Below are 57,269 nucleotides of genomic sequence, written 5' to 3'. Positions count from 1 at the left end.
ACATGCCGACGCTGCGCCACAGGAACGACCGGCGCACCTTGCCCTTGCGGAACGCCACCTGCTGCTTGCGCAGCACGAAGCAGGCGAACAGGCCCGGGTTGGAGATCCCGCGGGCGAAGAACTTCAGCCAGCCCTTCTCGCCCGGGCGGTAGCGGTCCAGGTCGGAGAACGCGAGCTGCTTGAAGCTCAGACCCTCCGAGGAGGTCACAGTGGCCATGCGGAGAACCTACCGGGGTTCAGAGCTGCTCGACGACGAAGTCGATGCAGGCCGTCAGCGCCTGGATGTCGGCCGGGTCGACCGCCGGGTACATCGCGATCCGCAGCTGGTTGCGCCCCAGCTTGCGGTACGGCTCGGTGTCCACGATCCCGTTCGCGCGCAGCGTCTTGGCGACGTCGTCGGCACTGATCGACTCGTCGAAGTCGATGGTGCCGATCACCAGCGAACGGTTCGCCGGGTCGGTGACGTACGGGGTCGTGTACGCGGTCTTCTCGGCCCAGCCGTAGAGCGCGTCCGAGCTCGCGGTGGTGCGCTCGACCATGCCCTTGAGCCCGCCTTGGCTGTTCATCCAGTCGAGCTGCTCGGCCATCAGGAACAGCGTCGCGACCGACGGGGTGTTGTAGGTCTGGTTGAGCCGGCTGTTGTCGATCGCGGTCTTCAGGTCGAAGAACGGCGGGATGTACCGATCGCTCGCCGCCAGCCGCTCGGCGCGCTCGATCGCGGCCGGCGAGAAGACGCCGAACCAGATGCCGCCGTCCGAGGCGAAGCACTTCTGCGGCGCGAAGTAGTAGACGTCGGTCTCGGTCAGGTCCACCGGCAGGCCGCCCGCGCCCGAGGTCGCGTCGATCAGCACCAGCGAGCCGGCGTCGGCACCGGCCGGCCTGACCACTGGGGCCATCACGGCGGTCGAGGTCTCGTTGTGGGCCCAGCCGTACACGTCGACGCCGGCCTCGGCGACCGCGTCGGGCCGCGAGCCAGGGTCCGAGGCGATGACCGAGGGGGCGTCGAGCCACGGCGCCGCCTTCACCGAGCTGGCGAACTTGCTCGTGAACTCGCCGAACGTCAGGTGCTGCGACTTCTTCTCGATGAGGCCGAACGTGGCGATGTCCCAGAACGCGGTCGCGCCGCCGTTGCCGAGCACCACCTCGTAGCCCTCGGGAAGGTTGAACAGCGCGCCGAGGCCGTCGAGAACGCGGCCGACGGTGTTCTTCACCGGCGCCTGGCGGTGCGAGGTACCCATCAGGGACGTGCCGGTGGCCGCGAGCGAGTCCAGGTGCGAGGTCTGGATCTTCGACGGGCCCGCACCGAAGCGGCCGTCGGCGGGCTTGAGGGTGTCCGGGATCTTGATCGCGTCGTTCACGTCGGTCCTTGAGGTAGAAGGTGAGGCCTGACGACGCTGTCAGGGTCCCTATTGTGTCAGCACACCCCAACGGAGTTAGGGGAAGGGACGAGAAGTTGGACAGCTGGCGGATCGAGCTGCTGCCGATCACCCACCCCGACGCGGCCGCGCTGGTCGAGCAGGTCCAGCTCGAGTACGTCGCCCGCTACGGCAGCCGTGACGAGACCCCGCTCCAGCCCGGCTACTTCGAGCTCCCGGGCGGTTCCTTCTTCGTCGGCTACCTCGACGAGGTGCCGGTCGCGACCGGTGCCTGGCGCCGGCGTACCGACGTGGAGGCGCTGGGTTACGCGGCCTCGGCCGAGATCAAGCGGATGTACGTCGCCCCGGCGGGCCGGCGACGCGGCCTGGCTCGCGCGATGCTCGCCCACCTCGAGCTGACCGCCGCAGCCGCGGGGGCCGAGGTGATGATCCTGGAGACGGGGGCGGCACAACCCGAGGCGCTCGAGCTCTACGCCTCCGCCGGCTACCAGCCGATCCCGGGCTTCGGCTACTACCGGGACTCGCCGCTGAACCGGTGCCTGGCCCGGGTGCTCTAGCCGAACCGCCGCTGGAACTCGCCGTAGGCGATCGCGCCGACCGCGAAGTCGAAGGTGCCGTGGTCGAGCATCTCGCGCGCGAAGGCGTCGACCTGGGTCAGCGCGGCGCGGGTGATGGTGCCGCCGAGGCTGATCCGCGCCACCCCGGCCGCCCGCAGCGTCGCGGCGTCGATCACCGGGTCGGTGAGGCCGGCAACCACGTTGACCGGGGCGCCGATCTCGGCGACGAGGCGGCCGATCTCCGCAGCGTCGCTGATCCCGGGCACGAAGATGCAGTCGGCGCCGGCCTCCAGGAAGCGGTGCGCGCGCTGCACGCTCTCGGCGAACGCGTCGGGGTGCTTGACCATGTACGGGTCGGTGCGGGCGTTCAGCACGAAGGTCCCCGCGGGTGCTGCGGCCCGCGCCGCCTGGACGCGCTCGACCGACTCCTCGACGCTGAACAGCCCGTCCGGTCCGGCGTCCTCGAGGTTGGCGCCGAGCACGCCGATCTCGACCGCCGCCGCGAAGGTGCCGGCCACGTCGCCGTAGCCAGACTCGAGGTCGGCACTCACCGGGCAGTCGACGACCGCGACGATCCGGGCGATCTCCTCGAGCATCTCGTCGCGCGGCATCGAGGCGTCCGGACGGCCGCGGCTGAACGCGATCCCGGCGCTGGTCGTGGCGATGGCGGCGAAGCCGGCCTGCTCGAGGATCCGGGCCGAGCCGCCGTCCCAGGCGTTCGGGAGGATGAAGCCGGCCCCCGGACGGTGCATCTCCAAGAATTCAGCAGCGCGCATGCGTGGCAATGTAGCCCTCGCTGTCAGACTTGGCGCGTGCCCGGTTTCCCCGACCTGACCGCTCTCGAGCCCGGTGTCCTGCTGGCCGCCGCGGCCGGGCTGGTGTTCCTCCAGGCGGCGCTGGTGATCGGCATCTTCATCCCCGGTGGCAAGGCCGCGTTCCTGACCGGGCTGACCGCGAGCCTCGGGCACCTGCCGCTGTGGCTCTCCTACTCCTCGATCGCGGCCGCGATCGTGACCGGCTCCGCGGTCGGTTACCTGATCGGCCGGGCCCAGGGTCCGCGGCTCCTCGGCCACAAGGCGCTGGTCAAGCGCCGGGCGAAGGTCGAGTCGGCCCAGGCGCTGCTGCACCGCCGGGTGCTCGTAGCCATGATCGGCGGCCGCTACGTGGCCGCGCTGCGGGCGATCCTGCCCTCCCTGGCGGGCGCCTCAGGCATCGACCAGCGGCGCTTCCTGGTCGGCAACCTCGTCGGCGGACTCGCCTGGGCGGCCGTCTCGGTCGGGTCCGGGTTCGTGGGTGGCACCTCGCTGCTCGAGCTCTCGAAGAGCAGTCCGGTGACCTGGGGCGCGGTGGGCCTGATCGCGGTCGCGGTGCTCGGTGTCGTCCTGGTGCTGCGGCGTCGTTCAGCGGACGTGCCGGAGCCTCGGGCAGACTAGGCACGTGCTGAGCGGGATCCTCGACAACATCCTCAACCTGGACCCGTTCTGGCTGCTCCTGGTCGCCGGCCTGCTGGTCTTCGCCGAGGACGCCGTGTTCGTCGGCTTCGTGGTCCCGGGCGAGACCGCCGCGGTGCTGGCCGGCGTGGCCGCCGGCGTCGACCACGTCCCGCTCGCGGCGGCGATCATCGTCATCGTGGCGGCCGCGATCATCGGCGACTCGGTCGGCTACGAGGTGGGCAAGGTCTGGCTCGGCCCTGCGCTGGACCGGATGCGCTTCCTCGACAAGCACCGACCCCGGATCGACCAGGCCCAGGACTTCCTGCGGCGGCGCGGGGGAGGGGCGGTGTTCCTCGGCCGGTTCACCGCGTTCTTCCGCGCGATGATGCCCGCGCTGGCCGGAGCCTCCGAGATGCACTACCGGAAGTTCCTGCTCTGGAACGCGCTCGGTGGGATCGTCTGGGGCTCGGTGTTCGTGACCCTCGGCTACCTGGCCGGCAACTCCTACCACCACGTCGAGAAGCTGGTCGGGCGCGGCTTCGCGGGCGGTCTCGCGGTGATCGTGGTGGTCGCCCTGGTGGTGTGGCGGGTGCGTTCGGAGAAGCGGATCGACGACCTCGAGGACGAGGTCGACGAAGCCCTCGGTGACGGGCCGGACTGAGCTGACCCGGCAGAAACTCACCTGGACGAGCAACGACCCGGCAGAAGCTCACGTCAGCGAAGCGTGAGTTTCTGCCGGGTCGGCGTCTGTCAGGAGAGCGCCCACTCCTCGTGGTAGCCCGGGACCTCAGAGGCCTTGCGGCTGGCCGGACCGGTGTAGATCGCCGAGGGGCGGATCAGCCGGCCGGTGCGCTTCTGCTCCAGGATGTGCGCCGACCAGCCCGCCGTACGGGCGCAGGTGAACATCGAGGTGAACATGTGCGGCGGGACCTGCGCGAAGTCCAGGACGATGGCCGCCCAGAACTCGACGTTGGTCTCCAGCACGCGGTCCGGACGGCGCTCGCGGAGCTCGGCCAGCGCGGCCTTCTCCAGCGCCTCGGCGACCTCGTAGCGGGGCGCGTTCAGCTCGCGCGCCGTGCGCCGCAGCACCCGGGCGCGCGGGTCCTCGGCGCGGTAGACGCGGTGGCCGAAGCCCATCAGGCGCTCGCCGTCGTCGAGCAGCTTCTTCACGTACGCCGTGGCGTCGCCGGCCTGCTCGACGTCCTCGATCATGCTCAGCACCCGGGCCGGGGCGCCGCCGTGCAGCGGGCCGGACATCGCGCCGACCGCGCCCGAGAGCGCCGCGCAGGCGTCCGCGCCGGTCGAGGTGATCACCCGGGCGGTGAAGGTGGACGCGTTCATGCCGTGCTCGGCAGCCGAGGACCAGTAGGCGTCGATCGCCTTCACGTGCTGCGGGTCGGGCTCGCCCTGCCAGCGGATCATGAACCGCTCGGCGATCGTGGAAGCCTTGTCGACCTCGCGCTGGGGCACCATCGGCTGGCCGACGCCGCGCGCCGCCTGGCCGACGAAGGACAGCACCATCACCGCGGCGCGGCCGAGGTCCTCGCGGACCTGGACGTCGTCGATGTCGTAGGTCTGCTGGATGCCCCAGGCGGGCGCGAGCATCGCGATCGCGCTCTGCACGTCGACGCGGATGTCACCGGAGTGCACCGGCAGCGGGTACGGCTCGGCCGGCGGCAGGCCGGGGTCGTAGGCGCCGTCGACCAACAGGCCCCAGACCTTCTCGAACGGGATCCGGCCGACGATCTCCTCGATGTCGACGCCGCGGTAGCGGAGGGCGGAGCCTTCCTTGTCCGGCTCGGCGATCTCCGACTCGAAGGCGACGACGCCCTCGAGTCCGTGGTGTACCTCGGTCATCGTGTGAACTCCTTCGTCCTGTCCTGGGTCGTCGCACCGGGTCGCGGCGTCGACGACGTCGTTCGCATTCTGCCGTATCCGCAGAACACGTTCTAACCTCGCTCCATGGAACTGGATCCGGACGCCCTCGCGGCCCTGCGCGCGGAGTACGAGCTCGGTGGTCTGGACGAGGCCGACCTGGCCCCCGACCCGCTCGCCCAGTTCTCCCTCTGGTTCGACCAGGCCCGGGGCGGTGGGCTGGTCGAGGCCAACGCGATGGTCCTCGGCACGGTCGCCGCGGACGGGACTCCCGCCAGCCGCACGGTGCTGCTCAAGGGCGTCGACGACGGATTCGTCTTCTTCACCAACTACACCTCCCGGAAGGGTTCCGAGCTCGCTGCCGACCCGCGCTGCACCCTGCTGTTCGGGTGGTACCCGCTCCAGCGGCAGGTGCGCGTCGAGGGCACCGCGACGCAGGTGACCCGCGAGGAGACCGAGTCGTACTTCGCCACCCGGCCGCGCGACTCCCAGCTCGGCGCCTGGGCCTCGCCGCAGTCCGAGGAGGTCGGTTCACGCGAGGAGCTGGACGCCGGGTACGCCGCCGTGGTCGAGCGGTTCGGGGACGGACCCGTGTTCGCGCCGCCGCACTGGGGCGGCTACCGGGTGGTGCCGAGCAGCGTCGAGTTCTGGCAGGGACGCCGCGGCCGGATGCACGACCGCCTCGTCTACCGCCGTACGCCGCAGGGGTGGACCATCCACCGTCTCGCGCCCTAGGTTGCTGAGCAGACCGGTCGCCATCGGGGTCGACCGGAAGCAACGGAGGGAACATCTCCCATGCACAGATCTCGGATCATCGCGGTCGCATCATCGATCGCCTGTCTGATCGCCGCTGCGTTCGTCAGCGGCACCTTCGCCCCGTCGGCCGACGCGAGCTCCGCACCCACGAGGTACGTGGTTCTCGCCCAGGACGCGGGCTCGGCCCACGCGCTCGCCACGAGGCTCAAGGCCCTCGGCGCCAGCGTGAAGCGGGTCAACACCGACATCGGGCTGGTCACCGTGACCAGCAAGGACGCGAACTTCCGCAGCAGGGCCGGCCGGCTGTCCGGCGTCTACGGCGTGGCGCGCGACCAGTCGATCGGGCACGCCCCGAAGGCCAAGCCGATCGCCGTCCCGCGCGGTGCTGCTGCCACCCTGGCCAAGCAGGCCGCGAAGAAGAAGCCGCCGACTCCCGGCACCGGGCCGAGCGACCCGCTCGACACCCAGCTGTGGGGCATGTCGATGATCAACGCCGGCAAGGCGCACGCGATCACGCTGGGCTCCAAGAAGGTCCGCGTGGGCATCATGGACACCGGCGTCGACGCCTCGCACCCGGACCTGCACGCCAACTTCGACTACGGCCTGTCGCGCAACTTCGTGACCGACATGGCGGACATCGACGGCGCCACGTGCGAGCACCCGGAGCTGGGTTGCAAGGACCCGGTCGGCGAGGACGACGACGGTCACGGCACGCACGTGGCCGGCACCATCGCGGCCGCGATGAACGGCTTCGGTGTCAGCGGCGTCGCCCCGAACGTCGACATCGTCGAGGTGCGGGCCGGTCAGGACAGCGGCTACTTCTTCCTGCAGCCGACCGTGGACGCGCTGACCTACTCGGCGGACGCGGGCATCGACGTGGTGAACATGAGCTTCTACGTCGACCCGTGGCTCTACAACTGCCTCGGCGGAGCGCCGGAGGACACCCCGGAGCAGGCGGCCGAGCAGAACGTCATCATCACCGCGATGAACCGGGCCCTGAAGTACGCCCACGACCGCAAGGTGACCCTGGTGGCGGCCTCGGGCAACGAGAACAGCGACCTGGCGAACCCGCCCGACGACTTCTCCAGCCCGGACTACGGCACCGACCCGCACCAGCGGACCATCGACAACGCGACCTGCGTCAACCTGCCGACCGAGAACCCGTACGTGATCGGCGTCGACGCGCTCGGCCCGTCCGGCAAGAAGTCGGACTTCTCCAACTACACGACGGAGCCGGGTTCGGGTGAGGTCGACCTCTCCGCACCGGGCGGCTGGTTCCGCGACGGCTTCGGTACGCCGAGCTTCCGGACCAACGGCAACCTGATCCTCTCGACGTACCCGCACAACGTGGGCCTGGCCGAGGGGACCATCGACGCGGACGGCAACGTCACGCCGGCCGGTGCCGCGCTCGGGGTGCAGAAGGTGTGCCCGGCCACGCCGGACCCGGGTGCGGACGCCTGTGGGTACTACCAGTTCCTGCAGGGCACCTCGATGGCCAGCCCGCACGCCGCGGGCGTGGCCGCGCTCGCGGTCTCGAGGCACGGCCACACCATGGGCAAGTTCGGGTTCGCGATGGCTCCGGACGCGGTGCTGGCTCTGATGCAGAAGACGGCGACCGACCACGCCTGCCCGCCCGGAGGCGTGCAGAGCTACACCCAGGAGGGCCGCGACGACAGCTACACCGCGACCTGCGTGGGCACCACCGCGTTCAACGGCTTCTACGGGGCCGGGATCGTGAACGCGTACGGGGTGGTGAAGTAGCGCCGCGGAAAACCATTTGTGAGTGAGTGCTCACTCACTTAAGGTAGGGCGGGTGACACCACGTGCACCCGCCCTGCCTGCGTCCGAGCGCAGGCTGGCCCTGATCGAGGCGACGCTGCCCCTGCTGCACCAGCACGGGCGCAACGTCACCACGCGCCAGATCGCGGACGCCGCGGGTGTCGCCGAGGGCACGATCTTCCGCGTCTTCAACAGCAAGGACGAGCTCGTCGACGAGGCGGTGATCCACGCGTTCCGGTCCGGGACGTTCGTCGACCAGCTCGCCGGCGTCGACACGACGCTGCCGCTGCGGGACCGGCTGGTCGAGATCGCCGCCCTGATGCAGGAGCGCTTCATCTCCTCGTTCGGGCTGATCCGGGCGCTCGGGATGATGGGCCCGCCGGACATCGTCAAGGCCGACGCCGACCGGCGCCGGGACTGGCGCCGTCACGTCGCGCACGCCATCACCGCGCTGATCGAACCGGACGCCGACCTGTTGCGCGTCCCCCCGGACGAGGTGACGCGGGCCCTGCGCCTGCTGGTCTTCGCCGGCAGCCACGCCGAGATCACCGACGGCGAGCTGATGACCCCTGAAGAGATCGTGGACACCGTGCTGCTCGGTCTGATGACCGAGCGAGGGAGAGAGTACTGATGCTGATCCGGATCATCCGTGAGCACCTGCGGCCCTACAAGCAGCAGCTCGCGATCGTCGTCGGGCTGCAGTTCGTCGGCACGATGGTGATGCTCTACCTGCCGGTGCTCAACGCCGACATCATCGACAAGGGCATCGTCCTCGGCGACACCGGCTACATCATCCGTCGCGGCGGCCTGATGCTCGCGGTCTCGCTGCTGCAGGTGCTGTGCTCGGTGACCGCGGTCTGGTTCTCGGCCCGCACGGCGATGGCCTTCGGGCGCGACCTGCGCGCGGGCATCTTCCACCGCGTCGGCGGCTTCTCGGCCCGCGAGGTCCAGCACTTCGGGGCACCGTCGCTGATCACCCGCGAGACCAACGACGTCCAGCAGGTCCAGATGCTGGTGCTGATGGGCGGCACCCTGATGGTCTCCGCGCCGATCATGATGATCGGCGGCGTGGTGATGGCCGTGCACGTGAACGCCGGGTTGTCCTGGTTGGTGGTCGCGGTGGTGCCGGTGCTGGCGACCTCGATCGGCTTCATCGTCACCCGGATGGTGCCGAGCTTCGCCCGGATGCAGGAGCGCATCGACGAGGTCAACCGCCTGCTGCGCGAGCAGATCACCGGCGTCCGGGTGGTGCGCGCCTTCGTCCGCGAGCAGCACGAGACGAAGCGCTTCGCCGAGGCCAACGAGGACCTGACCGGGGTCTCGATCCGGGCCGGGCGCTGGCTGGCCGGGATGTTCCCGACGGTGATGCTGGTGGCGAACGTCGCCTCGGTCGGCGTGCTCTGGTTCGGCGGTCACCGGGTCGAGTCCGGCAACATGAACGTCGGCGACCTGACCGCCTACCTGTCCTACCTGATGCAGATCGTCATGTCGGTGATGATGGCGACCTTCATGATGATGATGATCCCGCGCTCGACGGTCTGCGCGGATCGCATCGCGGAGGTCCTCGACACCGAGAGCTCGGTCGCGCCTCCGAGGAACGGCGTCACCGAGGTCAGCGAGCGCGGCACCCTGCGCTTCGCCGACGTCGAGTTCTGCTACCCGGGAGCGACCGTGCCGGTGGTGCGCGGCGTCTCGTTCGAGGCAGCCCCGGGCAGCACCGTCGCGATCATCGGGTCCACCGGCGCCGGCAAGTCGACGATGGTGAACCTGGTGCCGCGGCTCTTCGACGCCACCGGCGGCCAGGTCCTCGTCGACGGGGTCGACGTACGGGACCTGGAGCCGGAGGTCCTCTGGTCCAAGCTCGGCCTGGTCCCGCAGCGCGGGTTCCTGTTCTCCGGCACGGTCGCCTCCAACCTCCGCTACGGCAAGCCGGACGCGACCGAGGAGGAGATGTGGGCGGCGCTGGAGATCGCCCAGGCGAAGGACTTCGTCACGGCGATGCCGGAGGGTCTCGAGGCACCGATCACCCAGGGCGGCACCAACGTCAGCGGTGGCCAGCGGCAACGACTGGCGATCGCCCGCGCGGTGATCCGCAAGCCCGAGATCTACCTGTTCGACGACGCGTTCTCGGCGCTCGACCTCGCCACCGACGCCCGCCTGAGAGCGGCGCTGAAACCGGTGACGTCCGATGCCACGGTGGTGATCGTGGCCCAACGGGTGTCCACGATCCGCGACGCGGACCTGATCCTCGTCGTCGAGGACGGCGAGGTCGTCGGCCGCGGCACCCACCACGAGCTGCTGGAGTCGAACCAGACCTACCAGGAGATCGTCGCGTCCCAGCTGAGCGCGGAGGAGGCGGCATGAGCGAGGTTTCGACAGGCTCGACCAGCAACGGCTCGGGCGCAACCAGCGAGGGCTCGGGCGCAACCAGCGAGGGTGGTCAGCTCAAGGAGACCGAGCGGGTCGTCGCCGGCCCCGGTCCCGGCCGCAGCCCCTTCGGCGGCGGGATCGTCGGCCAGAAGGCCTCGAACTTCAAGCCGTCCGCGAAGCGCCTGCTCGCCCGGATGCGGCCGCAGCGGATCAAGCTCGGCGCGGTCATGGTGCTGACGGTGTGCAGCGTGACCCTGACGGCGATCGGCCCGCGGATCCTCGGCCGGGCCACCGACCTGATCTTCGCCGGCCTCATCGGCGGGAAGCTGCCGGCCGACGTCACCAAGGCCGAGGCGGTCCAGCACCTGCGCGACCAGGGCAACGACAAGGTCGCCAGCCTGGTCTCCTCGCTCGACCTGGTGCCGGGCCAGAGCGTCGACTTCGACGCGGTCGGCCACGTGCTGATGATCGTGCTCGGCATCTACCTCGGGGCGGCGTTCCTGGCCTGGCTGGCCGGTTACCTGCTCAACGACGTGGTGCAGTCGACGATCCTGCGGATGCGCGCCGACGTCGAGGACAAGGTGAATCGCTTGCCGCTGTCGTACTTCGACAAGCAGCCGCGCGGTGAGCTGCTCTCGCGGGTCACCAACGACATCGACAACCTCTCCCAGTCGCTGCAGCAGACGCTGAGCCAGCTGCTGACCTCGGTGCTCACCGTGCTCGCGGTGCTCACCATGATGATCTGGATCTCGCCGCTGCTGGCGCTGATCGCCGTCATCTCGGTGCCGATCTCGATGGTGATCACCGGCCGGGTGATGAAGCGGTCCCAGGGGATGTTCATCCAGCAGTGGCGACGTACCGGTCGCCTGAACGCGCACATCGAGGAGAACTTCTCCGGGCACGCCCTGGTCAAGGTCTTCGGTCGGCAGGCAGAGTCCGAGCGGATCTTCGCCGAGGAGAACGAGGAGCTCTACAAGGCCTCGTTCTCGGCGCAGTTCGTCAGCGGCCTGATCATGCCGATCATGATGTTCGTCGGGAACCTCAACTACGTGCTGGTCGCGGTGCTCGGAGCGCTGCGGGTCTCCAGCGGCGCCCTGACGCTGGGGGAGGTGCAGGCCTTCATCCAGTACACCCGCCAGTTCACCCAGCCGCTGTCGCAGGTCGCCTCGATGGCGAACCTGATGCAGTCCGGCGTCGCCTCGGCCGAGCGGGTCTTCGAGCTGCTCGACGCCCCGGAGGAGCCGGCCGACGGCACCGCGTCGCCGGTGGCTCCCGACCTGCGCCGCGGTGAGGTCCGCTTCGAGAACGTGTCCTTCAGCTACGACCCCGAGCGGCCGCTGATCGGCGACCTCTCCCTGGTCGCCAACCCGGGCCACACGGTCGCGATCGTCGGCCCGACCGGTGCCGGCAAGACCACGCTGGTGAACCTGGTGATGCGTTTCTACGACGTGCAGGCCGGCCGGATCACCTTGGACGGCGTGGACATCGCCGCGATGCCGCGCTCGGTGCTGCGCTCGCAGACCGGCATGGTGCTGCAGGACACCTGGCTCTTCGAGGGGACCATCCGCGACAACATCGCCTACGGCAGTCCGGGGGCGACCGAGGAGCAGATCCTCGAGGCCGCGCGGGCGACCTTCGTGGACCGCTTCGTGCACTCGCTGCCCGACGGTTACGACACGGTGATCGACGAGGAAGGTTCGAACCTCTCCGCCGGTGAGCGCCAGCTGGTGACCATCGCGCGCGCGTTCCTGTCCGACCCGGCACTGCTGATCCTCGACGAGGCGACCAGCTCGGTCGACACCCGCACCGAGCTGCTCCTCCAGCAGGCGATGGCGGCTCTGCGCAGCGACCGCACCTCGTTCGTCATCGCGCACCGGCTCTCCACGATCCGCGACGCCGACCTCATCCTGGTGATGGAGGACGGCGCGATCGTCGAGCAGGGCACCCACGAGGAGCTGCTCGCTGCTGAGGGCGCCTACGCCCGCCTCTACAACGCGCAGTTCGCGGCCGCTGTCGGGGAGGCTGTTTAACCCGTTGTCCGGTACGCCGGGGCGACGTAGCCTCGGCGTACACGGGAAAGGAGGTGGTCCAAGAAATGATTTCTACTAGGACGCGTGAGGTGGCTGCTCGTTAGCAGCACCCGGCCTCTTCCGTAGGGGCGACGCCGGCCGGCTGCCGGCGAATCCAACAGCAGCCACCCGACCCGCAGGCGAACCGGTAGTCCACCGGGGTGAGTCACCCGACTCACGCCTGCGGGTCGCTGCGTCTCCGGTGACCCCGGTCACAAAAGGTTGCACAACGCAACTAAATAGTTGCAGAATACAACCATGACTTCTGAAACAACCCGTCCGATGAGCCACCGGGAGATCCTCGAGGCGCTCAGCGGACTGCTGCTCGCCATGTTCGTCGCGATGCTCTCCAGCACCGTCGTCTCCAACGCACTGCCGCGGATCGTCACCGACCTGCACGGCAGCCAGTCCGGGTACACCTGGGTGGTCGTCGCGACGCTGCTGACGATGACCGCCTCGACCCCGATCTGGGGCAAGCTCGCCGACCAGTTCAACAAGAAGGTGCTGGTCCAGAGCGCGCTCGTCATCTACGTCATCGGCTCCCTGATCGCCGCCACCGCTCCGTCGATGGGCGTGCTGATCGGTGCCCGTGCCTTCCAGGGCCTCGGCGTCGGCGGCCTGACCGCGCTGGTCCAGGTCGTCATCGCCTCGATGGTCCCGCCTCGCGAGCGCGGCCGGTACTCCGGCTACATCGGCGCGGTCTTCGCCGTCGCGACCGTCAGCGGTCCGCTCATCGGCGGTGTCCTGGTCGACGTCCCCGGCCTGGGCTGGCGCTCCTGCTTCTACGTCGGCATCCCGATCGCCGCACTCGCCTTCGTGGTGCTCCAGAAGAAGCTGCACCTGCCCGTGGTCAAGCGCGAGGTCAACATCGACTACCTCGGCGCGGGCCTGATCGTCGGCGGCGTCTCCACCCTGCTGATCTGGGTCTCCCTGGCGGGCAACGACTTCGGCTGGGGCTCGGCCACCAGCTACGGCCTGGTCGCCCTCGGCCTGGTCCTCCTGGTCGCAGCCGTCTACGTCGAGCTCAAGGTCGCCGTCGAGCCGGTGATCCCGGTGCAGATGTTCCGCGACCGCACCACGGCCCTGGCCACGGTGGCCAGCGTGCTCGTCGGTGTCGCGATGTTCGGTGCCACCGTCTACCTCTCGCAGTACTTCCAGATCGCCCGCGGCATGACCCCGACGCACGCCGGCCTGATGTCGATCGCGATGGTCGGCGGGCTGCTCGTCTCCAGCATCGTCAGCGGCCGGGTGATCACCCGGACCGGTCTCTGGAAGCGGTTCCTGGTCGGCGGCATGGCCCTGGTCGTGGTCGGCCTGTTCCTGCTCAGCACGATCGACGAGAAGACCTCGCTGGTCGTCGTCGGCGCCTTCATGGCGATCCTCGGCGTCGGCCTCGGCTCCACGATGCAGAACCTCGTGCTGGCCGTGCAGAACAACGCGGCCCAGTCCGAGATGGGCACCGCCAGTGCAGTGGTCACGTTCTTCCGCTCGATGGGCGGCTCGATCGGGGTCTCCGCCCTGGGCGCCCTGCTGAGCGCGCAGGTCTCCGACAAGGTCACGGCCGGCCTGACGGCGATCGGCGTCCCGACCTCCGGTGCGCAGAGCCACGAGATCCCGGACCTCTCCGCCCTGCCGGCGCCCGTGCGCGCGGTCTTCGAGCACGCCTTCGGTACGGCGACCGGCGAGCTGTTCCTGGTCGCCGCGCCGTTCGCGCTGGCAGCCCTGGTGGCCGTCCTCTTCATCCGCGAGGTGCCGCTGCGCACGACGCTCGAGGTCGAGGCCGAAGCACGCGAGCCGGAGGTCGTCGCGGCATGATGATCACCATGGAGGCAGAGCGCGACGAGGCCATTCGCGACCTCGAGCACGAGATCGGCAAGCTGCTGCGGCGGGTGCGTCGCGGGCTGACCGATCGGGCGGCCCTGGTCGACCCGTCGCTGAACGCGACCGCCTACCCGCTGCTGATCACGCTGAACGAGTTCGGGCCGCACCGGGCCGCGGACCTGGCTGACCTGTTCGCCCTCGACAAGGGCGCGGTCAGCCGGGTCGTGCACCAGCTCCTCGAGCTCGACCTGATCGAGCGGACGCCCGACCCCAACGACGGGCGCGCCTCGATCCTCCAGATGAGCGCGAAGGGACGCCAGCGTCTCGCGGAGCTGGCCGACCAGCGCCGCGAGGAGTTCGGCGCCAAGCTGGCCGGCTGGGACGCTGACAACATCCACGAGCTCGCCCGAGGTCTAGCCAGGTTCAACCTCGCTATTTCCGACTAAACGGGCATTTGGGTCTAGTATGTCCGGGTGGTTGAGGGAGCACACGGGGGCATCGGCGCAGGCGCGAGCAGGCTGCTCGACGCCGTCCAGCTGATCAGTGCCGGTCTCGACCTCCGCGGTTCGCTGCACCGGCTCGTCGAAGCCTCGTGCGCGCTGACCGACGCCAGGTACGGCGTGATCGGTCTCCTGGACGCCGACGGTGTGGTCAACGACTTCGTCATCCACGGGGTCGACGCCGAGACCGCCGGCCGGATCGCGTCGCTGCCGACCTGCGAGGGCGTGCTCGGTGTCCTGGTCGAGGACCCGAAGCCGCTGCGCCTCGTCGACGTCGGTGACCATGCGCGGTCGATGGGCTTCCCGCCGAACCACCCACCGATGTCCTCGTTCCTCGGCGTCCCGGTGCTGGTCGACGACAAGGTCTACGGGAACCTCTACCTGACCGAGAAGGCCGGCGGCGCCCAGTTCACCGCCGAGGACGAGTCGCTCCTCCAGGTGCTGGCCGAGATCGCCGGGTCGGTGATCGCCAACGCGCGGACCCACCAGGCCAGTGAGCGGCGGCAGCGCTGGCTCGAGGCCGGGGTCGCGATGTCCGAGGAGCTGCAGAACACCGCCGAGCTTCCCGATGCGCTGCAGGCAGTGGCCCGGCACCTGCGCCAGGTCTCCGGATCCGCGACCGTCGCCGTCGTCGCGGACCTCGAGGGCACCCACGGCGTGGTCGCCCTCGACGACGGTTCGGTGCACCCGCTGCTCGCCGACCTGGACAAGGTGCTCGAGGTCGCGACCCCGGTGCTGATCGAGGCGGAGGCCAACGGCCGCACCTTGGCGCTGCCGCGGATCGAGAACACCGACGGGTTCGTGGTGCCGCTGAACTCCAAGCTCGTGCCCGGGCACGTGCTCCTCGTGCTCACCGACGGCGTCGACCCGGTCGCCGGCGAGCTCGCCCCGGTCCTGCTGACCGCGTTCGCCGACCAGGCGGCGCTGGCCCTGGACCGCACCGCGGCGCTGGCCGAGCGGCAGGAGCTGCTGCTGATCGCCGACCGCGACCGGATCGCGCGCGACCTGCACGACTCGGTGATCCAGCGGCTGTTCGCCACCGCCCTCCAGCTCCAAGGCCTGCGCCGGATCGTGGTCCTCGACGAGGTCCGTTCCCGGCTCGACGATGCCGTGGCCGAGCTCAACACCACCATCCGCGACATCCGCTCCACGATCTTCGAGCTGCGCCACGACGACGGCAGCTCGCTCAAGTCCGACGTACGGGCCCTGGCCAAGGAGTACGTGCCGGTCCTCGGCTTCACGCCGTTCGTCCGGATCCGCGGACCGCTCGACTCCGGCGTCAGCTCCGAGGTCGCCGACCACCTGATGGCCACCCTGCGCGAGGCCCTGTCCAACGTGGCGCGGCACGCCGAGGCCGACGCGTGCATCGTCGAGGTCGAGGTCGGGCAGGAGCGCCTGCTGCTGCGGATCTCCGACAACGGCCGTGGCATCGACGGACAGATCTCCGAGAGCGGCCTACGCAACGTGCGCCGACGTGCCGTCGAGCACGGCGGCACCTTCCGGATCGGCTCGGAGGAGCCGCACGGAACGCTGCTGGAGTGGCAGATCCCCGTGCGCTAGGGCGGTCAGCCCTCGGGCAGCCAGACCTTCTTCGCGGCGAGCAGTCCGTCGCCGACCGGCAGCAGCACCGGCACCAGCGACTCGTGCTCCCCGACGACGCGGCACAGCTCGCGGATCGCGATGGTGTCCGGATCGCGCTGGGCCGGGTCGGCGACCCGGTCGTGCCACAGGGCGTTGTCGAAGACCACCACGCCACCGGGACGCAGCAGCCGCAGCGCCTCGGCCAGGTACTCCGGGTACTCCTGCTTGTCGCCGTCGCAGAAGACGATGTCGTAGTGCCCGTCGGTGAGGCGGGGCAGCACCTCGAGCGCCGCGCCGGGGATCAGCCGGGAGCGCTGGGCGGGGATGCCGCCCTCGGTGAAGGTCTCCCGCGCCAGGCGCTGGTGCTCCGCCTCGGTGTCCACCGAGGTCAGCACGCCGTCGGGACGCATGCCGCGCAGCAGCCACAGGCCCGAGACGCCGGTGCCGGTGCCGATCTCGACGACCGCGCGGGCGTCCAGCACGGAGGCCAGGAAACGGAGGGCGGCGCCGCCACCGGAGCCGATCGGGGCGACCCCGACCTCCTCGGCGCGGGCCCGGGCGTTCGCCAGCACGGTGTCCTCGGCGACGTACGCCTCGGAGTAGGTCCAGCTCGCAGGCTTCGGTGCGGTGACGATGACGCCCTCCTCATGAACGGTTGAGGGGACTTTACCGCCGTGACACGCTTGCGAACGGGAACACTTCGGGCACCTCGCCCGTTGTTCTCGACAGGTACCCCTTAGTGGGGTCTCAGCAGACTCTCAACAACTCTTCCTAGCGTGGAGGTCCCAGCAGTCGATGGTCCGTCGTCACAGTGCGAACCAGAACAGCAAGGAGCCTTCCATGAGCGCGCCCGTGCAGAGCAACGAGCCCGTTGAGAACGGCGTGCCCACCTGGGACCAGATCGTCGAGCTCCACTCCGCCCGGGTCTACCGGCTCGCCTATCGGCTGACCGGCAACGCCTACGACGCCGAGGACCTCACCCAGGAGGTCTTCGTCCGGGTCTTCCGGTCGCTGCACACCTACACCCCGGGCACCTTCGAGGGCTGGTTGCACCGGATCACCACGAACCTGTTCCTGGACCAGGCCCGCCGCAAGAGCCGGATCCGCTTCGACGCGCTGCCCGAGGACGCCGACAACCGGCTGCCCAGCCCGATCGCGACCCCGGACGCCGCCTACCTGAACCAGATGTTCGACGCCGACGTCGAGGCCGCCCTGGCCGCGCTGCCGCCGGACTTCCGTGCCGCGGTCGTGCTCTGCGACGTCGAGGGACTCTCCTACGAGGAGATCGCCGACGTCCTCGGCGTGAAGATGGGCACCGTCCGGTCGCGCATCCACCGCGGCCGTTCCATGCTCCGCAAGGCCCTGGCCCACCGGGCCCCGACGGCCGGGCGCGTCCGCGTCGCCGGTCCGCAGCTGGCCGGCCGGGTCGGATGACAGGGACGGGGAGTAGCTCACGGTGATGCTCTGGTTCTCCGGCCACATCGGCTCGAACGCCTCGGCGCTCGTCGACGGCCAGCTCTCACCCTCCGACGAGGAGCGCGCCTGGCAGCACGTGCTGGGCTGCGCCGGTTGTCGTCGGCTGGTGGAGCGCGAGGGCTGGATCAAGCAGCGCCTGGCCGGTCTCGCCGGTCCGAGCGTGCTGGCCGCACCGCCGGCGCTGCTCGGCTCCCTGTACGACGTGGACGCCTGGGCGACCGTCGACGAGATCGAGCGTCGCTCCAAGCGTCGCCGGGCCGCCGTCGCGCTGGTCGGTGCCAGCTCGGTCGGGGTCGCCGTGCTCGCGGTGATGTCGGTGACCACGCCGCCGGTGGGTCGCGGTGAGGTGCCGGGTTCTCCGGGGCCCGCGATGATCGGTGGCACCACGCGCAACGACCCGGGCACCGGGTTGACTGCGGACATCGAGAACGCCGCATTCGGCGGTAGGTCAAGATAGTCGCGTGAGCGACACCGATTTCCCGGGATCCAGCGCAGACCAGAGCGGCAACGGCGACGAGCCGACGACGCCGATCGAGACGGGTCCGGCCGAGACCCCGGCCGCACTCCCGAACGAGCCTGCGCCGACCGAGCCGACCACGCCGCTCCCGGGTTTCGCCCCGCCGACGCCGCCCCCGGCCGCTCCGTCGTACCCGCCGCCGGCCTACCAGCCCCCGGCGTACGAGCCGCCGGCTCCGGCCTACCAGCCGCCCGCCGCTCCGGCCTACCAGCCGCCCGCGTACCAGGAGCCCGCGTACGCCCCGCCGCCGACGCAGCCCCCTGCCTACCCGGCCCAGTACGGCGTCGCGCAGCCGACCGAGCCGTCGGCCTACCCCCTGCCCCCGACCACGACCGAGACCAGCACCCCGGAGAAGTCGCGGTTGCCGGGGTGGACCTGGCCGCTCATCGCGGTCCTCTCGCTGCTCCTCGGCATCGGCGGTGGCGCGATCGGCGCCTCGCTGGTCAACGACGACAACGCCAGCTCCGGCGGCGACACCGTCGTGAACATCCCGGTGCGCAAGGCTCCGCTGAAGGCCGGCAACCAGAGCGTTGCCGCGGTCGCGGCCAAGCTGCTGCCGAGCACGGTCCAGATCGTGGCCGAGTACAAGGGTCGCGCCCAGGGTGCGACCGGGTCCGGGTTCGTCTTCGACGACAAGGGCCACATCATCACGAACAACCACGTGGTCGCCGACGCGGCTGCCGACAAGGGCCCGATCGACGTGATCGACCAGTCCGGTACCCACCACAAGGCGACCGTGGTCGGCCGCAGCCCGGTCTACGACCTGGCCGTGCTCAAGGTCGAGGGGGCCGAGAAGCTCCAGCCGGTCGCCTTCGGCTCCGCCGCGCAGATGCAGGTCGGCGAGACCGTGGTCGCCGTCGGCTCGCCGCTGGCGCTGTCGGCCACCGTCACCAGCGGCATCGTCAGCGCCAAGAACCGCCCGGTGACCACCGGTGACGGCAACGACGCCTCGTTCATCAACGCCGTGCAGACCGATGCCGCGATCAACCCGGGCAACTCCGGCGGCCCGCTGGCCAACCTGCAGGGCCAGGTCATCGGCGTGAACTCCGCGATCGCCTCGATCGGGTCCTCGGACTCCAGCGGCGAGTCCGCCAACATCGGCGTCGGCTTCGCGATCCCGATCGAGCAGGTGCTCGTCACCGCCGGTCAGATCCTGCGCACCGGCCACGCGGAGTACCCGGTCATCGGCGTCTCGGTGCGGGGCACCGAGAACAACGAGGGTGCCGAGGTCAAGGAGATCAACGCCGGTACGCCGGCCGCGAAGTCCGACCTCAAGGTCGGCGACATCATCACCGCGGTCGACGACCACCCGGTCACCGGCCAGACCGACGTCGTGGTGGCGATCCGCTCGCACCAGGCGGGCGACACCGTGACGCTGACGGTGAAGCGCGGCAGCAAGACCCTGAAGATCAAGGTCGGCCTGCTCGCCAAGACGGGCTGACCCGATTCTGATCGATCTGGCTCGCTGAGAGCTCAATTCGCAGCCAGATCGGTCAGAAGCAGCTAGCTCAGGTCGCGCAGCAACGCATCCTTGAGCTGGGTCTCCTCCTTCGCCATCCGCTGCGGGAGGCGTCGCCACGCGAAGACGATCAAGAGGGTCAGGGCAGCGGCGATGCTCCAGAAGAACCAATGGCTGAACGCCACCTCGTCCGGCCGTCGCCGGGCACCCCAGAAGCCGCCGTAGATCGCGGCCACGACCATCAGTGGCATCGCGGTGAACGAGATCTGCAGCCGCTGCCACCACAGCTCGCCGACCAGACGGGTGCGGCTGCCGTCGCTCTCGGCGGTCGCGCGCAGACGCGGGCCGCGGTAGCTGTTCTGACCGGCCGGCGACCAGACGTTCGCGGTGAATGCGGACGCTCCCACGACAGCGATGTCGAGCCCGTAGCCCCGGTTGAGAAAGCCCTGCGCGTCGTGCAGCGTGTTCGGGTCCACGGCAGACGCCGCCGCGAGGACCGCGTCCGACGGCGCCGGGATCGTCAGCTCGAACGGGCGTCGCCACAGGGCCACGTCAGGTGGCCTCGGCGTCGAACGGCGGGCTCTCGCCCGGCTTGAGGTCAGGCCCGCCGGTCCGCGGCGCCATCATCGACTTCTGCGCCTCGGCGAGGTCGTCCTCGTCCATCGCGTCCAGGATGTGCTTCCGGATCGCGACGCGCGGGTCGAGGTCGGTCAGCTTGAGGTCCGCGAACTCAGGACCCAGCTCCTTGCGCAGGTCGTTCTGCGCAGACTGCGCGAACTGCCGCAGCTGCCGCAGCATCCGGCCGGCCTGGCGCGCGTAGTCCGGGAGCTTGTCGGGCCCGAACACGATGATCCCCACCACGAGGATCACTGCCATCTCGGGCAGGCCGACTCCGAACATGGCTGGAGTCTACGTTCGACTCAGAGACGACCGGAGGGAGTCAGCCCGAGCTGCATCCCGGCGAGTCCACGACCACGGCCGGCGAGCTTGGTCGCGATCGCGGTCAGGGCCTTCGCGGCGGACGCGGTCGGGTTGGCCTCGACCACCGGCTTGCCGGCGTCGCCGCCCTCCCGGAGCGAGACGTCGAGCGGTACCTCGCCGAGCACCGGGACGTCGTACCCGAAGCGCGTCGAGAGGGTCTCGGCCACCCGGGCACCGCCGCCGGCTCCGAAGATCTCGAGCTTGTGGTCCTTGCCCTCGGCCTCGCAGTGCGGGCAGGCCAGGTAGCTCATGTTCTCGACGACGCCGATGACCCGCTGGTGCATCATCGAGGCCATCGTGCCGGCGCGCTCGGCCACCTCCGCGGCGGCTTCCTGTGGCGTGGTCACCACGATCACCTCGGCGCTCGGCAGGTGCTGGCCCAGCGAGATCGCGACGTCGCCGGTGCCCGGGGGGAGGTCGAGCAGCAGCGCGTCCAGGTCGCCCCAGTAGACGTCGGCGAGCATCTGCACCAGCGCGCGGTCGAGCATCGGGCCGCGCCAGGCGACGACCTGGTCGCGGCGCGGCTTGAGCATGCCGATCGAGATCACCGAGACGCCGCTGGCGGTCGGCACCGGCATGATCAGGTCCTCGACCTGGGTCGGCCGGGTGTCCGCGATGCCGAACATCGCCGGGATCGAGTGGCCGTAGATGTCGGCGTCGATGACCCCGACCTTGAGGCCCTGGGCGGCCAGGGCCATCGCCAGGTTCACGGTGACCGAGGACTTGCCGACGCCGCCCTTGCCGGAGGCGATCGCGTAGACCTTGGTCAACGAGTCCGGCTTGCCGAAGGGGATCTCCCGCTGGGCCTGGCCGCCGGAGAGCACGTCCTTCAGGCCGGCGCGCTGCTCGGCAGTCATCACGCCGAGCTCTAGCTGGATGCCGGTGACGCCGGGGACGGCCGAGACGGCCGCGGTCACGTCGCGGTTGATGGTGTCCTTGAGCGGGCAGCCGGCGACCGTGAGCAGCACGGTGATGTCGACCTTGCCGGTGTCGTCGACCTCGACGGACTCGACCATGCCGAGCTCGGTGATCGGGCGCTTGATCTCGGGGTCGTTCACGGTCGCCAGGGCAGCACGAACCGGCTCGAGGAGCGGTGAAGTCATGGACTCCAGTCTAGGTGGGCTGCGGACCGCTCTCGTCCGCGGGGACGAGAGGCTCGTCACCCTCGGGCTCCTCGGCGGCGCGCTCCTCCAGGTCCTCGAGCAGGCCGCGCAGCTCCGAGCGCAGGAAGTCGCGGGTCGCGACCTCGCCGAGCGCCATCCGCAGCGAGGCGACCTCGCGAGCCAGGAACTCCATGTCCGCCTGCTGCTGCGAGGCGTTCTTGCGGTCCTGCTCGGTGACGACCCGGTCGCGGACCTCCTGGCGGTTCTGCGCGAGCAGGATCAGGGGCGCGGCGTACGACGCCTGCAGGCTGAGCATCAGGGTCAGGAAGATGAACGGGTAGTCGTCGAAGCGCCAGCTGTCGGGCGCCAGCCAGTTCCAGCCGACCCAGACGGCGACGAAGAACGTCATGTAGATGAGGAAGCGCGCGGTGCCCATGAAGCGCGCGAACTGCTCGGCGAAGCGGCCGAAGCGGTCGGTGTCGCTGCTGCCGCGGAACGGGTTGGTGACCAGGTTGCGGCGCAGCTCGCGCGGCTGGTCGAGCCGGACGCGCGGGCGGTCGTCCTGCTTCGGGGTGGCCTCGACCTTCTTGTCGGGCTTCTTCTCCGGGGTCACCAGGCTCACCCCCTGGCCGTTCCCTGGCCGACCTTGCGGTCGCGCCAGCCCTCGGGCAGCAGGTGGTCGAGCAGGTCGTCGACGGTGACGGTGCCCAGCAGGCGGCCGTCGTCGTCGACCACCGGAGCGGCGACCAGGTTGTACGTCGCCAGGAAGATCGCCACGTCCTCGAGGGTCGCGTCGGCGTGCAGGTAGTCGACACCGGTGTCCAGGACGCCGGCGACCAGCTCGCTCGGGGGCTCGCGCAGCAGGCGCTGGATGTGCGCGATGCCCAGCAGCTTGCCGGTCGGGGTCTCCAGCGGCGCGCGGCAGACGTAGACGAGTGCGGCCAGCGACGGGGTGAGCTCCTCGTTGCGGACCCGGGCGAGCGCCTCGGCGACGGTGGCGTCGGGGGACAGGATCACCGGCTCGGGCGTCATCATGCCGCCCGCGGTCTCCTCGCCGTAGCTCATCAGGCGACGGACGTCCTCGGCCTCCTCGGGCTCCATCAGCTCGAGCAGGTGCCGAGCGGTCTCCGGCGGCAGGTCGTTGATCAGGTCGGCAGCGTCGTCCGGCGACATCTCCTCGAGGACGTCGGCGGCGCGCTCGTGGGAGAGGTGCTCGAGGATCTCGACCTGGTCCTCCTCGGGCAGCTCCTCGAGGACGTCGGCCAGGCGCTCGTCGTCCATCGCCGCGACGACCTCGGTACGCCGCTCGGCCGGGAGCTCGTGGATCACGTTCGCCGCATCGGCGGGCTTCAGCTCGGCCAGCGAGGCGATCAGGTGGGTGGCGCCCTGGTTCGGCTCGCGCTTGTGCAGGCCGTCGACCTCGTCCCACTCGACGACGTGGGTCTGGCCGCGCCGGCGGAAACTCTTGCTCGGCTCCTGCAAGGCGACGCGGGAGAGCACCCAGTCGCGGGTCCGGGTCTGCTCCATCGCCACGTCGAAGACGCTGCCGACGACGCCGCTGCTCTTGATGGTCACCGCGCGGTCGAGCATCTGGCCGATCACCAGCGTCTCGGTGCTGCGCAGCTCGAACCGGCGCATGTTGAGCAGGCCGGTGGTGATCACCTGGCCGACGTCGATGTTGGTGACCCGGGTCATCGGCGCGAAGACCTGGCGCCTGCCGAAGACCTCGATGACGAGGCCGACCACGCGCGGCTGGCCGGATCCGGCGCGGAGCACGACGACGACGTCCCGGACCTTGCCCACCTGGTCGCCCTGGGGGTCGAACACCGGCAGCCCGGCGAGCCGGGCTGCGTAGACGCGGGTCGGTGTCGTGCTCACGAGACACCAGCCTATCGGCGCGGGCGACCCGTTTTGGGACGATGGGACGGTGCTGACCTACGACGTGGTGGATGTTTTCGCGGAGAAGCCGTTCGCGGGCAACCAGCTTGCGGTCGTGCACGGGGCCGCTGGGCTCAGCGACGAACAGCTGCTCACCCTCGCCCGGGAGTTCAACTTCTCCGAGACCACGTTCCCCACGCCGATCGCCGGGGACCGCTACTCGGTGCGGATCTTCACCCCCGGCGGGGAGATCCCGTTCGCCGGCCACCCGACCCTGGGAACCGCCTGGGTGCTGCGCGAGCGGGGTGACCTCGACAGCGCGCAGGTCGTCCAGGAGTGCGCCGCCGGCGAGGTCGGGGTGCGGTTCGTGGAGGACGCGGTCGAGCTGTCCGCCGTCCCGCGTGATCTGGTCGGCCCGCTCGATCACGACGTCGTCGCCGGGGTGCTGCACGCGGTCGGTCTGACGGCCGAGGACCGTGACGGCGACGCCTGGCTGGCCGGCACCGGCCTCACCTTCGCGCACGTCCCGGTCCGCGACGACGCCGTGGCCCGGGCCGGCATCGCGCGCACCCTGCCGCACCTCCCGCCGACCGGGGATCCGATCGGCGGCATCAACCTGTACTCGGTGACCGCAGACCTCGAGGTGCACAGCCGGGTCTTCGTCCCCGACCTCGCAGTCCCCGAGGACCCCGCCACCGGGTCTGCTGCCGCGGGGCTCGGGATGGCGCTGCGGGCGCGTGGACTGGCTGCGGACGGCGACCGCTACCGGATCCGCCAGGGCATCGAGATGGGCCGGCCGTCCCGGCTGCTCGGCACCGTCGGCGAGCGGATCAGCGTTGCCGGGCAGGTGCACCCGATCGCCCGCGGCGAGATCCGGGTGCCGTGAACCGGATCGACCTGCGCACGCTCGCGCTGCTGGCCGTCGGGGTCGGGGCGGTCTCGCTCGCCGCTCCGCTCATCGCCGCCACCGCGGTCCCGGCCCTGGCGATCGCGTTCTGGCGCACGGCGTTCGCCACCGCGGCCATCGCGCCGGTCGCGGCGGTCCGTCAGCGCGGTGAGCTGGCCGGGCTGACGGCGCGCCAGGTGCTCGGCGTCGTGGTCGCCGGCTGCTGCCTGGCGGCCCACTTCGGCTTCTGGATCACCTCGCTCGGCATGACCTCGGTCGCCTCGAGCACGGCGATCGTCTCGCTCCAGGTGATCTGGGTGATCGCCTGGGACCGGTCCCAGGGCACGGTCCTCGGACGTCCGGTGCTGCTCGGGGTGCTCGCCGCGACGACGGGCGCGATCGTGGTCTCGGGGTTCGACCTGAGCATCTCGACGCGCGCTCTGGCGGGCGACGCGCTCGCCCTGGTCGGCAGCGTCGCGGTGGCGGCGTACGCGGTCATCGGCGGCCGGGTCCGGCAGCAGCTGAGCACGACGTCGTACACGCTGATCTGCTACGGAACCTGCGCGGTGGTGCTGCTGGTCGCCGCGGTCGCCCGCGGCCAGGCCCTCGGCGGCTACGACCGGGAGGCGTGGCTCAAGCTGCTGCTGCTCACCGCGACGGCCCAGCTGCTGGGCCACTCGGTCTTCAACTACCTGCTCGGCCGGCTCTCGCCGATGGTCACCTCGATGGCGATCCTGCTGGAGATCCCGGGGGCGTCGCTCATCGCGGCGGCCTGGCTCGGCCAGGTTCCCGAGGCAGGTGCGGTGGCGGGGCTGGTCCTGATCCTCGCGGGTATCGCGATGGTCGTCAGGTCCGCTCCGCCTGCTGAGCCAGCCACTGCTCCCGCGTGATCACGAAGAACTGCGAGGGCGTCGCGTACCACTTGTCGATGGTGCCGCGGTGCTCCATGCCGATCTTGGTGCAGACCTTCATCGAGTTGACGTTGTCCAGGTCGGTCACCGCGAAGATCTCCTCGATGCCGCCGCTGAAGCCTCGCTCCAGGATCGCGGTGGCGGCCTCGGGCGCGTAGCCGTTGCCCCACGCGTCCGGGTGCAGGTGCCAGCCGATCTCGACCTCGCCGTGCTCGTCGTTGGGCAGCGTCAGCAGCAGCACCGTGCCGATCGTCCGGCCGTGCAGCGGACCGCCATCGGTCACCTCCACGGCCCAGTGCCCCAGCGGCGGGTTGTCCCGACCCCGCCAGGTCTCGACCTTCATCCGGGCCTCGTCGAGGTCCTTGGTCAGGACCGGGTCGCCGTCGCCGAGCCACTGGACCACCTCGATCCTGCTGAGCATGGCCAGCGCCGCAGGAGCGTCCTCGAGGGTCCACGGTCGGATCTCCAGGCGTGGGGTGGTCGCGATCAGCACTCGGTCACTGTGCCGGGGCGGGGTGACCTGTGTCATGGTCTTTACGGTCGGCCCCGGTGTGTACTGACGGGTAATATCGACCGACCTGATCGTCACCGGAAGGACTGCATCACCATGCCTCGACTGTGCGAGACCGAAGGTCTCGACGACATCCAGGAAGAGATCCTCAAGGCCGTTCGTGAGTTCACGAACGAGCGGATCATCCCGGTCGCCCAGGAGCTCGAGCACGCCGACGAGTACCCGACCGAGATCGTCGAGGGTCTCAAGGAGCTCGGCGTCTTCGGTCTGATGATCCCCGAGGAGTACGGCGGCCTCGGTCAGTCGCTGCTCACCTACGCGCTCTGCGTCGAGGAGATCGCCCGCGGCTGGATGAGCGTCTCCGGCGTCATCAACACCCACTTCATCGTGGCGTACATGGTGATGCAGCACGGCACCGAGGAGCAGAAGCAGAAGTACCTGCCGCAGATGGCCACCGGCGAGATGCGCGGTGCCTTCTCGATGTCCGAGCCGGGTCTGGGTTCCGACGTGGCTGCGGTGGCGACCAAGGCCGTGAAGCAGGACGACGGCAGCTACAAGATCACCGGCTCGAAGATGTGGCTGACCAACGGCGGCGAGTCGCGCCTGGTCGCGACGCTGTGCAAGACCGACGAGGGCGCCGACTCGGTCTACAAGAACATGACGACCTTCCTGATCGAGAAGGAGGCCGGCTTCGGTGAGACCGCTCCCGGCCTCACCATCCCGGGCAAGATCGACAAGATGGGCTACAAGGGCGTCGAGACCACCGAGATGGTGCTCGACGGCCACCCGGTCCGTGCCGACCAGATCCTCGGTGGCGAGCCGGGCAAGGGCTTCTACCAGATGATGGACGGCGTCGAGGTCGGCCGCGTCAACGTCGCCGCCCGTGCCTGCGGCCTGGCCTGGCGGGGCTTCGAGCTCGGCGTCGAGTACGCCCAGCAGCGCGAGACCTTCGGCAAGCCGATCGCCCAGCACCAGGCGATCCTGTTCCGCATCGCCGAGATGGCCACCAAGGTCGAGGTGGCCCACACCATGATGGTGAAGGCCGCGCGGATGAAGGACACCGGCCAGCGCATGGACGTCGAGGCCGGCATGGCCAAGATGATCGCCTCCGAGTACGCGCACGAGGTCGTCGAGGACTCCTTCCGGATCCACGGCGGCTACGGCTACTCCAAGGAGTACGAGATCGAGCGCCTCTACCGCGAGGTCGCGTTCATGCTGATCGGTGAGGGCACCACCGACATCCAGAAGCAGATCATCGGCAAGGCGATGCTCAAGGACTACAAGACCAAGAGCTAGCAAGAACCGGCGAAGAAGCGGGTCACCTCTTGCGGGTGACCCGCTTCTTGCTCTTCTCCAGCTTCTCCAGCGCGGCGTCGACCCGCGGGTCGTCACGACCGGCAACCGGCACCAGCAGCTCGGTGATCACGTCGAGCACGTCCGCGAGCCGCTCGTTGAGCCGGCGGTTCTCCTCCACCGACTCCATCAGCTCGGCGACCTGCGCCTCCAGCTCGGCGATCCGGGCCGACTTCCGCTTCATGGCTTCTCCCAGGTCAGGACGAGACGGATGATCACGGGGTCCTCCTTGCCGACCGGTGCGAGCCCGCGCCGCACCACCTTGTCGACGACCCGGCCGCCGTACCGCTCGATCTCGGCGTACAGGGTCTCGGGCTCGTTCTCCTTGCGGTACTCCAGGAACGTGCGGCCTCCGCGCCGACCGACGATCGCGCAGAAGCGCCACAGGCCGTCGCGCCCGGACGGCGCCAGTACGTCGATCAGCCGGCGTCCGTAGACGTGGGTGACCTCGTGCGCCGCGGCGGTGCGCGCCGCGATGGTCAGCAGCGAGTGCAGCGACTCCAGGTTCAGGGCCGTGAAGGTGACTGGTACGCCGGCATCGCGGGCCGCCTGGTTGGCCGTCGTACGGGCGGCGCCGCAGAAGTCGGTCCCGGTCGCGACGTGCCCCTGCTCGCTGAGCCAGATCGTGTCGCGGCCGTCGCCGGCGCCGAGCTCGAGGATCCGACTGTGCGGCTCCGTGCGGGCGTCCACCCACTCGGCGAACTCCGAGGGCTCCTGGCGCGCCTGCTGCCGGCGGTGCAGGTCCTGCCAGTACGGAAGCCGGGCCCGGCTGCCGCGGAACCACTGCGCCATCTTGCGCACGTGCCCCGGCGGGTGGTCGAAGCGGAAGGCCGGGTCGGGCACCGACCAGCCCGGCCCGTAGGTGAACTCGAGGACCTTGCGCACGTTCGCCGGGGCCGGGAAGCAGGTGCCCTCGAGCTCGATCTCGCGCAGCGGCAGCAGGTGTCGTCGATCGAGATCACCGCTGAGCGAACCGGCCAGGTGGAAGGTCGTGCCGACGTGGAACGCGGCGAGCACGTCGATCGAGCCGCGCTTGCCGCTCGGCAGGGCGACCCAGACCTTGAAGCTCGCCCCCGACATCCGCACCACCTGCCAGCCGAGCCGGCTCAGCGTCCGCTCGGCATGGCGGGTCTCGCGGATCACGTCGAACGGGTGCCGGAAGGAGGAGTAGAACGCCAGGTCGACGTCGTGGCCGACCAGGTGGCCGTCGCGCGCTGCGCCGAGCAGACCACCGTGGCAGAGGAAGGCGTCCAGATCGCAGTGCTCGCGCAGGTCGTCGACGATCCGCCGCGCTTCCTGGGCCAGCTCGCTGCGCGCCGGCCCGGGCTCGGCTTCGAAGGAGCGCTGCAGCTGCCCGACCTTGTCGATCGAGAGCCGGTTGCCCAGGTCGTCGGTGAGCACGACCGGGTCGTCCGACTCGCCGAAGAGGAAGGCGCCGGAGAAGAACGAGGCACCGCCGTCGTGCCGGACGACGTCGATCTCGGCCCTGCCGTCGAGCACGCCCGTCAGCGCCTCCGGCCACGGCACCAGCAGGCCGCGGCCGACCTTGAAGCCATCGCGGCGCGGTCGGAAGGACCAGACCCGGTGGCCGTCGAGGCGGAGGTCGAGCGGCTCGTCGAGGGCACCCTTGAGCGATCCGGTGATCCGGATCCCGCGCTCGTCGATGCGAACCCCCACAGCGGGTCCCTTCTCGGCAGGTTTGGCCGCGTTTGCCCTTGGCTGCCCAGATTACGCATTCCGGAACTCGCTCGTGGGCGGTTCGGCCCAAACCGGGTCGACGCGCCACCACGCCGGTGGCAAGGTGGTCGCATGACCGACAACCACGCCAACGACGACCTCAAGGCCAAGATGCGTGAGGCCCTCGACCGCAAGAAGTCCAACGACCGCGGGGTGCCGAAGGACGGGCCGTCCAAGGAGAAGGCGCACGGCTCGGAGGTCGTCGGCGGAGCTCCGAAGATGCACCGTCGCAAGGCCGGTGGCGGCGGTTCGTAACGCTGCGTGAGGTATCCCACGCGCTCCGGACTCGCCCGAGCCGCCCTTCTTTCGGCACGATGTGACGGTTACCAGCCAGTAGAGAAGGTGTGAGCATGCAGTTCGGTCGTAGCTACGAGGAGTTCGAGGTCGGTGCGACCTACAAGCACTGGCCCGGCAAGACGGTCACCGAGTACGACGACCACCTGTTCTGCCTGCTGACGATGAACCACCACCCGCTGCACATGGACGTGAACTACGCGGAGAAGACCACCCAGTTCGGCAAGAACGTCGTGGTCGGCAACTACGTCTACTCGATCCTGCTCGGCATGTCGGTCGCCGACATCTCCGGCAAGGCCATCGCCAACCTCGAGGTCGAGTCGCTGCGCCACGTCGCGCCGACCTTCCACGGGGACACCCTGTACGGCGAGACCACCGTGCTCGACAAGTTCGAGTCGAAGTCGAAGGACGACCGTGGCGTCGTCTACGTCGAGACCATCGGTTACAACCAGGACGGCAAGGTCGTCTGCATCTTCCGCCGCAAGGTGATGGTGCCGAAGAACAGCTACCTCGCCGAGCGCGGCGGCGAGCAGCCCGGTCGTCCGACCCCGCAGCCCGACAAGAACTGGCCCGGTACGTCCGAGGCCTGAGGCGGGTCGGATTCCCTAGGCAGGACGTGAATCTTCGCGAACGACCCGATGCTTCGGGTCGGTAGTGCCGGTTTCACGTCTTGCCTAGAGAAACCTCGCCCGGCGCGAACGCCCTTGCCAGCGGCAGGATCCCCAGGATCAGCACCATCGGGACCGCGAAGCCGACCCGCAGGTCGTGCTCGCCGACCGCGCCGGTCAGCACCGAGCCGATCAGCGCGCCGACGTAGTTGAACTGGTTGAAGCGCCCGATCACCGCGTCGACCCGGCGCTGACGGGTCGCCGGGTCCTCCTCCTCGCCGCCGGCGATGCGGGCCGCGGCGGAGAAGCTGAGCGGGGCGATCACGCCGACGCCGCTGCCGAGCACCAGGAAGCCCAGCACGGCGATCGGCCACGCCGGAGCGAACACGACGACGGCCAGCGACGCGGAAGCGACGACCGCGCCGATGCGCAGGATCGGCACCGCGCCGTACCGGGCGACCAGGCCGTCGCCGGCGAACCGCATGGCGCCGCTGGAGAGCAGGTAGGGGAACACCGCCAGCGCGAACAGCCCGGACGGGGTGTCGTCGAAGACGTTCTTGAGGAACAGCGGTCCCCAGGTGAAGGCCGCGGTGTCGACCATGTAGAAGAGCACCATCCCGATGCCGACCAGGATGATCGGGCGCCACGGGATCACCGGAGCCGGAGACTCCTGCGCCGGGTCGCCGATGCCCGCGAGGAACGGCGCGAACTGCACGGCCAGCGGCACGACCGCGACCAGGCCGACCCAGCCCACGTCGAGGTGCGAGGTCGCCAGGGCCAGCGCCGCCCCGATCAGGCCGCCGAAGGTCCAGGCGCTGTGGAAGGACGGCAGGATCGGCCGCCCGTAGCGGTGCTCGAGCGCGACCGCCTGCATGTTGGTGGTGGCGTCGACCATGCCGAGAGAGAGGCCGTACGTCGCCATCGCCGCGATGAAGAACGACAGCGACTGACTGGCCCCGATGAGGGCGGCGCCGACCGTCAGGCCGACCAGTCCGGTGCGGAGCAGCCTGGCTGAGGACAGCGCCTTGGCGCGCGTCTCCGCCAGGACCGAGCCCCCGCCGGCCAGCAGCACCATCATCAGCAGCAGCCCGGAGAGCTCGCCGTTGGACAGGTCGTACTTGTCCTGGAAGTCCGGCAGCCGGGTGGTCAGGCTGATGAAGACCCCGCCCTGGGTGGCGAACGCGGCGGCGACCGCGAGCCGGGTGCGGTGCAGCTCCGGCGGGTCCGAGACCTCTCCACTTGTCACCGGCTCATGATCACAGAAGGCTTGCTCCATGACCGCGCAACCCGACGAGCTCTGGATCGTCCGGCACGGAGAGACCGAGTGGAGCCGCGACGGCCGGCACACCTCGCGGACGGAGGTGTCGCTGACTGCCTCCGGCGAGCAGGCTGCCGCGCGCCTGGCCGACCGGTTGGCCGGCGTCGAGTTCGGGCTGGTGCTGACCTCGCCGCGCCAGCGCGCCCGGCGTACGGCGGAGCTGGCGGGGTTCCCGCACGCCCACGTCGAGGACGACCTGGCCGAGTGGGACTACGGCGACTACGAGGGCATCACCACCGCGCAGATCCGCCAGCGCGTTCCGGCGTGGACCGTCTGGACCGACCCGTGCCCGGGCGGCGAGACCGCCGACCAGGTCGGTGCCCGGCTGGACCGGGTGGTCGCCAAGGCGCGTGCGCACGGCGGTCGGGTGCTGGTCTTCGGGCACGGGCACGCCTCCCGAGCCTTGGCCTGTCGGTGGCTCGGGCTTCCGGTCACCGAGGGCCGGCTGCTGCGCCTGGACACCGCGACGGTCTCGGTCCTCGGCTACGAGCACGAGACCGCGGTCGTGGCGCGCTGGAACGCCTGATGACTACCCTGAGCCAGTGTCACTAGCGGCTTCCTGTCCCCGCTGCACCGCGCCCATCACGGAGGGTGACGGTGCCTGGACGTGCTCGGTGCACGGCAGCATCCACCCGTTGTGGCGGCCGCAGCAGGCGAGCTACGAGTCCTTCGCGGAGCTGGTGAACCGCGCGGCCGACGACCTGCCGACCTACCTGCCGTGGCCGATGAGCCCCGGGTGGTCGATCGCTGACTTCGGGTGCGTCGCCAACACCGAGAAGGCTTTCGCCACGGTGACGACGACCGTCGGCACCAGCGACCTGGACGGCCCGGTCGAGGTCACGGTGATCTCGGAGGACCCCGGCGTCGGGCTCGGCTCGCGCTGCGCGGGCACGGCGTACGACGACCCGGGTGAGCAGATCGGTCTGGGACCGCACGCGATCCACGTCCGTGCGGGCGGTCGCACCGTGCCGATGTGGACCGTCGACCCCTCGATCGAGGACGACCTCTTCGCCAAGTCGGTCTTCGCCGGCGAGGCCGACGGCCGCTGGTTGTGGCTGGTCATCCGGCCGGCCTCGGCGGCCCTGCTGCTGCGCGACGAGTGGCTGCTCGCCGATGTCACCGGCTTCGGTCCCGAAGCCCTCGAGATGCCGTTCGGCGGGGCCCGCCCGACCTGGTGAAACCGCTGGTCAGGCGGCAAATGTCTCGGACCCGAGAGTGTTCGTTCTGACCCCGTTCGGGTTCGTTCCCGCAGGCCGCCGACCTCTACCCTGGTGAGCTATGGATGGGGTCCTCTTCACGAGCGTGTTCGTCACGCTCTTCGTGATCATGGACCCGGTCGGAACGATCCCGATCTTCCTCTCGCTGACCGGTGGCCGGTCGCCGCAGGTGTCGCGCCGGCTGGCCTGGCAGGCCGTGACCGTGTCGTTCGGCGTCATCAGCGCCTTCGCGTTCTTCGGCCAGCAGATCCTGTCCTACCTGCACATCTCGCTGCCCGCGCTCCAGTGCGCCGGCGGCCTGCTGCTCCTGCTCGTCGCCCTCGAGCTGCTGACCGGCAAGGAGTCCGAGCCGACCGCGGCGGCCGAGACCAACGTCGCGCTGGTCCCGCTCGGCACCCCGCTGCTGGCCGGCCCGGGCGCGATCGTCGCGACCATGGTGTTCAGCAAGCAGGTCGACGACTTCAAGCAGTTCGCCGCGGTCGCCCTGGGCGTCATCGCGGTGCACATCTCGATCTGGCTGGCGATGCGGTTCTCGCTGCCGATCCTGCGGGTCATCCGGGAGAGCGGTGTCCTGCTCGTCACCCGGATCGCAGGTCTGCTGCTGTCTGCGATCGCGGTGCAGATGGTGGCGAACGCCGTCCGGGCGTTCATCGCCGGCGAGGGTTAGTCGCGCCCCAGCTTCTGCAGCCGCTGCAGCAGCCCGGTCGGCACGTACTTCGCGCCGGCGACGATCGCCTTGTAGCGCAGGCTCGGCACCGAGATCGCCTTCCCGGCGGCCAGGTCCGCGAGCGCTGCGGTGACCAGGTCGGGCGACTCCAGCCAGAGGTAGGACGGCACGGTGTCCTGCCCGACCTCCATCCGCTCGTGGAACTCGGTGCGGATGAAGCCCGGGCACAGCGCCATCACCTGCACGCCGGCCGGGCCGTACTCGTTGTGGGCCCACTCGCTGAACCGGGTGACGTAGGCCTTGGCTGCCGAGTAGGTGCCGCGCGGCATGAAGTCGGCCACCGAGGAGACGTTCAGGATCGCTCCCGACCCGCGCTCCGACATCGGGCCGAGCGCTGCGTGCGAGAGCCGCATGACTGCGGTGACGAGCACGTCGAGGAGCATCTGCTCCTGCTCGACGCTGTTGACCAGGAACCGCTCCTTGAGCCCGAAGCCGGCGTTGTTGACCAGCAGGTCGATCGGGCCGGCCGGATCAGCCAGGCGGGCCTCGACCTGGGCGAGCTGCTCCCGGTCGGCCAGGTCGGCGACCAGCACCTCGCAGTGGGCGCCGTGGTCCTGGTGCAGCTGGAGGGCGACCTCGTTGAGCCGGGTCTCGTTGCGGGCCACCAGCACGAGGTCGTGACCGGAGGCGGCGAGCTGGCGGGCGAACTCCAGGCCGATGCCCGCGGTGGGGCCGGTGACCAGGGCGACAGGGCGAGGGGCTGAGGTCGGCGACATGCCGCCCAGCATTCACGGACGAGGTCGGCACCGGCAAGGTGGGTGCGGCATGATGGTGGGTGATGTCCTCGACCCGTGTGATTGCCGTCGCCAACCAGAAGGGTGGCGTGGCCAAGACGACCACCGTCGCCTCCCTGGGCTCGGCGCTCGCCGAGCTCGGTCAGCGGGTGCTCCTGGTCGACCTGGACCCCCAGGCGTGCCTGACGTTCAGCCTCGGCATCGACCCCGAGGACCTGGACCTGTCGATCCACCACGTGCTCACCAAGGGCGTTCCCGCCACCGAGGTGATGGCCACCACCGAGGACGGCGTCGACATCCTGCCGGCGACGATCGAGCTGGCCCGTGCCGAGGCCGATCTGCTCACCCGGACCGGCCGCGAGTACGTCATCCGCACGGTCGTCGAGGAGCTCGACGAGTACGACTGGGTGCTGCTGGACTGCCCGCCGTCGCTGGGAGTGCTCACCGTCGCAGCGCTGACCGCGGCCAACGGGGTGCTGATCCCGCTCCAGTGCGAGACGCTCTCGCACCGCGGCGTCGGCCAGCTGCTCGACACGGTGCACGACGTCCGTCGCTTCACCAACCGCGACCTCGAGGTCTGGGGCGTGCTGCCGACCCTGTACGACGGCCGCACGACGCACGCCCGCGCGGTGCTCGAGAACATCTCCGAGACCTACGACCTCGCCGTGATCGAGCCGCCGATCCCGAAGTCGATCCGCTTCGCGGAGGCTCCTGCTGCGGGCCGCTCCATCCTCTCCACGGCGGGAACCAACAAGGGCGCCGAGGCCTACCGCCAGGTCGCCGCGAACCTGCTGGCGCGGGACTGACGATGTCGACGCACCGCAAGCAGTCGCCGCGCCGGGTGCGCCCGCGGTTGCGCCGGATCGCTGCCGCGTCCGTGTCGACGGTGATCACCACCGTTGCTCTGCTGGGAGCCGCCGGGGTGATCCCGCTCGGCGGCGCCGGGAGCGCCGCGACCCGCGACCTGGCCGACACGGTGGTCGGCGTCGGCGCGCCCCAGGACCCGGGCACCAGAAGCAGGGGCACAGACCTGGGCGAGACGAGCACCCCGACCGGGTCGAGCGGCACCGGCACGACGTCGGGCAGGACCACGACGGGCAAGGCTCCGGCGAAGACCACCTCGACGACGTCGACGAAGCTGCCGACCTCGTCGGGGACCGGCAAGCGGGTCGTGTTCTCCAAGAGCGCCCAGCGGGTCTGGTTGGTCAGCTCGCAGGGCACGCCGCTCTCGACGTACCTGGTCTCCGGCAGCGTCACGAACAACCTGGAGCCCGGGAAGTACCACGTGTACTCGCGCTCGCGCTGGGCCGTCGGTGTCGACGACTCCGGCGTGATGCAGTACTTCGTGCGGTTCGCGCACGGACCCCAGGCCGCCATCGGGTTCCACAGCATCCCGACCAAGCTCGGGAAGCCGCTGCAGAAGATCAGTCAGCTGGGCACGCCGCAGTCGCACGGCTGCATCCGGCAGAAGCTCACCGACGCCGAGCGGATGTGGAGCTTCGCGACGACGGGGACCGAGGTCGTCGTCGTCGCCTAGGCCCGGTTACTCCGCGGCAGCAGCCGGGGACTGACCGCCACCGCCGCGGGTGCGACGACGGTTGCGCGAGCGCGGGCGGGCCGGCTTGTCGCCACCCTCGGCACCGGCCGAGGCGGTCTCGCCCTGCTGGCCCCGGTTGCGGGAGCCGCCACGGTTGCCCTCGCCGCGACCGCCCTCACCGCGACCGCCACCCTGGCCACGGCCACCGCCGGAGCGGTTGCCGCCGGAGCGGCCACGGTCGTCCTTGCGCGGCTCGCGCGGGATGACGATCTGACCCTCGGGGATCAGGCGGCCCTTGGTGCCGGGCGCGATCCCCATGTCGTGGAAGAAGTGCTCGGAGCTGGAGTAGGTCTCGGCCGGCTCGTCGAACGGCAGGTCGAGCGCCTTGTTGATCATCTTCCAGCGGTGCAGGTCCGCCCAGTCGACGAAGGTGATCGCGACACCGGTGGCACCGGCGCGCCCGGTGCGACCGATCCGGTGGACGTAGGTCTTCTCGTCCTCGGGGCAGGTGTAGTTGATGACGTGGGTGACGCCGGTGACGTCGATGCCGCGGGCGGCGACGTCGGTGGCGACGAGCACCCGCAGCTTGTTCTCGCGGAACTTGGTCAGCGCCTTCTCCCGGGCTGCCTGAGCCATGTCACCGTGCAGCGGGCTCGCGTCGAAGCCGCGCTCGGTCAGGTCGTCGGCCACGCGCTGCGCCTGGCGCTTGGTGCGGGTGAAGATGATCGTCAACCCGGAGCCCTCGGCCTGCAGGATGCGGCCGATCATCTCCGGCTTGTCCAGGTCGTGCGCCTGGTAGATGAACTGGGCCGTGGCCGGCACGGTCGCGTTCTCGTAGGAGGACTCCGCGCGGATGTTCATCGGGTGCCGCATGTGGGTGCGGGCCAGGGCCACGATCGCGGCCGGCATCGTCGCCGAGAACAGCATCGTCTGGCGGGTCTCCGGCGTCTTGGCCAGCAGCCGCTCGACGTCGGGCAGGAAGCCCAGGTCCAGCATCTCGTCGGCCTCGTCGAGGACCAGGCTCTTCACGTGCGAGATGTCCAGGGCCTTGCGGTTCATCAGGTCGATCAGGCGACCCGGCGTACCCACGACGACCTCGACGCCGGCCTCGAGGGCCTCCAGCTGCGGCTCGTAGGCGACGCCGCCGTACACGGTCAGGACGCGGATGCCGCGGTCGGCGCCGGCGAGCGCCAGGTCGCCGGAGACCTGGAGCGCGAGCTCACGGGTCGGGGCGACGATCAGGGCCTGCGGCTTGCCGGGGGCGACGAGCTCTTCGTAGTCCGGGTCGTGCGGAGCGACCGAGCGCTGCAGCACCGGGATGCCGAAGGCGAGGGTCTTGCCGGTGCCCGTGCGGGCCTGGCCGATCAGGTCGGTCCCCATCAGGGCGACCGAGAGGGTCATCTCCTGGATGGCGAACGGGGTGGTGATGTTGACGCGCTCGAGCGCATCGCAAATCTCGGGGAGTACCCCGAGCTCTCGGAAGGTAGTCAGGATCTTGCCGTTCTGTGTGAAATCGGAAGGCGCGGCCGTGTGCCCCGTTCGCCTGAGCGGTTTCGTCCAGGTTGGATCCCCGGTCGTGTCCGGGCGCTGACGGGGGCCGTCTGCCGGTCTCAGTCTATCGGTACGCTCCCCCTATGACCGAAATCGCCGATTCCGGCTCCGCGGGGGACACCCCGGTCGCCTTCCAGGACCCTGGCTACCGGGCCGCCGTCGTGGACCTGCTGGGCGCCATCGCGTACGGCGAGATCTCGGCGTTCGAGCGCCTCGCCGAGGACGCCAAGCTGGCGCCGACCCTGGCCGACAAGCTGGCCCTGGGGAAGATGGCTGCGGTCCAGTTCAACCACGTCGAGCCGCTGATCGCCCGGATCGCCGAGCTCGGCTCGGAGCCGATGGAGGCGATGGCGCCCTTCGTGAAGGCTTTCGACGCCTTCCACGCCCGGACAGCGCCGAGCAACTGGCTCGAGGGACTGATCAAGGCCTACGTCGGTGACGGTCTCGCCGCCGACTTCTACATCGAGGTCGCCGCGTTCCTCGACGCCGAGACCCGGACCACCGTGGTCACCTCGCTCTCCGACGTCGGCCACTCCGAGTTCGTCGTCGACCGGGTCCGGCAGGCGATCGTCGCCGACCACCGTGTCGCCGGCGCGCTCGCGCTGTGGGGCCGCCGGCTGATGGGGGAGGCGCTCTCCCAGGCCCAGCGGGTCGCGGCCGAGCGGGACTCCCTGGCGGCCCTGCTCGCCGGGGGCGTCGACCGTCCGGGACTGGACCTGGCCGCGCTCGGCCGGATGTTCAGCCGGCTCACCGAGAACCACGCCAATCGGATGGCGGAGCTCGGTCTCGCGTCCTGATCGGGCGTCCGACCGATAGACAGGCTCCCGGTCGTCCAGGACCTGCCTCGTCCGTTCGGTCAGAGTTCTGGGTGCTTTCGCGCCGCATGCCCACTTCGTCGTGATTCGTCTGGCTAGACAACCGGCTCCGGTACCGGCGGGTGCCGATCCGACTCCACGATTCTGGCTCGCGCTGCGGCCGGTCTGGGGCCCGGGACGCAGCACTCGACACCGCTGACAGCGGTGCGCCTGCACGACTGATTTCTGGGGAGTTGTGATGAGTGTTTCTGTGAACCGACACCTGCGCGCCGCTGCGGCGGTGTTCGCCCTGTTCGGCATGCTCCTGCTGTCGACCGGTGTGGCCCTGATCGTGGCCGCACCGGCGAACGCGAGCTCGTCCGACCGCGGCGGCAACTGCGGAGGCGATGACGAGCACCACAAGACCGTTGCCAAGGACCGCGGCGATGACGGCGACTGCGGTGGTGGTTGCTGGGGTGGCGATGACGACCGCAAGTCGGTCGCCAAGCACAAGGGCGACGACGACGGCGACTGTGGCGGCGGATGCTGGAACGACGACGACAAGAACTTCGGCAAGCACAAGAGCGACCGCGGCGACTGCGGCGGTGGCTGCTGGGACGACAAGGGCAAGAGCGTCAGCAAGCACAAGGGCGACTGCGGAGGGTGCGACGAGCAGCCGCCGCTGAAGCAGAGCGTGAGCAGCCACCACAACGGCGACTGCAACCCGTGCCCGCCGATCCTGAGCAAGCACAAGAACGGCGACTGGAACGAGTGCGAGGACCCGTGCAAGGTCATCATCATCGGGAAGAAGAGCACCCAGATCCCGGTCGACGAGTGCATCGCACCGGACCCCGAGGTCACCTTCGTCGACCCGAGCTGCGCCAACGAGAGCACCCCGTCGTACAGCACGAGCGGCGACCACTCCACCTTCGACCTGGCCGACGGTGACACCGTGGCACCAGGCGAGACGGTGACAGTGACGGCGCACACGGTGTTCCCGTACGAGTACTCCGACCACTCGACCTCGATCGGGTTCGAGCACACCTTCGGGCCGGCCGTGACTCCGGAGGACTGCGCCGAGCCGACCCTGGCGGTACCGACCGACCCGTCGTTCACCGACCCGACCTGCACGACCGACGGCTCGGTCTTCGTGCCGAACGACCCGCCGTCCGAGGGCAAGAAGGCGACCGGTCCGGTGATCCTGACCTCGGATGCCGAGGGCGTGCACTACGTGGTCAGCGGCAGCCTCAAGGCCGGTGAGACCGCGTACGTCGACGCCAGCGCGCTGCCCGGGTTCGTGATCGGAGAAGGCGAGCCGACGCACTGGGAGCACACCTTCACGGTTCCGGAGGACTGCCCGGCGGTCTCGCCGCCGGTGGTCGACCCGACCGTGGTGGTCGCGCCGACCGTCGTCCACGCCGGCCTGATCGGAGCGGTTCCCTCGGTGGACCCGCGGACCGAGCAGGGCCGGGTCCTGGTAGCGCTGGGAGTGGCGCTGCTCGTTCTCGCCGGTGGCCTCGGGTTGCGCCCCAGCAGCGTGAACCGCCGGTGACAAAGCAGCGGGGGCGGTACGGCGTTCGCCGTACCGCCCCCGCTTGCTTGTCCGGTTTCGACACGCTCGGTGGCGACTTCGTCCCTCAGTCGCCCTCGCTGCTCAACCACCGACGATCGAGTCCGCTGGCGCGTCCTCGATCAGCTGCGGAAGCCGACCTGTCCGGCCGTGCTGTTCGCGATCTCGACGTACGCCAGCTTCTCCACCGGTACGACGACCCGGCGGCCCTTGGCGTCGGTCAGCGTCAGCAGCCCGCCGCCCGACAGTGCCGCGGCGATCTGCTTCTCGACGGCGTCAGCGTCGAGATCGGTGTCGACGGTGAGCTCGCGGTTGGCGTTCTGGACGCCGATCTTGACCTCCATCCGGAGGACCTCCCTGAAGTGTGGTGCGTGAAATGTGGTCTCGGTGCTGCTGGGGGACAGTGTGCCGGTTCCCCTGAGCCTGTCGAAGGGTCAGACGTTGTCGTCGTTCCGCGGGTATCCCCGGATCCCGCGCCAGGCCAGGCCTGCCACCAGGTTCCCAGCAGCTGCCTGCTCGATGGTGTCACTCCCGCGCAAACGGTCCTGGAGCCAGAACCGGGCGCTGACCTGACCCATTCCCACCAGGCCGACGGCCAGCAGCTGGGAGGCCTCGTCCGGCAGGCCGGTGTCGTCGTGGATGACGTGCGCAATCAGGTCCGCGCAGTCCTTGGTCACCCGGTCGATCCGCTCCCGCACGGCGGGCTCGTTGGTCAGGTCCGACTCGAAGACCAGGCGGAACTCGCCCTGCTCGCTGGCCACGTAGGAGAAGAAGGCGCTCATCGTGGCCGCGACGCGCTGCTTGTTGTCCTCGGTCGACTCCAGTGCCTCGCGGGTCCCGGTGATCACCTTGTCGACGGCCTGGTCGAGCAGCGCGAGGTAGAGGTCGAGCTTGCCGGGGAAGTGCTGGTAGAGCACCGGCTTGGAGACCCCTGCGTTCTCGGCGATGTCGTCCATCGCTGCCGAGTGGTAGCCCTGGGCCACGAAGACCTCGAGGGCCGACTCGAGCAGCTGGGCCCGTCGGGCACGGCGCGGCAGACGGGCTCCGCGGGTGGCCGGCCGGTCGCCGTCGGCCGAGGTCGCCGGGGTGGTCACGCAGGGCCTCCGTGCTGTCGGGGTGTCGAGGTGGCGCGAGCCTACTCCGGAGTCACCGCAGTCCGAGGGAGGTCCCACGGTGCGGGCTGTGGAGAACGCTTGGTCCCGGTATGTCGGGATCGTCCTGTGGATACCACCCAAGAGGGTCATTGCTGGTAGTCAGCGCCACGGATTTCCATGGCAGGAGGCGTCGTTCGGGCGGGGCTCTACCTCCCTCTACTCACTCTCTTCACTCGAACGTCTGGGGGCACCACATGACCACGAGATCACAGCAGCGCTCGCGCCGGCGGATCGCGACCTTCGTCGCGGCGCTCGGCACCCTGGTGATGGGCAGCGGGGTCGTCCTGCTCGCCGCGGCACCGGCGGCCAACGCGGACAAGACGCCCGTGAACATCTGCCACGCGACCAGCTCGGACTCGAACCCGTACACCTTCATCACGGTGGACAACGACTCCGTGAAGCTGCAGGGCCACCTGAAGCACCGCAACGACCCCAACAAGAGGTGGAAGTCGGACGGCACCTTCAACGGCGTCGCGCACACCAAGGGTCAGCCGAAGCCGGACATCATCGGTGACTACACCGACCCCGAGGGCAACCTGGTCGTGCTGGACGGTGTGGTGAACTCCGAGACCTGTGGCAACCAGGACGTCCCGCCGCCGGTCGAGACGACCGCGAGCGCGACGTTCGTGGACCCGAGCTGCGCCAACGACAACAGCCCGTCGTACTCGACCGAGGGCGACCACGTGACCTTCGCGCTCGAAGGCACCGTTGCTCCGGGTGAGTCGGTCACCGTGACCGCGACCGTCGACGACGGCTACACCTTCGCCGACGACGCCCAGGAGCTCCAGTTCGATCACACCTTCAGCGACGCCGCGGACTGCACCGTCACTCCGCCGACCGAGCCGAAGCCGCCGGTGGTCGCGACCCCGACGGTCGTGCACGCCGGTCTGATCGGCACCCCGGTGACGGTCTCGGACCTGCGGACCGAGCAGGGCATGGCGCTGCTGGCCTCGGGCCTGCTGCTGATGGTGGCTGCTGCCGGCCTCGCCCGGCCGCGGGGCGCCCGCCGCTGACCCTTGTCGAGGTGGCGCACGGCAGACGTGCCGTGCGCCACTTCGGCATGCCCGCCTGAGGCCGAGAACTAGTTGATTCCAAACGTATCGAAGCGTTTGGTAGCGGTTTGTCCGGATTTGCGGACTAGACCGCGTGTATCACCCTTTGCCGCAACCACTCGTTGAGGCATTCGATAAGTCACTACGTGCCCTGGGGGGCACTTCCGTACCGCACTACTGATCTGGGGCACACAACATGGGGATTAAGAAGTCCACGCGTCCGCGCATGCGTCGCGTAGCCACCGTTATCGCCGCCTTCGGCGCGCTGACCATGTCCAGCGGCGTCGCGCTGCTGGCCACCGCCACCTCGGCGGACGCGGCAGCGAACAAGGTCGGCATCTGTCACGCGACCAGCTCTGACTCGAACCCGTACGTCTTCATCTCCGTCGACGACGACTCGGTCAAGCTCAAGGGTCACCTCCAGCACCGCGAGGACCCGAACAAGAAGTGGAAGAGCGACGGCACCTTCGAGGGCAAGGCCCACAGCGCCGGTGACCCGAAGCCGGACCTGATCGGCTCCTTCACCGACGACCAGGGCAACTTCCACGAGTACGACGGTGACATCACCGCCGCGAGCTGCGACGGCGACACCCCGCGGGCCAACGCTGACGTCGACGTCACGCAGCCGGACTGCGACAACGACAACACCCCGAGCCTCGACCCGATCGCTCAGAACGCGACCTACGTCGTCAGCGGCAGCTCGGCTCCGGGCGGCCACTGGGTCGTCACCTTCACCGCCGACCAGGGCTTCACCTTCGACGGTGCGGACCAGACCCAGCTCGTCATCCAGGGCGACTTCGACGCGGCCGAGATCTGCGACATCGTGATCCCGCCGACCGAGGTCACCCCGGTCGCCCCGGAGTTCACCGAGCCGACCTGTGACACCGACCCGGCCGTCATCCTGCCGGACCCGGCTCCGGTCACCGAGATCCCCGTCCCGGAGAAGAAGGTTGCCGGCCCGGAGATCGAGACCAAGGACGTCGACGGCGTGCACTACGTCGTCACCGGCGACCTGGTCCCCGGCGGCACCGTGGACGTTGACGCGACTGCGATCGACCCGAACGTCCTCGCCGAGGGTGCTCAGACGCACTGGGAGCACACCTTCGCCGAGGTCGGCGACTGCGATGTGGTCGACGTTCCGACGGCCACCCCGTCGGTTGCCACGCCGACCGTCGTCCACGCCGGTCTGACCGGTACGACCGTCACCAACGACCTGCGCAGCGAGCAGGGCCTGGCCCTCCTCGTCTCCGGCATGATCATGATGGTGGTCGCCGGCGGTCTGGGCCTGCGTCCGGTCCGAGGTGCCTCTCGTAGCTGACTCGAGTAAGGCCGGGAGCGGCGTTCGGAGGGGACTTCGCAACGTCGCTCTCAGCCTTCTCGTGGTCGGTGTCACGGCGCTGATCCCGTGGCGTCGGGAGGAACAGGACCGGAGCCTTCCGGCTCCACCCGAACCGACCGACACCACACCTGAACCACCCTCCGCCCCGGCGGAGTCGCAGAAGCCCAGCGCGTCACCGACCGCTGGGCTTCCGCGCTCGGAGGGTTCGGAGGGGTCCGTCGTGACCCTCGACGGCGCCGCACCCGCCGAGACGGACAACGAGCCGACCGCCGAGGAGCAGCAGCGCCGCACGCGGCACAAGAACATTCACCCGGACGTCACTGCCGTGACTGTTGGTCTCAGCGAGATGATGGGTGGCGAGGCGGAGACGCCGGAGATGGAAAGGGGGGCGGACGACGTGCTCGAGGCACCACGCCGACGCTGGTTGAGCCGCGCGCGAAACGCGGACGCTCCTCCGAGCGAGGAGCCCCTGGAGGGCCAGCCCGACCCGGCTGAGCTCGACGCGACCCTGGCTGCGCTCTTCGGCATGACGTCGGGGCCTACCGTCGTCGAGCAGCGCACTCCGGAGCCCGCGCCTGATGCGCTGGGTGAGCCTGAGCCGGATTCGCTGGTTGAGCTTGTCGAAACCCCGCCGCCCCCGCCGTTCATCCCTCCGCCTCCGCCGATCGTCGAACAGCGGCTCCCGGAGCCCGAGCCCGACTTGCCGGTTGAGCTTGTCGAAACCCCCGAACCGGCCGCGGTGGTTGAGCCCGAGCCCGATGTGCTGGTTGAGCCTGTCGAAACCCCTGAGCCGGCCGCGTTGGTCGAGCCCGAGCCCGACGTGCCGGTTGAGCCTGTCGAAACCCCCGAGCCGGCCGCGGTGGTTGAGCCTCAGTCCGACTTGCTGGTTGAGCCTGTCGAAATCCCTGAAGCGGTCGTCGAGGCAGAAGCAGAGCCGGCACCGCCTCCGGGACCCGAGTCCTTCATCTCGGACCCGACCCTGGCTGCGCTGTTCGGTCCGGCCGCTCACTGGCCCGAGCCGGCCGTGGTCGCCGAGCCCGAGCCGACCGCACTGGTCGAGCCTGTCGAAACCCCCGAGCCGGTCTCAACCCCCGAGCCCGTCTCAACCCCCGAGCCCGTCTGGGAGCCGCCAGCTTTCCTGGCGCCCGCTCCGTCGGAGTCGGAGCCAGAGCCGGAGCCGTACTTCGAGCCCGAGCCCTTCTTCGAGCCCGAGCCCTTCTTCGAGCCGGAGTCGTACGTCGAGCCGGAGCAGCCCGCGTTCGTCGAGCCCGAGCAGCCCGCGTACGCCGGGGCTGACTGGTACGTCGAACCCGAAGAGCTCTCGCCGGTTGAGTTCGTCGAAACCCCCGAGCCGGCCTCGCTGGTTGAGCTCGTCGAACCCCCCGAGCCGACCTCGCTGGTTGAGCCTGTCGAAACCCCCGAGCCGACCTCGCTGGTTGAGCCTGTCGAAACCCCCGCGCCCCCGGCATCCCCGGCAGTGCCCGCGCCGGTGCCGAAGGGTCGCTGGTGGCGCAAGAGCAAGCGGGTCGAGACGCCTCCTGAGGTCGAAGAGGCGCTCTCCCTCGACTCCAACGTCGCGGCGTTCTTTGGTCTGAGCGGGCTCGAGTCCGAGGAGCAGGTCGCCGCTCCGGCGGACGTCGAGGACGCTGCGGTTGTCGAGGAAGCCCCCGCCGAGGAAGCTCGGGTCGAGGAAGCTCCGGTTGCCGAGGACGCCCTCGTCGAGGCCCCTGCGATCGACGAGCCCGTCGCCGAGGCGACCGAGGCGACCGCTGCAGTCGAGACAGATGAGCCCGAGCTCGTAGACGCTCCGCCGGCTGCCGCACTCGACCCGGACGTCGCCGCGTTCTTCGGCCTCGTCGCCCCTCGCGACGACCACCCCGTTGAGGTCGTCGAGGAGCCTGCTCCCCAGGCGATCGAAGACGAGCCCAAGAAGCGCGGTCGGTTCCGGCGCAAGAAGGCTGCGCCCGAGATCGTCGAGGCCGCGGCAACGCCGCCGGTCGAGGCGGAGCCCGAGGCTGAGGTCCAGCTCGAGACCGAGCCGGAGCAACCCTCGCCGGTTGAGCCTGTCGAAACCCCCGAGCCCGTGGCCGTCCTCGCGGACGCCGAGCTCGAGGTCGCCGAGCCCGAGGTCGCCGAGCCCGTCGAGGAGCCCCAGCCGAAGCGCGGGTGGTTCGGTCGCAAGAAGGCCGCGCGTGACGACGAGGACGAGGTCATCGGGCTGCCGCTCGAGGACGGTCCCGCGGCGGAGGCGCCGGTCGAGGAGGCCCCGGTCGAGGACGCCCCGGTGGAGGAAGCGCCGGCTGACCAGTCCCTGGTCGGCAAGGGCCGCGTGCCCGGCCCGGACCCGGACTCCTGGCGGGCAACGCAGCTCGCCGCGCTCTTCGGCGCTACCGAGACCAAGCCCGTCGAGACGCCTGCGGAACCGCAGGAACCCAGCGTCGAAGCAGAAGCTCCTCAGGAAGCCGCCGCCGAGGCCGATGCCCTGCACGTGGTTGTCGTTCCGGACGAGGACTCGGCTGACTTCGCGGCCGGGTTCCTGCGTGACGTCAGCGTGCTGCGGCACGGCAATGCGCCGATCGTCGACGCACCGATCGCGGCTGCTGACGACCCGGTCGAGGTCATCGACCCGAAGGCCGACCCCGAGGACTCGCTGCCCGAGGACTGGGCTCCGGAGCACCCGCCGCGCACCCGCCGCGAGCGCAAGCGCGCTGCGAAGGCGAACGCGATCCCGCTGGTGCGCGCCCCCAAGCGTCCGGCGACCCGCACGCAGAAGGCCGCCAAGGTGATCGCCGTCGTCGGCTTCCTGTGCGTGTGCGCCGCTGTCCCGTTCCTGGTGCCGGCGGTCCCGTCCACGATCTCGAACCTGTTCCCGGACAGCGCCCAGACCCCGCAGGTGATCGACCCGGTCATCGACCCGAACACCGGTGGCTTCAACGGTCCGGTCGGGATCCAGCAGCCCGGTGGCCCGCTGGCCGGCCGCGCCCTGGCCTCGGCCGGTGACCCGCTCGAAGTCCAGGTCCCGCGGCTCAAGGTCGACTCGCAGGTCGTTCCGATCAGCGGTCAGACCGGCGAGCTGCTGCCGCCGGATGACCCGCAGGTCCTGGGCTGGTGGCAGGAGGGTCGCGGCGCCGGCGCCGAGAACGGCTCGGCCGTCGTGACCGGTCACACCGTGCACACCGGTGGTGGCGCGTTCGACCACCTGGGTGAACTCGTCGCCGGCGACACCATCCGGGTGCGGACCGATGCCGGCTGGATCGGCTACGTCGTCCAGCGTTCGCGCGTCTACTCGACCGCGACGCTGGCCCGTGACGCCGCCTCGATCTTCACCCTGCAGGGCCCCGGCCGCCTGGTGCTGATCACCTGCTCGGACTTCAACGGGTCGGTCTACCTGTCGAACTCTGTCGTCTACGCCGTACCGGTGACCGACGAGCCGTTCGTGAACGGGCCCAAGGCGACGCCGACCAAGAAGCCGACGAAGAAGCCGACCGAGCAGCCGCGGATCCCGTTCGCCCCGTCGACGCCGTTCACACCGCAGCCCACGCGGACGCCCGTTCCGAATAACGGACCGTCGGCCAACCCGACCGGGATCGCGGGGAACACTGAACCCAGCGGCGGTGTTACACCGACCGAGAAGCCGTTCTAGCAGCGGCCCCTGATCCACCCGCACCGAGGAGTGTCGTGTCCCTGCCTGCACTGGTTGAGCCCGCTGACGAGCTGACCATCGACGAGGTCCGTCGTTACAGCCGCCACCTGATCATCCCGGACGTCGGCATGATCGGTCAGAAGCGGCTGAAGAACGCCAAGGTGCTGGTCATCGGTGCCGGTGGCCTCGGTAGCCCGGCCCTGCTCTACCTGGCCGCGGCCGGCGTCGGCACCCTCGGTATCGCCGAGTTCGACACCGTCGACGAGTCGAACCTGCAGCGCCAGGTCATCCACGGCGTCAGCGACATCGACAAGCCCAAGGGCCTCTCGGCCCAGGAGTCGATCGCCGAGATCAACCCGTACGTGAACGTCGTCCTGCACAACGAGCGCCTCGACAACGACAACGTGTTCGAGGTCTTCAAGGGCTACGACCTGATCGTCGACGGCACCGACAACTTCGCCACCCGCTACATGGTCAACGACGCGGCGTACTTCCTCGGGATCCCCTACGTGTGGGGCTCGATCTACCGCTTCGACGGCCAGGCCAGCGTGTTCGCGCCGACCCTGGTCGACGACGCCCCGTGCTACCGCTGCCTGTACCCCGAGCCGCCGCCCCCGGGCATGGTCCCCAGCTGCGCCGAGGGCGGCGTGCTCGGGGTGCTGTGCGCGAGCATCGGCTCGATCCAGGTCAACGAGGCCATCAAGCTGCTCACCGGTGTGGGCGACCCGCTGGTCGGCAAGCTGATGATCTACGACGCCCTGGAGATGGAGTACCGCAAGCTGAAGGTCCGCAAGGACCCGAACTGCGCGCTGTGCGGTGAGAACGCCACCGTCACCGAGCTCATCGACTACGACACCTTCTGCGGCGCGATCTCCGACGAGGCCGCGGACGCCGCGGTCGGCTCGACGATCTCGGTGCAGCAGCTCGAGCACATGCTGAAGGAGCGCGAGAACGGCGAGCGCGACTTCGTGCTGGTCGACGTCCGTGAGGCCGTCGAGTACGACATCAACAAGATCCCCGGCTCGGTGCTGATCCCCAAGGGCGACTTCCTCAACGGGACCGCGCTGGAGAAGCTGCCGGCCGACAAGCAGATCGTGATGCACTGCAAGACCGGTGTGCGGTCCGCCGAGACGCTCGCCATCGTGAAGGGTGCCGGCTACTCCGACGCCGTGCACGTGGGCGGTGGCGTGGTGGCCTGGGTCAACCAGATCGACCCCTCGCAGCCGTCGTACTGACGCTTTGAAGTCCGGTTGCTGAGGAGGTTGCGCAGCAACCGTCTCGAAGTACAGCGGCCGTCCTCGTAGCCAAAGGGCGGCCGTTGTCGTTGAACCCGTACTCATCACTGCTGCACGGGGGATACACCGCATGTCTGCTGCACGTCCGCGCCTGATCACCGCCCTGCTCGGCGCTGCCACGCTCGTCGGGGCCGTCCTGGCCGCCGTACCGACCGCCGGCGCCGCCTCGACCTGGGCGTCGGAGTCCAAGGCCACCATCAAGCCGGGAGTGCAGATGGTCACCGCCGGTGCGCAGTGCACCGCTAACTTCGTCTTCAAGGACGCCTCCGGCCGCGTGTACGTCGGGTACGCCGCGCACTGCGCCGGGACCGGCTCCTCGACCGACACCAACGGCTGCAAGACCAAGTCGCTGCCGCTGGGCACCAAGGTCGAGTTCGTGACCGGGGGCAACCTGCTCTCCGGCGGCACGACGCTGGGTACCGGCAGGCTGGCGTACAGCTCGTGGAACACGATGCAGAAGATCGGAGCCAAGGGCATGGCGCTCTGCGCCTACAACGACCTGGCGCTGGTCCGGGTCGACCCCGCCTACGTCGGCAAGGTGAACCCGACCGTCCCGGTCTGGGGTGGTCCGAGCGCGATCAGCACGACGCTGCTCAAGGCCGGCGCGAAGATCTACACCGTGGGCAACTCGGGACTGCGCAGCGGCACCGCGGCCTCCAAGTCCGGCAGCGTGACCGGTGTCGTCGGCGGCGGCCTCGCCTACACCCTGACCACCGGCAACCCGGGCATCCCCGGTGACTCCGGGAGCGGCTTCATGGACGCGGCCGGCCACCCGGTCGGCGTGCTCTCGACGATCTCCGTGGGTCTGTCGGTGACGCCGGTGAGCAACACGATGGGCAACATCGTCAAGGAGCTCGTCTTCGCCCAGCGCCACAGCGGGATCAAGGGCCTGTACCTGGTCAAGGGCACCCGGGCCTTCTCCGCCAAGTAGCCGTCGGCACCGGTGGGTAGCCTCGGCGCATGCCGGGTTCAGCCGACCACGAGGACTACGTCGAGCAGGTGCTGACGATCGTTGACGCCATCCCGCGGGGGAGGGTGACGACGTACGGGCTGATCGCTGAGGCGGTCGGTCGTGGTGGGCCGCGCCAGGTCGGCAACGTGATGGCGCAGTACGGCGGATCGGTGACCTGGTGGCGCGTGGTCCGGGCCGACGGCTCCCTGCCCGACTCGCACGGACCGGAGGCCCGGCAGGCCTATCTCGAGGAGGGCACGCCGTTGCGTCCGTCGGGTTCGGTCGACCTCAGGAACGCGGTCTGGCTGCCCCCGGATATCCACAGCCCGGGCCTCTGATCGGTGGACAACTCGGCTTTCCTGTGGACAGAGAAGGCCGATCTGTGGAGGACACGCCGTGCAGCGAGAATTCCCAAAAATAGTTGGGAAAACTCCTTGCCAAGGGGTCTGCGCGGGACGTAGAAATCTCTCACGCAATCCCTTCGGGGAGAGCGGGATCGGATCGGAAACCTGTTCCACACGGCGGGGCAACTCGTCGCCAGCGCAGTGATGTGCGGTGGGGGACCTGGTGAAAGAGTCGGTCGGTTCGGAGGCATCACCCGAAGGCCAAACGAAGGCCCCGTGCAACTCATACTTGGACGGGGCCTTCACCTTTTCTCGAGCCCGCTCCCTCGTTGGTTGAGCCTGTCGAAACCCCGTGACCGTCGCGCCGATCTGTCGGCAGCGGATGATTGAGTGGACCTCGTGACCGCCCCGACCTACCGCCTCGCGCCGCCTCCGCCGGCAGCCGCGGTCCCGGTCCTCGACGAGTGGCAGCAGGCGGTCGTCGACCACGCCGGCGGTCCGCTGCTGGTGCTCGCCGGCCCGGGCACCGGCAAGACCACGACGCTGGTCGAGGCGATCGTCGACAGGGTCGAGGTGCGCGGTGCCGATCCGTCCTCGGTGCTCGCCCTGACCTTCAGCCGCAAGGCGGCGGACCAGCTCCGCGACCGGGTCAGTGGTCGGCTGGCGCGCACGACCGCGTCCACGATGAGCTCCACGTTCCACTCGTTCGCCTACGGGATCGTGCGCGAGCTCCGGGCCGACCTGTACGACGGGCCGCTGCGGCTGCTGTCGGCGCCCGAGGCCGACGTGATGATCGCGGAGCTGCTGGAGGACTCACCTGAGTCGGTCACCTGGCCCGAGGGTCTCCGGGTGGCTGCACGCACCCGCGGTTTCGCCCGCGAGATCGGCGCCGTGCTTGCCCGTGCCCGGGAGAAGGGGCTCGATGAAGAGGCGCTCGTCGCCCTGGGCCGCGACCACGGCATCGAGGAGTTCGTCGCGGCCGGCTGGTTCCTGGACCAGTACCTGGCCAACCTCGACCAGCAGTCGGCCACCGACTACGCCGACCTGATCCGGCGGGCGGTGATCCTCGCGGAGTCGCACCGCGATGTGCTCCGGGCGCGCTACCAGCACGTGTTCGTCGACGAGTACCAGGACACCGACCCCGGTCAGGTCGCGCTGCTCCAGGCGATCGCCGGCGACGGTGCGAACCTGACCGTGGTCGGTGATCCGTACCAGTCGATATACGGGTTCCGGGGCGCCGACGTCCGCGGCATCCTCGAGTTCCCCGATCGGTTCCGCGCACGAGACGGCTCCCATGCCCCGATCGCCGTACTCGGCACAACCCGTCGGTTCGGCGCCCGGGTCCTCACCGCGGCCCAGCGGGTGGCGGCCCGGATCCCGCTCACGGGAGCGATCGGCGCCGACGTGGCCGCGCAGTTCCTCGCACCTCAGGTGGAGCCCGGAAAGCCGGAGGGGCGGGTCCAGGTCTTCACCTGCGACACCGAACGTGCCGAGGTCGAGCAGATCGCCGACCTTCTGCGCCGGGCGCACCTCGAGGACGGCGTCGACTGGTCCGAGATGGCGGTCCTGGTCCGCTCCGGGCGGGCGACCATCCCCGGGCTGCGTCGTGCGTTGACCACGGCTGGGGTTCCGGTCGAGGTCGCGTCCGACGAGACCCCTCTGTCCCGGGAACCGGCGGTGCAGCCGCTGCTGGAGGCACTCCGGGCGGCCACCGCGCTCGACCTTGAGGACGTCTCCGACCCGCACTACCTGGATCCGGCCCGGGCCGAGGGTTTGCTGACCTCACCGTTGGCCGGGTTGGACGCAACTGATGTCCGGACCCTGGCCCGGGCACTGCGCGCGACCGAGAAGGTCGCCGCGGTCGCGGAGAACCGCAGCCTGCGCTCCTCCCCGGACCTGATCCGCGCGGCGCTGGTCGAGCCCTCGGTGCTCGACGGAGCCGAGGGCTCGGCCGTGACCCGAGCGCGCCGCCTCGCCGACCTGCTGCACCGGGCGCGGGCGCTGATCGACGGCGGTAGCTCTGTCGAGGAGGTGCTCTGGGCGATCTGGGACGGTACCGGTTGGCCCGAGCTGCTCCGGCGGGCGAGTGAGCGGCCGGGGTCGGCCGGTCGGCTCGCGCACCGCGACCTCGACGCGATCTGTGCGCTCTTCGAATCGGCTGCGCGTGCCGAGGAGCAGCTCGGACACGCCAGCGTCCGAGCCTTCCTGCACACCATCGCCGGTCAGGAGATCCCCGCCGACACGCTGGCGGACAAGGGCGTCCGCGGGTCAGCGGTCCGGCTGCTGACCGCCCATCGTTCCAAGGGTCTCGAGTGGCGGCTCGTCGTGGTGGCGCACGTCCAGGAAGGCAGCTGGCCCGACCTGCGTCGTCGATCGACGCTGCTCCGCGCCGGCCGAATCGGCGCGTCGGTGTACGGCCATGCCGAGCTCCAGGACGACGTCACGTCCCGCGAGCTCCTCGCCGAGGAGCGCCGGCTCTTCTACGTGGCGTGCACCCGCGCCCGCGAGCTGCTGGTCGTCACCGGTGTCGACTCCGCGGACGAGGACGGAGAGCAGGCTTCGCGTTTCCTCAAGGAGCTGCTGCCGCTCGAGGAGAAGCCGGAGCACCGCCCCGGTCGGCCGCCGCGACCGCTCTCGCTGGACGGGATCGTGAGCGAGCTGCGTCGCACGGCGGCCGACGAGGCGACTCCGACCGCGTTGCGCGACGCCGCCGTCCGACGCCTGGCCCTGCTCGCCGCTGAGTACGACGGCGCTCGTCCTCTCGTTCCGACGGCGAACCCGGGTGCCTGGTGGGGAACGCGGGGCTGGTCGCACGCGCCGACGCCGGTGCGCGCGGTGGAGACGCCGGTGTCGCTGTCCGCCAGCGCCCTCTCGGGCATTGGGGACTGCCCGGCCAAGTGGTTCCTGGAGCGCGAGGCCGGCGGCTCCAGCAAGTCCAGCCAGTCCCAAGGGTTCGGCAACGTGGTGCACGCGGTCGCCGACCGGATCGCCCGGGGTGACCTGGTCGCCTCGACCGGCACGATCGCCGAGCTGATGGTGCACGTCGACCAGGTCTGGGACCAGCTGCCGTTCCGGACGCCGTGGTCGCGGGAGCGTGAACGCGCCGAGATCGAGCGCGCGCTGACCCGGTTCGTCGCCTACCACTCCCGCCCCGGTGCGCGCACGATCCTGGCAACCGAGCAGCCGGTCACCGCAGAGGTCACGCTTCCGGACGGCCAGAAGGTCGGGCTGCACGGCTTCGCTGATCGGCTCGAGATCGACGCCGACGGCCGGGTGGTGGTCGTCGACCTGAAGACCGGCAAGTACCCGCCGGGCGACAGGGAGCTCGCCGAGAACCCGCAGCTCGGGCTGTACCAGCACGCGGTCGCGCACGGAGCCGTCGACAGGGTGCTGGCCGAGCGCGGGCATCAAGCGCCGGGGGAGGCGGGAGGTGCCGAGCTGTGGCACTTGCGCAAGGACGTGCGCGGGGAGCTCAAGGTGCAGCGTCAGGAGCCGCAGCAGGCCGGTGAGGACGGCGCCCTGCCGATCGAGCGCCAGCTCGCCGAAGCGGTGCGGCTGATCCGTGACGAGGAGTTCCAAGCCCGGCCGGGGTCGGCTTGCCAGCACTGCGCGTTCACGGCGCTGTGTCCCGCCAAGAACGCCGGGACGGTGCTGTCATGACCGCCCGTCAGATCCAGGACGCTGCCGCCCTCCAGCGGCTGATGGGGACCGACTTCGCACTCAGCGACGAGCAGTTCGCGGCGGTGCGTGCGCCGTTGGCGCCGGCCGTGGTGATCGCCGGAGCAGGCTCCGGCAAGACCGAGGTGATGGCGTCCCGGGTCGTCTACCTGGTCGCCACCGGCCAGGTCCGACCCGACCAGGTCCTCGGGCTGACCTTCACCACCAAAGCGACAGCGTCGCTGGCCCGCCGGATCAAGCAGGCGCTCGACCACGCCGGGCTGACCGCGCTCGCCGTCGACGAGGACCTCGAGCAGGACGAGATCCTCGAGCCGACGGTGGCGACCTACAACGCCTACGCCGCACTCCTGCTTGCCGAGCACGGCCTGCGGATCGGTCACGAGCCGGACACCCGGGTGATGGCCGACGCCTCGCGGTACCAGCTCGCGGCCCGCGCGATCGACCAGCACCGCGGCACGGTCGACCGGCTGACCGACAGCCCCTCGCACGCGATCGATGCCCTGCTCGCCCTCGACAGCGCGATGGCCGAGCACCTGGTCACCATCGAGGAGGTCCGACAGTTCCACCGCATCCAGCGGCCGCAGTTCGAGGCTGCTCTCGCGACGGCGCGTGCCAAGGCGCCGATCCAGGTCGTGATCGACAAGATGGACGAGCGCGAGGAGGTGCTGGCGCTGGTTGCGGACTACCGCCGACTCAAGGCGCGCCACGGGTTGATGGACTTCTCAGACCAGATCGCGTTGTCCGCGCAGCTCACCCGCGAGCACCCCGACGTCGGCCGGCTCGAGCGGGAGAAGTATCGCGTCGTGCTGCTCGACGAGTACCAGGACACCTCGGTCGCGCAGGCCCAGCTGCTCGCTGCACTGTTCTCCGGCCCGGATCCGGCCTCGGGCCGAGGGCACCCGGTGACTGCGGTCGGCGACCCGAACCAGGCCATCTACGGCTGGCGCGGCGCCTCGGTCTCCAACATCTTGAACTTCGGCGACTTCTTCCCGGCCGACGGCCCGCCTGCGGTGCACCACCTGACCACGAACCTCCGCTCCGACGAGCGGATCCTCGAGGTCGCCAACGCGCTGGCTGCACCGCTCTACGACAAGTTCGACGTGGTCGAACCGCTGATGGCTCGCCCCGGTGCCGCTCGCGGAGAGGTCCGCACCGATGTGCACAACACGTATGCAGATGAGCTCGCGTGGTTGCCGGCCCAGGTGCGCGCGGCCTGGGACGCCGACCGGGGCTGGAGCGAGATCGGGGTGCTGACGCGTGACAACGAGCACGCTGCCGACGTGTTCGACGCGCTGACCGAGGCTGACATCCCCGTCGAGATCGTCGGCCTCAAGGGCCTGCTCCGGTTGCCGGAGGTGAGCGAGGTGGTCGCGACTCTCGCGGTGCTGACCGACCTGACCGCGAACGCCGACCTGCTCACCCTCCTGTCTGGTCCGCGCTGGGCGATCGGTCCCCGCGACCTGGCCCTGCTCGGTGCTCGTGCCCGTGAACTGGCCGACACCGGCAGCCGTCGCGACGAGAGCCTCACGGTCACCGAGGAGCTGAGCAGGGCGGTCGCGGGGGCCGACCCGACCGAGGTGCTCTCGCTGGCGGATGCCCTCGACGATCCTGGTGAGCGCACCTACTCCTCCGAGGGGCGCGAGCGGTTCGCGCTGCTCTCCGAGGAGCTCAGGATGCTCCGCCGCCACGTCGGGGAACCGTTGCTCGACCTGGTCCGGCGGATCGTCGACACCACCGGGATCGACGTCGAGCTGGCGTCCTCCGTGTCCAAGGCGGCCCGGGCAAGGCGCGACAACCTCGACCTGTTCATCAAGGCGGTCGCCGAGTTCGAGGCAGTCGACGGCCAGGTGACCTTGACGGCCCTGCTCGCCTGGCTGAACGCGGAGGACGAGTTCGGCACCGGCCTCGACGTCGCCACCCCGTCGGAGTCCGACTCGGTCAAGCTCCTCACGGTGCACCGGTCCAAGGGGCTGGAGTGGGACTCGGTGTTCCTCGTCGGCGTCTGCGAAGAGCGGTTCCCGGTGACGCGGGGGCGCAGCCAGTGGACGACCGTCTCGAAGGTGATGCCCACCGCGCTGCGCGGCGATGCCGCCGACCAGCCCCGGCTCGGTGGTTACGAGAAAGCCGACCTGGACGCGATGAAGGCCGAGGCCGCGGACAACGAGGCCGACGAGCAGTTGCGACTGGGGTACGTGGCCTTCACCCGGGCGCGGCATCTGTTGCACGTCTCGTCGTACCTCTGGCGCGACAGCAGGCAGAAGCCGCTCGGCCCCTCGCCGTACCAGCGCACGGTCCTGGAGATGATCCGGTCCTGGGGCGAGGAGCCCGGCTCCTGGGCCGACAAGCCGGCGGACGGCACCCCGAACCCGCTGCACGCCGAGCAGGTCTCGCTGGACTGGCCGGTCGTCGCCCACACCCCGGAAGTGGTGCGCCGGCTCGCCGCCGCCGAGCTGGTCCGGGCTGCGATGGACCGGGGTCCGGTCGAGGACGAAGGGCTCGACATGGTCGAGACGGCCAAGGTCGCGGACTGGGACCAGGAGATAGCCCACCTCCTGGCCGAGGCGCGCGCCGATGCCGCACCCGACGTGCTGGTGCCGCTGCCGACGAGCCTCGCTGCAACGTCGGTCGCCCGGATCGCGGAGGACCCGGACGCGTTCGCCCGGGTGCTGGCCCGTCCGATGCCGCGGCCGCCGTCCAGGGCGGCCCGGTTCGGCACCCGCTTCCACACCTGGGTCGAGCAGCGGTTCGGGCAGCAGCAGGTTCTCGACCCGGACGACCTTCCCGGCCGTGCTGATGTCGGCATCGAGAGCGACGAAGACCTGGCCGCGGCGATCGAGGCGTTCGAGGCCGGCCCGTTCGCGGAGCGAGTCCCGCACGCGACCGAGACGCCGTTCGCTCTGGTCCTTGCCGGGCAGGTGGTTCGAGGTCGGATCGACGCCGTCTTCGCCGAGCCCGACGGTCGTTGGCTGGTGGTCGACTGGAAGACCGGACGCGCCGACTCGGCCGACCCGCTCCAGCTCGCGGTCTACCGGCTGGCGTGGGCCGAGCTCGTCGGCGTACCGGTCGAGAAGGTCAGCGCGGCGTTCCACTATGTGCGCACCGGAGAAACGGTCGAACCGGACGACTTGCTGGATAGGCCCGGTTTGGAAGGACTGCTCCGGTAATCTCCACGACGTGAATCAGCGACGCCAGTCCTCTGCCATCAACCCGATCGTTCTCCTGACGATTGTCGGCCTGGTGCTGGCGGCCGCCGTCTACTGGTTCGTCATCCGCGACGACAGCAAGGACACCAAGGGCAAGGACGGCGCGGTCGCCACGAAGACCTTCACCGCCCCGGGCAACTCCTTCTCGTTCAAGTACCCGGCCGGGTTCGCCGAGAAGACCGACGAGTCGAAGGGCTACGTGTTCATCGGCAGCCTCGGTGCCTACGACCTGCTGAATGTGAAGCGGACGGCCAACAAGCCGACCGGGATCGCCCGGCTGAAGGTGAGCGTCCCGAAGAGCTGGTCGAAGATCGCCGGCACGACGATCCTGTCCCAGGGGACCGACCGCCGCGACGGCATCGACATGGTGACGATCCGGGTCCAGAGCACCCTCAACGGACTGCCATTGACCTCGGACCTGTACTACTTCAGCGCCAACGGCGTGACGTGGACCCTCGAGTGTGAGTCCCAGAACCAGACCGCTGCGATCAATGCTGCTTGTCAACAGGCTCTGGCGACCTTTAAGGCCTCCTGACGCCTTTTGTTAACTCTCAGACCCCATATCTGTCGGGGTTTGTCGTACATGTCCGAATGATCCATCCTCACAACAGTTACGGCCGGGATGGTTCCGATCGAACCTGGTCTAGCCCGACAAAATCGGGCGCAGGACGGGAACGTGTTTCGGTCCTACTGTGGCTCCGATTGCTTTGAGGATGGGGCCTCTAGACGTCGGAGCGCTCCCACCTCACGACGTGGAGGTTCCCCGGTGGAATTCAGGACCAAGGCAAAGAACGTTGTCCTCGCGACGATGGGACTCTCGTCCCTCGCGGTGTACGGCACGCAGGCAGCTGCGATCGCCGCTATCCCGTCACCCGACGGGACCATCTACGCCTGCTACATGAAGGACAACTCGCCGATCCCCGGCGCCCCGTACTACAAGGGCGACGTCCGGATCGTCGACCAGGCCGAGGCCTGCAAGAGCATCGAGATCCGCATCAGCTGGAACGCGGTTGGCCAGACGGGAGCCACTGGCGCCACCGGCCAGGCGGGCCCGCAGGGCGTGACCGGTGCTACCGGCGCCAAGGGTGCTACCGGTGCGCAGGGCGCGACGGGTGCCACGGGCAACAACGGTTTGAACGGCGCGACGGGAGCCACCGGGGCCACCGGCGCGACGGGTAACAACGGTTCCAACGGTGCGACGGGCGCTACTGGCGCCACCGGGAACCAGGGCGCGACCGGTGCGACCGGTGCGACGGGTCAGTCCGGCGCCCAGGGTGTGACCGGTGCAACCGGCAACACCGGCGCCACGGGTGCCACGGGCGCGACGGGT

The 57,269-nt window shown here is 70.0% G+C and carries 53 protein-coding genes and 1 pseudogene (1 of these 54 only partly in view); 36 read left to right on the top strand and 18 right to left on the bottom strand.

Annotated features, from left to right (window positions below; all coding sequences use genetic code 11):
• Window positions 1-217, bottom strand: the start of a protein-coding gene (locus EFL95_RS17805; protein ID WP_123235460.1) for a serine O-acetyltransferase. It extends 410 nt beyond the left edge of the window; only the first 217 of its 627 coding nucleotides appear in the window; the start codon lies at window positions 215-217; its stop codon lies beyond the left edge, outside the window.
• 19 nt (window positions 218-236) lie between these two features.
• On the bottom strand, window positions 237-1,358 hold the full coding sequence (gene serC / locus EFL95_RS17800) for a phosphoserine transaminase (RefSeq protein WP_123235459.1): 1,122 nt from the start codon (window positions 1,356-1,358) through the stop codon (window positions 237-239).
• A gap of 95 nt (window positions 1,359-1,453) precedes the next feature.
• Between serC and EFL95_RS17795 the strand changes: the two genes are divergently transcribed.
• A complete protein-coding gene (locus tag EFL95_RS17795) occupies window positions 1,454-1,933 on the top strand; it encodes a GNAT family N-acetyltransferase (RefSeq protein ID WP_221176497.1) in 480 nt (159 codons plus the stop codon).
• On the opposite strand, the gene EFL95_RS17790 is transcribed toward EFL95_RS17795, so the two are convergent.
• The gene (locus tag EFL95_RS17790; protein ID WP_123235458.1) at window positions 1,930-2,709 is read right to left on the bottom strand and encodes an isocitrate lyase/PEP mutase family protein; all 780 of its coding nucleotides are present in this window, start codon (window positions 2,707-2,709) and stop codon (window positions 1,930-1,932) included. The two genes, EFL95_RS17795 and EFL95_RS17790, sit on opposite strands and share 4 nt — an antisense overlap.
• 36 nt (window positions 2,710-2,745) lie before the next feature.
• On the opposite strand from EFL95_RS17790, the gene EFL95_RS17785 reads away from it, so the two are divergent.
• Both EFL95_RS17785 and EFL95_RS17780 read left to right on the top strand, forming a co-directional pair.
• Entirely contained in the window at window positions 2,746-3,366 is a 621-nt protein-coding gene (locus EFL95_RS17785; protein WP_183407254.1) for a DedA family protein, read from the top strand.
• 4 nt (window positions 3,367-3,370) lie between these two features.
• Window positions 3,371-4,027, top strand: coding sequence for a DedA family protein (locus EFL95_RS17780; protein ID WP_221176496.1), 657 nt, complete (start codon window positions 3,371-3,373; stop codon window positions 4,025-4,027).
• A gap of 89 nt (window positions 4,028-4,116) precedes the next feature.
• Here the strand turns inward: EFL95_RS17780 and EFL95_RS17775 are convergent, their stop codons facing one another.
• Complete coding sequence (locus EFL95_RS17775) at window positions 4,117-5,223, bottom strand: citrate synthase 2 (RefSeq protein ID WP_123235457.1); 1,107 nt, start codon at window positions 5,221-5,223, stop codon at window positions 4,117-4,119.
• A gap of 105 nt (window positions 5,224-5,328) precedes the next feature.
• Between EFL95_RS17775 and pdxH the strand changes: the two genes are divergently transcribed.
• From pdxH to EFL95_RS17735, 8 genes are all read left to right on the top strand, one after another.
• Window positions 5,329-5,976, top strand: coding sequence for a pyridoxamine 5'-phosphate oxidase (gene pdxH, locus EFL95_RS17770; RefSeq protein ID WP_123235456.1), 648 nt, complete (start codon window positions 5,329-5,331; stop codon window positions 5,974-5,976).
• Between the two features lie 60 nt (window positions 5,977-6,036).
• Window positions 6,037-7,758, top strand: coding sequence for a S8 family serine peptidase (locus tag EFL95_RS17765; RefSeq protein WP_123235455.1), 1,722 nt, complete (start codon window positions 6,037-6,039; stop codon window positions 7,756-7,758).
• Between the two features lie 52 nt (window positions 7,759-7,810).
• Complete coding sequence (locus EFL95_RS17760; RefSeq protein WP_221176495.1) at window positions 7,811-8,407, top strand: TetR/AcrR family transcriptional regulator; 597 nt, start codon at window positions 7,811-7,813, stop codon at window positions 8,405-8,407.
• The gene (locus tag EFL95_RS17755) at window positions 8,407-10,140 is read left to right on the top strand and encodes an ABC transporter ATP-binding protein (protein ID WP_123235454.1); all 1,734 of its coding nucleotides are present in this window, start codon (window positions 8,407-8,409) and stop codon (window positions 10,138-10,140) included. The genes EFL95_RS17760 and EFL95_RS17755 overlap by 1 nt, the downstream gene beginning before the upstream one ends.
• Entirely contained in the window at window positions 10,137-12,176 is a 2,040-nt protein-coding gene (locus EFL95_RS17750; protein ID WP_123235453.1) for an ABC transporter ATP-binding protein, read from the top strand. Before EFL95_RS17755 ends, EFL95_RS17750 begins: the two co-directional genes overlap by 4 nt.
• 297 nt (window positions 12,177-12,473) lie before the next feature.
• The gene (locus tag EFL95_RS17745) at window positions 12,474-14,030 is read left to right on the top strand and encodes an MDR family MFS transporter (RefSeq protein ID WP_246005030.1); all 1,557 of its coding nucleotides are present in this window, start codon (window positions 12,474-12,476) and stop codon (window positions 14,028-14,030) included.
• Window positions 14,027-14,482 carry a MarR family winged helix-turn-helix transcriptional regulator gene (locus EFL95_RS17740; protein ID WP_123235451.1) on the top strand — a complete coding sequence of 152 codons (456 nt, stop codon included), beginning with the start codon at window positions 14,027-14,029 and terminating at the stop codon, window positions 14,480-14,482. Before EFL95_RS17745 ends, EFL95_RS17740 begins: the two co-directional genes overlap by 4 nt.
• Before the next feature lie 27 nt (window positions 14,483-14,509).
• Window positions 14,510-16,096 carry a GAF domain-containing sensor histidine kinase gene (locus EFL95_RS17735; protein ID WP_123235450.1) on the top strand — a complete coding sequence of 529 codons (1,587 nt, stop codon included), beginning with the start codon at window positions 14,510-14,512 and terminating at the stop codon, window positions 16,094-16,096.
• 5 nt (window positions 16,097-16,101) lie between these two features.
• Here EFL95_RS17735 and EFL95_RS17730 read toward each other — a convergent pair whose 3' ends face one another.
• Window positions 16,102-16,752, bottom strand: a complete 651-nt coding sequence (locus EFL95_RS17730) for an O-methyltransferase (RefSeq protein WP_123235449.1) — start codon at window positions 16,750-16,752, stop codon at window positions 16,102-16,104.
• A 205-nt stretch (window positions 16,753-16,957) separates the two neighbouring features.
• Between EFL95_RS17730 and sigE the strand changes: the two genes are divergently transcribed.
• Genes sigE through EFL95_RS17715 form a run of 3 tightly spaced genes read left to right on the top strand, consistent with a single transcriptional unit; the run spans window position 16,958 to window position 19,551 of the window.
• The gene (gene sigE, locus EFL95_RS17725; protein WP_246005029.1) at window positions 16,958-17,551 is read left to right on the top strand and encodes an RNA polymerase sigma factor SigE; all 594 of its coding nucleotides are present in this window, start codon (window positions 16,958-16,960) and stop codon (window positions 17,549-17,551) included.
• A gap of 22 nt (window positions 17,552-17,573) precedes the next feature.
• Complete coding sequence (locus EFL95_RS17720; RefSeq protein ID WP_123235447.1) at window positions 17,574-18,050, top strand: anti-sigma factor family protein; 477 nt, start codon at window positions 17,574-17,576, stop codon at window positions 18,048-18,050.
• Window positions 18,051-18,054: 4 nt separating this feature from the next.
• Window positions 18,055-19,551, top strand: coding sequence for a S1C family serine protease (locus EFL95_RS17715; protein ID WP_123235446.1), 1,497 nt, complete (start codon window positions 18,055-18,057; stop codon window positions 19,549-19,551).
• 62 nt (window positions 19,552-19,613) lie between these two features.
• Here EFL95_RS17715 and EFL95_RS17710 read toward each other — a convergent pair whose 3' ends face one another.
• From EFL95_RS17710 to EFL95_RS17690, 5 genes are read right to left on the bottom strand one after another with little or no spacing between them, the layout of a single operon-like run.
• Window positions 19,614-20,120, bottom strand: coding sequence for a hypothetical protein (locus tag EFL95_RS17710; protein WP_123235445.1), 507 nt, complete (start codon window positions 20,118-20,120; stop codon window positions 19,614-19,616).
• Between the two features lies 1 nt (window position 20,121).
• Entirely contained in the window at window positions 20,122-20,469 is a 348-nt protein-coding gene (locus EFL95_RS17705) for a sec-independent translocase (RefSeq protein ID WP_123235444.1), read from the bottom strand.
• 20 nt (window positions 20,470-20,489) lie between these two features.
• On the bottom strand, window positions 20,490-21,653 hold the full coding sequence (locus tag EFL95_RS17700) for an Mrp/NBP35 family ATP-binding protein (protein WP_123235443.1): 1,164 nt from the start codon (window positions 21,651-21,653) through the stop codon (window positions 20,490-20,492).
• Between the two features lie 10 nt (window positions 21,654-21,663).
• Window positions 21,664-22,266, bottom strand: a complete 603-nt coding sequence (locus tag EFL95_RS17695; RefSeq protein WP_183407257.1) for a DUF1003 domain-containing protein — start codon at window positions 22,264-22,266, stop codon at window positions 21,664-21,666.
• Between the two features lie 5 nt (window positions 22,267-22,271).
• Window positions 22,272-23,531 carry a magnesium transporter gene (locus tag EFL95_RS17690; RefSeq protein WP_123235441.1) on the bottom strand — a complete coding sequence of 420 codons (1,260 nt, stop codon included), beginning with the start codon at window positions 23,529-23,531 and terminating at the stop codon, window positions 22,272-22,274.
• Window positions 23,532-23,580: 49 nt separating this feature from the next.
• Between EFL95_RS17690 and EFL95_RS17685 the strand changes: the two genes are divergently transcribed.
• Window positions 23,581-24,417 carry a PhzF family phenazine biosynthesis protein gene (locus EFL95_RS17685; protein ID WP_221176494.1) on the top strand — a complete coding sequence of 279 codons (837 nt, stop codon included), beginning with the start codon at window positions 23,581-23,583 and terminating at the stop codon, window positions 24,415-24,417.
• Complete coding sequence (locus EFL95_RS17680; RefSeq protein ID WP_123235440.1) at window positions 24,414-25,307, top strand: DMT family transporter; 894 nt, start codon at window positions 24,414-24,416, stop codon at window positions 25,305-25,307. Before EFL95_RS17685 ends, EFL95_RS17680 begins: the two co-directional genes overlap by 4 nt.
• Here EFL95_RS17680 and EFL95_RS17675 read toward each other — a convergent pair.
• The gene (locus tag EFL95_RS17675) at window positions 25,264-25,821 is read right to left on the bottom strand and encodes a GNAT family N-acetyltransferase (protein ID WP_183407253.1); all 558 of its coding nucleotides are present in this window, start codon (window positions 25,819-25,821) and stop codon (window positions 25,264-25,266) included. The genes EFL95_RS17680 and EFL95_RS17675 overlap by 44 nt on opposite strands.
• Before the next feature lie 114 nt (window positions 25,822-25,935).
• Here EFL95_RS17675 and EFL95_RS17670 point away from each other — a divergent pair, with 114 nt between their 5' ends.
• Entirely contained in the window at window positions 25,936-27,135 is a 1,200-nt protein-coding gene (locus tag EFL95_RS17670; RefSeq protein ID WP_123235438.1) for an acyl-CoA dehydrogenase family protein, read from the top strand.
• A gap of 22 nt (window positions 27,136-27,157) precedes the next feature.
• Here EFL95_RS17670 and EFL95_RS17665 read toward each other — a convergent pair whose 3' ends face one another.
• Both EFL95_RS17665 and EFL95_RS17660 read right to left on the bottom strand, forming a co-directional pair.
• Window positions 27,158-27,376, bottom strand: coding sequence for a DUF6752 domain-containing protein (locus EFL95_RS17665; protein WP_123235437.1), 219 nt, complete (start codon window positions 27,374-27,376; stop codon window positions 27,158-27,160).
• Window positions 27,373-28,869 (bottom strand): class I SAM-dependent methyltransferase, encoded by a 1,497-nt coding sequence (locus EFL95_RS17660; RefSeq protein WP_123235436.1) that lies wholly within the window; start codon window positions 28,867-28,869, stop codon window positions 27,373-27,375. The genes EFL95_RS17665 and EFL95_RS17660 overlap by 4 nt, the downstream gene beginning before the upstream one ends.
• 132 nt (window positions 28,870-29,001) lie before the next feature.
• Between EFL95_RS17660 and EFL95_RS17655 the strand changes: the two genes are divergently transcribed.
• Both EFL95_RS17655 and EFL95_RS17650 read left to right on the top strand, forming a co-directional pair.
• Window positions 29,002-29,184 carry a DUF5302 domain-containing protein gene (locus EFL95_RS17655; protein ID WP_123235435.1) on the top strand — a complete coding sequence of 61 codons (183 nt, stop codon included), beginning with the start codon at window positions 29,002-29,004 and terminating at the stop codon, window positions 29,182-29,184.
• 95 nt (window positions 29,185-29,279) lie between these two features.
• Window positions 29,280-29,813: a MaoC family dehydratase gene (locus tag EFL95_RS17650; protein WP_123235434.1), complete on the top strand. Its 534-nt coding sequence runs from the start codon at window positions 29,280-29,282 to the stop codon at window positions 29,811-29,813.
• A gap of 73 nt (window positions 29,814-29,886) precedes the next feature.
• Here EFL95_RS17650 and EFL95_RS17645 read toward each other — a convergent pair whose 3' ends face one another.
• Window positions 29,887-31,077, bottom strand: coding sequence for an MFS transporter (locus EFL95_RS17645; RefSeq protein ID WP_246005028.1), 1,191 nt, complete (start codon window positions 31,075-31,077; stop codon window positions 29,887-29,889).
• 28 nt (window positions 31,078-31,105) lie between these two features.
• On the opposite strand from EFL95_RS17645, the gene EFL95_RS17640 reads away from it, so the two are divergent.
• The 3 genes from EFL95_RS17640 to EFL95_RS17630 all read left to right on the top strand — a co-directional run bounded on the left by EFL95_RS17640 (window position 31,106) and on the right by EFL95_RS17630 (window position 33,033).
• Window positions 31,106-31,675: a histidine phosphatase family protein gene (locus tag EFL95_RS17640; protein WP_123235432.1), complete on the top strand. Its 570-nt coding sequence runs from the start codon at window positions 31,106-31,108 to the stop codon at window positions 31,673-31,675.
• A gap of 16 nt (window positions 31,676-31,691) precedes the next feature.
• Entirely contained in the window at window positions 31,692-32,327 is a 636-nt protein-coding gene (locus EFL95_RS17635; protein WP_123235431.1) for a DUF6758 family protein, read from the top strand.
• A gap of 100 nt (window positions 32,328-32,427) precedes the next feature.
• Window positions 32,428-33,033, top strand: a complete 606-nt coding sequence (locus EFL95_RS17630) for a MarC family protein (RefSeq protein ID WP_123235430.1) — start codon at window positions 32,428-32,430, stop codon at window positions 33,031-33,033.
• Here the strand turns inward: EFL95_RS17630 and EFL95_RS17625 are convergent.
• On the bottom strand, window positions 33,030-33,809 hold the full coding sequence (locus EFL95_RS17625; RefSeq protein ID WP_123235484.1) for an SDR family NAD(P)-dependent oxidoreductase: 780 nt from the start codon (window positions 33,807-33,809) through the stop codon (window positions 33,030-33,032). The two genes, EFL95_RS17630 and EFL95_RS17625, sit on opposite strands and share 4 nt — an antisense overlap.
• Before the next feature lie 62 nt (window positions 33,810-33,871).
• Between EFL95_RS17625 and EFL95_RS17620 the strand changes: the two genes are divergently transcribed.
• Window positions 33,872-34,633: a ParA family protein gene (locus tag EFL95_RS17620; protein ID WP_123235429.1), complete on the top strand. Its 762-nt coding sequence runs from the start codon at window positions 33,872-33,874 to the stop codon at window positions 34,631-34,633.
• A 2-nt stretch (window positions 34,634-34,635) separates the two neighbouring features.
• A complete protein-coding gene (locus tag EFL95_RS17615; RefSeq protein ID WP_123235428.1) occupies window positions 34,636-35,364 on the top strand; it encodes a L,D-transpeptidase in 729 nt (242 codons plus the stop codon).
• 6 nt (window positions 35,365-35,370) lie between these two features.
• Here EFL95_RS17615 and EFL95_RS17610 read toward each other — a convergent pair whose 3' ends face one another.
• A complete protein-coding gene (locus EFL95_RS17610; protein WP_425463974.1) occupies window positions 35,371-36,765 on the bottom strand; it encodes a DEAD/DEAH box helicase in 1,395 nt (464 codons plus the stop codon).
• Between the two features lie 233 nt (window positions 36,766-36,998).
• Here EFL95_RS17610 and EFL95_RS17605 point away from each other — a divergent pair, with 233 nt between their 5' ends.
• Both EFL95_RS17605 and EFL95_RS17600 read left to right on the top strand, forming a co-directional pair.
• Complete coding sequence (locus EFL95_RS17605) at window positions 36,999-37,712, top strand: ferritin-like fold-containing protein (protein ID WP_123235426.1); 714 nt, start codon at window positions 36,999-37,001, stop codon at window positions 37,710-37,712.
• 256 nt (window positions 37,713-37,968) lie between these two features.
• On the top strand, window positions 37,969-39,261 hold the full coding sequence (locus EFL95_RS17600) for a hypothetical protein (RefSeq protein ID WP_148045098.1): 1,293 nt from the start codon (window positions 37,969-37,971) through the stop codon (window positions 39,259-39,261).
• A gap of 140 nt (window positions 39,262-39,401) precedes the next feature.
• Here the strand turns inward: EFL95_RS17600 and EFL95_RS17595 are convergent, their stop codons facing one another.
• A complete protein-coding gene (locus EFL95_RS17595; RefSeq protein ID WP_123235424.1) occupies window positions 39,402-39,623 on the bottom strand; it encodes a DUF3107 domain-containing protein in 222 nt (73 codons plus the stop codon).
• Window positions 39,624-39,713: 90 nt separating this feature from the next.
• The gene (locus tag EFL95_RS17590) at window positions 39,714-40,373 is read right to left on the bottom strand and encodes a TetR/AcrR family transcriptional regulator (protein WP_246005026.1); all 660 of its coding nucleotides are present in this window, start codon (window positions 40,371-40,373) and stop codon (window positions 39,714-39,716) included.
• 254 nt (window positions 40,374-40,627) lie between these two features.
• On the opposite strand from EFL95_RS17590, the gene EFL95_RS17585 reads away from it, so the two are divergent.
• The 10 genes and pseudogenes from EFL95_RS17585 to EFL95_RS19775 all read left to right on the top strand — a co-directional run.
• On the top strand, window positions 40,628-41,446 hold the full coding sequence (locus tag EFL95_RS17585; protein ID WP_123235422.1) for a hypothetical protein: 819 nt from the start codon (window positions 40,628-40,630) through the stop codon (window positions 41,444-41,446).
• A 265-nt stretch (window positions 41,447-41,711) separates the two neighbouring features.
• The gene (locus EFL95_RS17580) at window positions 41,712-42,803 is read left to right on the top strand and encodes a hypothetical protein (RefSeq protein ID WP_123235421.1); all 1,092 of its coding nucleotides are present in this window, start codon (window positions 41,712-41,714) and stop codon (window positions 42,801-42,803) included.
• Window positions 42,804-43,044: 241 nt separating this feature from the next.
• On the top strand, window positions 43,045-46,467 hold the full coding sequence (locus EFL95_RS19955; RefSeq protein ID WP_281272237.1) for a sortase domain-containing protein: 3,423 nt from the start codon (window positions 43,045-43,047) through the stop codon (window positions 46,465-46,467).
• Between the two features lie 35 nt (window positions 46,468-46,502).
• Entirely contained in the window at window positions 46,503-47,702 is a 1,200-nt protein-coding gene (gene moeZ / locus EFL95_RS17565) for an adenylyltransferase/sulfurtransferase MoeZ (RefSeq protein WP_123235419.1), read from the top strand.
• Between the two features lie 130 nt (window positions 47,703-47,832).
• On the top strand, window positions 47,833-48,693 hold the full coding sequence (locus EFL95_RS17560; protein WP_123235418.1) for a hypothetical protein: 861 nt from the start codon (window positions 47,833-47,835) through the stop codon (window positions 48,691-48,693).
• A 29-nt stretch (window positions 48,694-48,722) separates the two neighbouring features.
• Window positions 48,723-49,052, top strand: a complete 330-nt coding sequence (locus EFL95_RS17555) for an MGMT family protein (RefSeq protein WP_123235417.1) — start codon at window positions 48,723-48,725, stop codon at window positions 49,050-49,052.
• 396 nt (window positions 49,053-49,448) lie between these two features.
• On the top strand, window positions 49,449-52,718 hold the full coding sequence (locus EFL95_RS17550) for an ATP-dependent helicase (RefSeq protein ID WP_246005025.1): 3,270 nt from the start codon (window positions 49,449-49,451) through the stop codon (window positions 52,716-52,718).
• Window positions 52,715-55,900 (top strand): ATP-dependent helicase, encoded by a 3,186-nt coding sequence (locus EFL95_RS17545; protein ID WP_123235416.1) that lies wholly within the window; start codon window positions 52,715-52,717, stop codon window positions 55,898-55,900. The genes EFL95_RS17550 and EFL95_RS17545 overlap by 4 nt, the downstream gene beginning before the upstream one ends.
• Before the next feature lie 10 nt (window positions 55,901-55,910).
• On the top strand, window positions 55,911-56,474 hold the full coding sequence (locus EFL95_RS17540; protein ID WP_123235415.1) for a hypothetical protein: 564 nt from the start codon (window positions 55,911-55,913) through the stop codon (window positions 56,472-56,474).
• 273 nt (window positions 56,475-56,747) lie between these two features.
• Window positions 56,748-57,269, top strand: a pseudogene (locus EFL95_RS19775) (hypothetical protein); the annotation flags it as partial.

Source organism: Nocardioides marmorisolisilvae (genome assembly GCF_003725775.1).
Lineage (GTDB): Bacteria > Actinomycetota > Actinomycetes > Propionibacteriales > Nocardioidaceae > Marmoricola > Marmoricola marmorisolisilvae.
Note: the sequence above shows the minus strand (reverse complement) of the source record. Positions and strands in the feature narration are given on the sequence as shown.

Excerpts from the sequence above, each read along its gene's own strand:
- EFL95_RS17790 (WP_123235458.1), bottom strand. The coding sequence starts at position 2,709 with ATGCGCGCTGCTGAATTCTTGGAGATGCACCGTCCGGGGGCCGGCTTC.
- EFL95_RS17775 (WP_123235457.1), bottom strand. The coding sequence starts at position 5,223 with ATGACCGAGGTACACCACGGACTCGAGGGCGTCGTCGCCTTCGAGTCG.
- pdxH (WP_123235456.1), top strand. The coding sequence starts at position 5,329 with ATGGAACTGGATCCGGACGCCCTCGCGGCCCTGCGCGCGGAGTACGAG.
- EFL95_RS17765 (WP_123235455.1), top strand. The coding sequence starts at position 6,037 with ATGCACAGATCTCGGATCATCGCGGTCGCATCATCGATCGCCTGTCTG.
- EFL95_RS17755 (WP_123235454.1), top strand. The coding sequence starts at position 8,407 with ATGCTGATCCGGATCATCCGTGAGCACCTGCGGCCCTACAAGCAGCAG.
- EFL95_RS17750 (WP_123235453.1), top strand. The coding sequence starts at position 10,137 with ATGAGCGAGGTTTCGACAGGCTCGACCAGCAACGGCTCGGGCGCAACC.
- EFL95_RS17745 (WP_246005030.1), top strand. The coding sequence starts at position 12,474 with ATGACTTCTGAAACAACCCGTCCGATGAGCCACCGGGAGATCCTCGAG.
- EFL95_RS17740 (WP_123235451.1), top strand. The coding sequence starts at position 14,027 with ATGATGATCACCATGGAGGCAGAGCGCGACGAGGCCATTCGCGACCTC.
- sigE (WP_246005029.1), top strand. The coding sequence starts at position 16,958 with ATGAGCGCGCCCGTGCAGAGCAACGAGCCCGTTGAGAACGGCGTGCCC.
- EFL95_RS17705 (WP_123235444.1), bottom strand. The coding sequence starts at position 20,469 with ATGTTCGGAGTCGGCCTGCCCGAGATGGCAGTGATCCTCGTGGTGGGG.
- EFL95_RS17700 (WP_123235443.1), bottom strand. The coding sequence starts at position 21,653 with ATGACTTCACCGCTCCTCGAGCCGGTTCGTGCTGCCCTGGCGACCGTG.
- EFL95_RS17670 (WP_123235438.1), top strand. The coding sequence starts at position 25,936 with ATGCCTCGACTGTGCGAGACCGAAGGTCTCGACGACATCCAGGAAGAG.
- EFL95_RS17665 (WP_123235437.1), bottom strand. The coding sequence starts at position 27,376 with ATGAAGCGGAAGTCGGCCCGGATCGCCGAGCTGGAGGCGCAGGTCGCC.
- EFL95_RS17655 (WP_123235435.1), top strand. The coding sequence starts at position 29,002 with ATGACCGACAACCACGCCAACGACGACCTCAAGGCCAAGATGCGTGAG.
- EFL95_RS17650 (WP_123235434.1), top strand. The coding sequence starts at position 29,280 with ATGCAGTTCGGTCGTAGCTACGAGGAGTTCGAGGTCGGTGCGACCTAC.
- EFL95_RS17640 (WP_123235432.1), top strand. The coding sequence starts at position 31,106 with ATGACCGCGCAACCCGACGAGCTCTGGATCGTCCGGCACGGAGAGACC.
- EFL95_RS17630 (WP_123235430.1), top strand. The coding sequence starts at position 32,428 with ATGGATGGGGTCCTCTTCACGAGCGTGTTCGTCACGCTCTTCGTGATC.
- EFL95_RS17625 (WP_123235484.1), bottom strand. The coding sequence starts at position 33,809 with ATGTCGCCGACCTCAGCCCCTCGCCCTGTCGCCCTGGTCACCGGCCCC.
- EFL95_RS17620 (WP_123235429.1), top strand. The coding sequence starts at position 33,872 with ATGTCCTCGACCCGTGTGATTGCCGTCGCCAACCAGAAGGGTGGCGTG.
- EFL95_RS17615 (WP_123235428.1), top strand. The coding sequence starts at position 34,636 with ATGTCGACGCACCGCAAGCAGTCGCCGCGCCGGGTGCGCCCGCGGTTG.
- EFL95_RS17610 (WP_425463974.1), bottom strand. The coding sequence starts at position 36,765 with ATGACCCTCTCGGTCGCCCTGATGGGGACCGACCTGATCGGCCAGGCC.
- EFL95_RS17605 (WP_123235426.1), top strand. The coding sequence starts at position 36,999 with ATGACCGAAATCGCCGATTCCGGCTCCGCGGGGGACACCCCGGTCGCC.
- EFL95_RS17600 (WP_148045098.1), top strand. The coding sequence starts at position 37,969 with ATGAGTGTTTCTGTGAACCGACACCTGCGCGCCGCTGCGGCGGTGTTC.
- EFL95_RS17595 (WP_123235424.1), bottom strand. The coding sequence starts at position 39,623 with ATGGAGGTCAAGATCGGCGTCCAGAACGCCAACCGCGAGCTCACCGTC.
- EFL95_RS17585 (WP_123235422.1), top strand. The coding sequence starts at position 40,628 with ATGACCACGAGATCACAGCAGCGCTCGCGCCGGCGGATCGCGACCTTC.
- EFL95_RS17580 (WP_123235421.1), top strand. The coding sequence starts at position 41,712 with ATGCGTCGCGTAGCCACCGTTATCGCCGCCTTCGGCGCGCTGACCATG.
- EFL95_RS17560 (WP_123235418.1), top strand. The coding sequence starts at position 47,833 with ATGTCTGCTGCACGTCCGCGCCTGATCACCGCCCTGCTCGGCGCTGCC.
- EFL95_RS17555 (WP_123235417.1), top strand. The coding sequence starts at position 48,723 with ATGCCGGGTTCAGCCGACCACGAGGACTACGTCGAGCAGGTGCTGACG.
- EFL95_RS17545 (WP_123235416.1), top strand. The coding sequence starts at position 52,715 with ATGACCGCCCGTCAGATCCAGGACGCTGCCGCCCTCCAGCGGCTGATG.